Annotated in this window: 60 protein-coding genes and 4 tRNA genes (1 of these 64 only partly in view); 28 read left to right on the top strand and 36 right to left on the bottom strand. The window is 53.0% G+C overall.

Translation table 11 applies throughout. From position 1 onward, the window contains the following. From GM154_RS11750 to GM154_RS11710, 9 genes are all read right to left on the bottom strand, one after another. Positions 1–1,064 carry the 5' portion of a cupin domain-containing protein gene (locus GM154_RS11750; RefSeq protein ID WP_219652339.1) on the bottom strand. 109 nt of this gene lie to the left of the window's left edge, so only the first 1,064 of its 1,173 coding nucleotides appear in the window; it begins with the start codon at positions 1,062–1,064; the stop codon falls past the left edge of the window. A 57-nt stretch (positions 1,065–1,121) separates the two neighbouring features. After that, positions 1,122–2,492 (bottom strand): adenylosuccinate lyase, encoded by a 1,371-nt coding sequence (purB, locus tag GM154_RS11745; RefSeq protein WP_219652338.1) that lies wholly within the window; start codon positions 2,490–2,492, stop codon positions 1,122–1,124. An 89-nt stretch (positions 2,493–2,581) separates the two neighbouring features. Next, positions 2,582–3,202, bottom strand: a complete 621-nt coding sequence (hflD, locus tag GM154_RS11740) for a high frequency lysogenization protein HflD (RefSeq protein WP_010794897.1) — start codon at positions 3,200–3,202, stop codon at positions 2,582–2,584. After that, entirely contained in the window at positions 3,199–4,317 is a 1,119-nt protein-coding gene (gene mnmA, locus GM154_RS11735) for a tRNA 2-thiouridine(34) synthase MnmA (protein WP_219652337.1), read from the bottom strand. The genes hflD and mnmA overlap by 4 nt, the downstream gene beginning before the upstream one ends. Before the next feature lie 57 nt (positions 4,318–4,374). Beyond that, the gene (locus GM154_RS11730) at positions 4,375–4,815 is read right to left on the bottom strand and encodes an NUDIX hydrolase (RefSeq protein ID WP_150347066.1); all 441 of its coding nucleotides are present in this window, start codon (positions 4,813–4,815) and stop codon (positions 4,375–4,377) included. Between the two features lie 92 nt (positions 4,816–4,907). Then, on the bottom strand, positions 4,908–7,136 hold the full coding sequence (locus GM154_RS11725; protein WP_219652336.1) for an NADP-dependent isocitrate dehydrogenase: 2,229 nt from the start codon (positions 7,134–7,136) through the stop codon (positions 4,908–4,910). 498 nt (positions 7,137–7,634) lie between these two features. Then, the gene (htpX, locus tag GM154_RS11720; protein ID WP_010794893.1) at positions 7,635–8,510 is read right to left on the bottom strand and encodes a protease HtpX; all 876 of its coding nucleotides are present in this window, start codon (positions 8,508–8,510) and stop codon (positions 7,635–7,637) included. A gap of 93 nt (positions 8,511–8,603) precedes the next feature. After that, a complete protein-coding gene (locus GM154_RS11715) occupies positions 8,604–9,044 on the bottom strand; it encodes a hypothetical protein (protein WP_010794892.1) in 441 nt (146 codons plus the stop codon). 4 nt (positions 9,045–9,048) lie between these two features. Further along, entirely contained in the window at positions 9,049–10,260 is a 1,212-nt protein-coding gene (locus GM154_RS11710) for a pyridoxal phosphate-dependent aminotransferase (protein ID WP_010794891.1), read from the bottom strand. Positions 10,261–10,456: 196 nt separating this feature from the next. Here GM154_RS11710 and msrB point away from each other — a divergent pair, with 196 nt between their 5' ends. The 4 genes from msrB to GM154_RS11690 all read left to right on the top strand — a co-directional run bounded on the left by msrB (position 10,457) and on the right by GM154_RS11690 (position 12,811). After that, on the top strand, positions 10,457–10,855 hold the full coding sequence (gene msrB, locus GM154_RS11705) for a peptide-methionine (R)-S-oxide reductase MsrB (RefSeq protein WP_219652335.1): 399 nt from the start codon (positions 10,457–10,459) through the stop codon (positions 10,853–10,855). Continuing rightward, positions 10,848–11,363, top strand: a complete 516-nt coding sequence (locus tag GM154_RS11700) for a glutathione peroxidase (protein ID WP_219652446.1) — start codon at positions 10,848–10,850, stop codon at positions 11,361–11,363. Before msrB ends, GM154_RS11700 begins: the two co-directional genes overlap by 8 nt. 76 nt (positions 11,364–11,439) lie before the next feature. Next, positions 11,440–12,336 (top strand): ATP-binding protein, encoded by an 897-nt coding sequence (locus GM154_RS11695; RefSeq protein WP_219652334.1) that lies wholly within the window; start codon positions 11,440–11,442, stop codon positions 12,334–12,336. Beyond that, positions 12,329–12,811, top strand: a complete 483-nt coding sequence (locus GM154_RS11690) for a GAF domain-containing protein (RefSeq protein WP_219652333.1) — start codon at positions 12,329–12,331, stop codon at positions 12,809–12,811. The genes GM154_RS11695 and GM154_RS11690 overlap by 8 nt, the downstream gene beginning before the upstream one ends. A gap of 41 nt (positions 12,812–12,852) precedes the next feature. On the opposite strand, the gene GM154_RS11685 is transcribed toward GM154_RS11690, so the two are convergent. Then, entirely contained in the window at positions 12,853–13,611 is a 759-nt protein-coding gene (locus tag GM154_RS11685; RefSeq protein WP_219652332.1) for a hypothetical protein, read from the bottom strand. A gap of 208 nt (positions 13,612–13,819) precedes the next feature. Between GM154_RS11685 and GM154_RS11680 the strand changes: the two genes are divergently transcribed. From GM154_RS11680 to GM154_RS11665, 4 genes are all read left to right on the top strand, one after another. Beyond that, a tRNA-Glu gene (locus tag GM154_RS11680) sits at positions 13,820–13,895 on the top strand. A gap of 3 nt (positions 13,896–13,898) precedes the next feature. Continuing rightward, positions 13,899–13,974, top strand: a tRNA-Gly gene (locus tag GM154_RS11675). 67 nt (positions 13,975–14,041) lie between these two features. Then, positions 14,042–14,117 (top strand) — tRNA-Glu (locus GM154_RS11670). 3 nt (positions 14,118–14,120) lie between these two features. After that, a tRNA-Gly gene (locus GM154_RS11665) sits at positions 14,121–14,196 on the top strand. Positions 14,197–14,280: 84 nt separating this feature from the next. Here GM154_RS11665 and GM154_RS11660 read toward each other — a convergent pair. Further along, on the bottom strand, positions 14,281–14,691 hold the full coding sequence (locus GM154_RS11660; RefSeq protein WP_010794885.1) for a PA2817 family protein: 411 nt from the start codon (positions 14,689–14,691) through the stop codon (positions 14,281–14,283). A 163-nt stretch (positions 14,692–14,854) separates the two neighbouring features. On the opposite strand from GM154_RS11660, the gene GM154_RS11655 reads away from it, so the two are divergent. From GM154_RS11655 to queF, 3 genes are all read left to right on the top strand, one after another. Then, positions 14,855–15,787 (top strand): ABC transporter ATP-binding protein, encoded by a 933-nt coding sequence (locus tag GM154_RS11655; protein WP_122042219.1) that lies wholly within the window; start codon positions 14,855–14,857, stop codon positions 15,785–15,787. Continuing rightward, positions 15,784–16,563: an ABC transporter permease gene (locus GM154_RS11650; RefSeq protein ID WP_150347071.1), complete on the top strand. Its 780-nt coding sequence runs from the start codon at positions 15,784–15,786 to the stop codon at positions 16,561–16,563. Before GM154_RS11655 ends, GM154_RS11650 begins: the two co-directional genes overlap by 4 nt. A 65-nt stretch (positions 16,564–16,628) precedes the next feature. Continuing rightward, positions 16,629–17,462, top strand: a complete 834-nt coding sequence (queF, locus tag GM154_RS11645) for an NADPH-dependent 7-cyano-7-deazaguanine reductase QueF (protein ID WP_219652331.1) — start codon at positions 16,629–16,631, stop codon at positions 17,460–17,462. Positions 17,463–17,464: 2 nt separating this feature from the next. On the opposite strand, the gene GM154_RS11640 is transcribed toward queF, so the two are convergent. Then, on the bottom strand, positions 17,465–17,731 hold the full coding sequence (locus tag GM154_RS11640) for a DUF4404 family protein (RefSeq protein ID WP_010794881.1): 267 nt from the start codon (positions 17,729–17,731) through the stop codon (positions 17,465–17,467). 215 nt (positions 17,732–17,946) lie between these two features. Between GM154_RS11640 and GM154_RS11635 the strand changes: the two genes are divergently transcribed. Then, positions 17,947–18,594, top strand: a complete 648-nt coding sequence (locus GM154_RS11635) for a VacJ family lipoprotein (protein ID WP_037030381.1) — start codon at positions 17,947–17,949, stop codon at positions 18,592–18,594. A gap of 56 nt (positions 18,595–18,650) precedes the next feature. Here the strand turns inward: GM154_RS11635 and GM154_RS11630 are convergent, their stop codons facing one another. Continuing rightward, positions 18,651–18,950, bottom strand: a complete 300-nt coding sequence (locus GM154_RS11630) for a PilZ domain-containing protein (protein WP_074823944.1) — start codon at positions 18,948–18,950, stop codon at positions 18,651–18,653. 224 nt (positions 18,951–19,174) lie between these two features. Here GM154_RS11630 and rssB point away from each other — a divergent pair, with 224 nt between their 5' ends. After that, positions 19,175–20,359: a two-component system response regulator RssB gene (rssB, locus tag GM154_RS11625; RefSeq protein WP_010794878.1), complete on the top strand. Its 1,185-nt coding sequence runs from the start codon at positions 19,175–19,177 to the stop codon at positions 20,357–20,359. Further along, positions 20,356–20,838 carry an anti-sigma factor antagonist RssC gene (rssC, locus tag GM154_RS11620; protein WP_074823947.1) on the top strand — a complete coding sequence of 161 codons (483 nt, stop codon included), beginning with the start codon at positions 20,356–20,358 and terminating at the stop codon, positions 20,836–20,838. The genes rssB and rssC overlap by 4 nt, the downstream gene beginning before the upstream one ends. Positions 20,839–20,850: 12 nt before the next feature. Here rssC and tal read toward each other — a convergent pair whose 3' ends face one another. Together tal and dusA are read right to left on the bottom strand one after the other, a co-directional pair. Then, positions 20,851–21,774, bottom strand: a complete 924-nt coding sequence (gene tal / locus GM154_RS11615) for a transaldolase (protein ID WP_010794876.1) — start codon at positions 21,772–21,774, stop codon at positions 20,851–20,853. A 45-nt stretch (positions 21,775–21,819) separates the two neighbouring features. Continuing rightward, positions 21,820–22,830: a tRNA dihydrouridine(20/20a) synthase DusA gene (dusA, locus tag GM154_RS11610; RefSeq protein WP_219652330.1), complete on the bottom strand. Its 1,011-nt coding sequence runs from the start codon at positions 22,828–22,830 to the stop codon at positions 21,820–21,822. Between the two features lie 371 nt (positions 22,831–23,201). Between dusA and pcsA the strand changes: the two genes are divergently transcribed. The 5 genes from pcsA to GM154_RS11585 all read left to right on the top strand — a co-directional run bounded on the left by pcsA (position 23,202) and on the right by GM154_RS11585 (position 26,055). Continuing rightward, complete coding sequence (gene pcsA / locus GM154_RS11605) at positions 23,202–23,909, top strand: phosphatidylcholine synthase (RefSeq protein ID WP_010794874.1); 708 nt, start codon at positions 23,202–23,204, stop codon at positions 23,907–23,909. A 191-nt stretch (positions 23,910–24,100) separates the two neighbouring features. Next, positions 24,101–24,307, top strand: a complete 207-nt coding sequence (locus GM154_RS11600) for a hypothetical protein (RefSeq protein WP_010794873.1) — start codon at positions 24,101–24,103, stop codon at positions 24,305–24,307. Between the two features lie 92 nt (positions 24,308–24,399). Then, on the top strand, positions 24,400–24,774 hold the full coding sequence (locus GM154_RS11595; RefSeq protein ID WP_010794872.1) for a response regulator: 375 nt from the start codon (positions 24,400–24,402) through the stop codon (positions 24,772–24,774). A gap of 191 nt (positions 24,775–24,965) precedes the next feature. After that, a complete protein-coding gene (locus tag GM154_RS11590; RefSeq protein WP_219652329.1) occupies positions 24,966–25,211 on the top strand; it encodes a hypothetical protein in 246 nt (81 codons plus the stop codon). A 13-nt stretch (positions 25,212–25,224) separates the two neighbouring features. Next, positions 25,225–26,055: a formate/nitrite transporter family protein gene (locus GM154_RS11585; protein WP_219652328.1), complete on the top strand. Its 831-nt coding sequence runs from the start codon at positions 25,225–25,227 to the stop codon at positions 26,053–26,055. 34 nt (positions 26,056–26,089) lie between these two features. Here the strand turns inward: GM154_RS11585 and fabI are convergent, their stop codons facing one another. The 7 genes from fabI to gloB all read right to left on the bottom strand — a co-directional run bounded on the left by fabI (position 26,090) and on the right by gloB (position 35,053). Next, on the bottom strand, positions 26,090–26,884 hold the full coding sequence (gene fabI / locus GM154_RS11580; RefSeq protein WP_074823955.1) for an enoyl-ACP reductase FabI: 795 nt from the start codon (positions 26,882–26,884) through the stop codon (positions 26,090–26,092). 18 nt (positions 26,885–26,902) lie between these two features. Beyond that, a complete protein-coding gene (locus GM154_RS11575) occupies positions 26,903–28,552 on the bottom strand; it encodes an ABC transporter ATP-binding protein (protein WP_219652327.1) in 1,650 nt (549 codons plus the stop codon). Next, the gene (locus GM154_RS11570; protein WP_219652326.1) at positions 28,530–29,552 is read right to left on the bottom strand and encodes an ABC transporter permease; all 1,023 of its coding nucleotides are present in this window, start codon (positions 29,550–29,552) and stop codon (positions 28,530–28,532) included. Before GM154_RS11570 ends, GM154_RS11575 begins: the two co-directional genes overlap by 23 nt. Next, entirely contained in the window at positions 29,552–30,634 is a 1,083-nt protein-coding gene (locus GM154_RS11565) for a microcin C ABC transporter permease YejB (protein WP_010794866.1), read from the bottom strand. The genes GM154_RS11570 and GM154_RS11565 overlap by 1 nt, the downstream gene beginning before the upstream one ends. After that, positions 30,634–32,463, bottom strand: a complete 1,830-nt coding sequence (locus tag GM154_RS11560) for an extracellular solute-binding protein (protein ID WP_219652325.1) — start codon at positions 32,461–32,463, stop codon at positions 30,634–30,636. The genes GM154_RS11565 and GM154_RS11560 overlap by 1 nt, the downstream gene beginning before the upstream one ends. 155 nt (positions 32,464–32,618) lie before the next feature. Next, positions 32,619–34,202, bottom strand: coding sequence for a LysM peptidoglycan-binding domain-containing protein (locus GM154_RS11555; RefSeq protein WP_150347080.1), 1,584 nt, complete (start codon positions 34,200–34,202; stop codon positions 32,619–32,621). A 74-nt stretch (positions 34,203–34,276) separates the two neighbouring features. Continuing rightward, entirely contained in the window at positions 34,277–35,053 is a 777-nt protein-coding gene (gene gloB / locus GM154_RS11550; RefSeq protein ID WP_219652324.1) for a hydroxyacylglutathione hydrolase, read from the bottom strand. A 270-nt stretch (positions 35,054–35,323) separates the two neighbouring features. Here gloB and GM154_RS11545 point away from each other — a divergent pair, with 270 nt between their 5' ends. From GM154_RS11545 to nudC, 6 genes are all read left to right on the top strand, one after another. Then, on the top strand, positions 35,324–36,091 hold the full coding sequence (locus GM154_RS11545; protein WP_219652323.1) for a methyltransferase domain-containing protein: 768 nt from the start codon (positions 35,324–35,326) through the stop codon (positions 36,089–36,091). Further along, positions 36,084–36,536, top strand: coding sequence for a ribonuclease HI (gene rnhA, locus GM154_RS11540; protein WP_010794861.1), 453 nt, complete (start codon positions 36,084–36,086; stop codon positions 36,534–36,536). Before GM154_RS11545 ends, rnhA begins: the two co-directional genes overlap by 8 nt. Before the next feature lie 13 nt (positions 36,537–36,549). Beyond that, positions 36,550–37,293, top strand: coding sequence for a DNA polymerase III subunit epsilon (gene dnaQ, locus GM154_RS11535; RefSeq protein ID WP_219652322.1), 744 nt, complete (start codon positions 36,550–36,552; stop codon positions 37,291–37,293). 280 nt (positions 37,294–37,573) lie between these two features. Next, the gene (locus GM154_RS11530; RefSeq protein WP_219652321.1) at positions 37,574–38,386 is read left to right on the top strand and encodes a crotonase/enoyl-CoA hydratase family protein; all 813 of its coding nucleotides are present in this window, start codon (positions 37,574–37,576) and stop codon (positions 38,384–38,386) included. Positions 38,387–38,422: 36 nt separating this feature from the next. Further along, the gene (locus GM154_RS11525; protein ID WP_074823979.1) at positions 38,423–40,111 is read left to right on the top strand and encodes a ferrous iron transporter B; all 1,689 of its coding nucleotides are present in this window, start codon (positions 38,423–38,425) and stop codon (positions 40,109–40,111) included. After that, positions 40,108–40,938, top strand: coding sequence for an NAD(+) diphosphatase (nudC, locus tag GM154_RS11520; RefSeq protein ID WP_219652320.1), 831 nt, complete (start codon positions 40,108–40,110; stop codon positions 40,936–40,938). Before GM154_RS11525 ends, nudC begins: the two co-directional genes overlap by 4 nt. Here the strand turns inward: nudC and GM154_RS11515 are convergent. The 3 genes from GM154_RS11515 to GM154_RS11505 all read right to left on the bottom strand — a co-directional run bounded on the left by GM154_RS11515 (position 40,906) and on the right by GM154_RS11505 (position 42,894). Beyond that, a complete protein-coding gene (locus GM154_RS11515) occupies positions 40,906–41,685 on the bottom strand; it encodes a TSUP family transporter (protein WP_010794856.1) in 780 nt (259 codons plus the stop codon). The two genes, nudC and GM154_RS11515, sit on opposite strands and share 33 nt — an antisense overlap. An 82-nt stretch (positions 41,686–41,767) precedes the next feature. Beyond that, the gene (locus GM154_RS11510; protein WP_197872230.1) at positions 41,768–42,532 is read right to left on the bottom strand and encodes an SDR family oxidoreductase; all 765 of its coding nucleotides are present in this window, start codon (positions 42,530–42,532) and stop codon (positions 41,768–41,770) included. A 50-nt stretch (positions 42,533–42,582) separates the two neighbouring features. Further along, entirely contained in the window at positions 42,583–42,894 is a 312-nt protein-coding gene (locus GM154_RS11505) for an SCP2 sterol-binding domain-containing protein (protein WP_010794854.1), read from the bottom strand. 244 nt (positions 42,895–43,138) lie between these two features. Between GM154_RS11505 and sohB the strand changes: the two genes are divergently transcribed. Beyond that, the gene (sohB, locus tag GM154_RS11500) at positions 43,139–44,164 is read left to right on the top strand and encodes a protease SohB (RefSeq protein ID WP_219652319.1); all 1,026 of its coding nucleotides are present in this window, start codon (positions 43,139–43,141) and stop codon (positions 44,162–44,164) included. A 38-nt stretch (positions 44,165–44,202) separates the two neighbouring features. Then, positions 44,203–45,195, top strand: a complete 993-nt coding sequence (locus GM154_RS11495) for a YhdH/YhfP family quinone oxidoreductase (RefSeq protein ID WP_197872229.1) — start codon at positions 44,203–44,205, stop codon at positions 45,193–45,195. 45 nt (positions 45,196–45,240) lie between these two features. Here GM154_RS11495 and GM154_RS11490 read toward each other — a convergent pair whose 3' ends face one another. The 11 genes from GM154_RS11490 to GM154_RS11440 all read right to left on the bottom strand — a co-directional run bounded on the left by GM154_RS11490 (position 45,241) and on the right by GM154_RS11440 (position 53,868). Further along, on the bottom strand, positions 45,241–45,741 hold the full coding sequence (locus tag GM154_RS11490) for a DUF934 domain-containing protein (RefSeq protein ID WP_219652318.1): 501 nt from the start codon (positions 45,739–45,741) through the stop codon (positions 45,241–45,243). Continuing rightward, positions 45,725–47,383: a nitrite/sulfite reductase gene (locus GM154_RS11485; protein WP_219652317.1), complete on the bottom strand. Its 1,659-nt coding sequence runs from the start codon at positions 47,381–47,383 to the stop codon at positions 45,725–45,727. Before GM154_RS11485 ends, GM154_RS11490 begins: the two co-directional genes overlap by 17 nt. A 204-nt stretch (positions 47,384–47,587) precedes the next feature. Further along, positions 47,588–47,992, bottom strand: a complete 405-nt coding sequence (locus GM154_RS11480; protein ID WP_219652316.1) for a 3-phosphoshikimate 1-carboxyvinyltransferase — start codon at positions 47,990–47,992, stop codon at positions 47,588–47,590. 127 nt (positions 47,993–48,119) lie between these two features. After that, positions 48,120–48,491 (bottom strand): hypothetical protein, encoded by a 372-nt coding sequence (locus GM154_RS11475; RefSeq protein ID WP_308460609.1) that lies wholly within the window; start codon positions 48,489–48,491, stop codon positions 48,120–48,122. A 56-nt stretch (positions 48,492–48,547) separates the two neighbouring features. Next, a complete protein-coding gene (locus GM154_RS11470; protein ID WP_125888328.1) occupies positions 48,548–48,772 on the bottom strand; it encodes a hypothetical protein in 225 nt (74 codons plus the stop codon). Between the two features lie 103 nt (positions 48,773–48,875). After that, positions 48,876–49,916, bottom strand: a complete 1,041-nt coding sequence (locus GM154_RS11465) for an RNA methyltransferase (RefSeq protein WP_219652315.1) — start codon at positions 49,914–49,916, stop codon at positions 48,876–48,878. 48 nt (positions 49,917–49,964) lie between these two features. Continuing rightward, positions 49,965–50,426 (bottom strand): DUF1456 family protein, encoded by a 462-nt coding sequence (locus tag GM154_RS11460; protein WP_010794845.1) that lies wholly within the window; start codon positions 50,424–50,426, stop codon positions 49,965–49,967. 46 nt (positions 50,427–50,472) lie between these two features. Continuing rightward, positions 50,473–51,189, bottom strand: coding sequence for an rRNA pseudouridine synthase (locus GM154_RS11455; RefSeq protein ID WP_219652314.1), 717 nt, complete (start codon positions 51,187–51,189; stop codon positions 50,473–50,475). Positions 51,190–51,279: 90 nt separating this feature from the next. Continuing rightward, a complete protein-coding gene (locus tag GM154_RS11450) occupies positions 51,280–52,698 on the bottom strand; it encodes a glycoside hydrolase family 28 protein (protein WP_258019828.1) in 1,419 nt (472 codons plus the stop codon). Positions 52,699–52,914: 216 nt separating this feature from the next. Then, entirely contained in the window at positions 52,915–53,385 is a 471-nt protein-coding gene (locus tag GM154_RS11445) for an NUDIX hydrolase (RefSeq protein ID WP_219652312.1), read from the bottom strand. A gap of 57 nt (positions 53,386–53,442) precedes the next feature. Continuing rightward, positions 53,443–53,868 (bottom strand): hypothetical protein, encoded by a 426-nt coding sequence (locus GM154_RS11440; RefSeq protein WP_219652311.1) that lies wholly within the window; start codon positions 53,866–53,868, stop codon positions 53,443–53,445. 328 nt (positions 53,869–54,196) lie between these two features. On the opposite strand from GM154_RS11440, the gene GM154_RS11435 reads away from it, so the two are divergent. Continuing rightward, a complete protein-coding gene (locus tag GM154_RS11435) occupies positions 54,197–54,940 on the top strand; it encodes a class I SAM-dependent methyltransferase (protein ID WP_219652444.1) in 744 nt (247 codons plus the stop codon). Positions 54,941–55,551: the final 611 nt, after the last annotated feature.

The following is a 55,551-nucleotide window of genomic DNA, read 5'->3' as shown; positions in this document are numbered from 1 at the left end:
GCTGAGCATACCAGTGCAAGCAAGGGTTGAAGGTGGCCGGAAAGTAATCTGCTTTGACCGCTCGCGAAAATCATCACATCGTTGCCCATTTGTGACCAGGCCAGTCGTGCGCTGGGGTTGCGTATAAGGCAGGCACCATCTTCCAGAGCTTGGACCAGATCACCTTCTAGAAGAGACTCGCCGCTGATCAGCTCAGGGTAGCGCGGCTCGGTCATGTATTGGCCAAACCAGGCCAATAGCATCCGCTCATCATTGATGTGTTCTTGTATAAGGGCTTTAAGGCGATCTACAGCGTCTTGCTTGATCTGGCCAGAGTCTGTTGCCTGCACAGGTTCAGTGCCTGCATCACTATAGCGCTCTTCTTCTGGGATGAACTGAGTCAAAAAGTCGGTGAAGTGCGTCAAGACCTCTGAGGTACTGGGTGCGCGAAAACCTATCGAATAGGTCATGCACTCATCCTCGGCAATGCCATCATGGGCAAGCTGAGGGGGTAGATACAACATGTCGCCGGGTTCCAACACCCATTCATCGGTCTGCTCAAATTCCGCCAGGATCTTGATATCCGGGTTGTCCTGTAAAGGACTTTCACTGGTGCAACGCTGACCGATCTTCCAGCGACGTCGACCATAACCTTGCAAAAGGAATACATCGTAGTTGTCGTAGTGGGGACCAACGCCGCCGCCTGGTGCTGCATAGCTGATCATGACGTCGTCGATGCGCCAGCTTGGCAGGAATTTGAATGGCTCGACCAATTCGGCTACTTCAGGAACGAACTGGTCAACCGCTTGAACGAGCAGTGTCCACTCGCGCTCAGGCAGGGTAGAAAAGTCTTCTTCCTTGAAGGGACCTTGGCGTAGCTGCCATAGGCCTTGTTCTTCGGGCGCGATGATGCGTGATTCAACTTCTTCCTCAAGGGCGAGGCCAGCCAGTTCGTTAGGAGATAGCGGTGTTTCGAAATCCGGGATGGCCTGACGGATCAACAGGGGTTTGCGCTGCCAATAGTCGCGCAGGAATTCTCGAGCCGTCAGGCCGCCCAACAGTTGCAAAGGAGTGTCTGCGTTCATGTCTGTCTCTGAAATAAAAAAGCCCGGCGCAGCCGGGCATAAGAATAGGCTCGGTATTCAAATACGCTTGGCTTGCTCTATAGCATTACCAATATAGTTGGCAGGCGTCAGCGCCTTGAGTTCTGCCTTGGCCTCTGCAGGAATGTCCAACCCTTCAATAAAAGTTTGCAGGGCTTCGGCGCTGATGCCTTTGCCGCGGGTCAATTCCTTGAGCTTTTCATACGGATTAGCTACGCCGTAACGACGCATGACGGTTTGAACCGGCTCGGCCAAGACTTCCCAGCAGTTGTCCAGATCGTCAGCGATACGCTGCGCATTCAGCTCCAGCTTGCTGATGCCCTTGAGCGTGGCTTCATAGGCAATAACACTATGGGCGAAGCCGACACCCAGATTACGAAGCACCGTCGAGTCGGTCAGGTCGCGCTGCCAGCGAGAGATAGGCAACTTGCTGGCAAGGTGCTGCAGAAGTGCATTGGCAATACCAAGGTTGCCTTCGGAGTTCTCGAAGTCGATCGGATTGACCTTATGTGGCATGGTCGAAGAACCGATTTCGCCCGCAACGGTTTTCTGTTTGAAGTAGCCTAGCGAAATATAGCCCCAGATATCCCGATCAAAATCGATCAGGATGGTGTTGAAGCGAGCAATGGCATCGAACAGTTCCGCAATATAGTCATGCGGCTCGATTTGTGTAGTGTAGGGGTTCCAGGTAAGACCCAGGTCATTCTCGACGAAGGCTTGTGCGTTCGTCTCCCAATTGATTTGGGAATAGGCCGACAGGTGTGCGTTGTAGTTACCTACGGCGCCGTTGATCTTGCCAAGCAGCTCGATACCAGCAATCTGCTTGATCTGGCGATCCAGGCGATACACCACGTTGGCCAGTTCCTTACCCAGTGTAGTAGGGGAGGCTGGCTGTCCGTGAGTGCGCGACAGCATCGGGACGTCGGCAAAACGGTGCGCCAGCTCGCGGATGGCGCCCGCGATGTTACGCATCAGTGGCAATAGAACGGTATCACGACCTTCGCGAAGCATGAGTGCATGAGAAAGGTTATTGATATCTTCTGATGTGCAGGCGAAGTGGATGAATTCGCTGACGGCATTGAGCTCAGGCAGTGCTGCAGCGTGCTCTTTCAGCAGATACTCGATAGCCTTGACGTCGTGGTTGGTCGTGCGCTCGATTTCCTTTACCCGCTCTGCCTGCTCCAGGCTAAAACTGGTTACCAGCTTTTCCAGAATCTCATTGGCCTGCGTGGAGAAGGGCGCTACTTCGGGGATGGCATCATGCGAGGCCAGACGCTGGAGCCAGCGAACTTCAACCATGGCGCGGAAACGGATCAGACCGTATTCGCTGAAAATCGGGCGCAGGGCTTGGGTTTTGCTGGCATAGCGGCCGTCAATAGGCGAAACCGCGGTAAGCGAGGAAAGCTGCATGGGGCATTCTCGACAGTCAATGAGAGGAAAAAGGCGCGATAGCATACACCAAAGCGCCATGTTTGGCTGAGCGCGAGCGAGATGGCTGATCAGCTGTTTAGGAGAGGATAGAGCTCATCAAGCATCTTGCGTCGACTAAAGACCATCTGCCAGCGGTGTCCGCCGAGTTGTCGCCAGAGACGGGCAGAACGAATGCCGGCCAATAGCAATGCTCTAACCTTGGCGGCGTTGGCTGGTATCTGTAGGTAACGCATCTCGCCATGCACCTGAATACGCTGGCGAAATGTACTCAGTGTGTCTTCATAGATACTGCCAAAGCTGGCAATGACGTTTTCATGCGTCAAACCAAAGTGTTGAACCTGCTGCTGCACCTGATCAAGGCGCTTGCCAATCAGTTCCAGCATATCTTCGCGCCGGTCTAGCCGTCGTTCCAGAGCAATCATCGACAAGGCGTATTTAAGAGGCTCTCGCTGCAGGCTTGAGGGGTTGCGCTCCAAGGCGCTGGACAACGCCCTCATGCCATCGCGCAGGTCGATACTGTCTCCGCCATAGACCTCAAGTGTGGTTTGTGGGTTTGTAGCCAGCAGGCTGCCCAACATGCAGGCCAGTGGCGCCTCGCTGATCTGTCCCGTCTTGGCCAGGCGATCGACCAGAAACGCGGCCTCGAAGACGGCACCCAGTGCTACCAGTTGCTCATGTATCGACGTCATGCTGCAGGGCTCTCCCTATATGCAGGCTCAGCGTCTTCGATAACACCACCACCCAGGCAAATCTCTCCATCATAGAAAACAACAGATTGACCTGGGGTGACAGCCCTTTGTGGCACTTCAAAGACAGCACGATAACCGGTGGCTGCTCTTTCAAGGCGGCAGGCCTGATCCTGCTGGCGATACCGTACTTTGGCTTTCAGCTTGAGAGGGGACGTCAAATCGACCGGGTTGACCCAGTAAATAGTGTTGACGGTCAACGCTTGAGAATACAGCCAGGGGTGTTCGTTACCCTGACCAACGATCAGAACGTTACGCTTCAGGTCTTTGCTCAGGACGTACCACGGGTCATCTCCGGAATCCTTCATGCCACCGATGCCCAGCCCCTGCCGCTGGCCAATGGTGTGATACATCAGTCCATGATGTTTGCCGATGATCTTGCCTTCGGTGGTTTCGATATTGCCGGGCTGAGCGGGCAGGTACTGCTTGAGGAAATCGGCAAAGCGGCGCTCGCCGATAAAGCAGATACCGGTAGAGTCTTTTTTTCGTGCTGTGGCCAGTCCGTATTTTTCGGCAATCGCGCGAACTTCGGGCTTTTCCAGTTCGCCTACGGGGAACAATGTCTTGGCCAGCTGTTCGCCACCCACCGCGTGGAGGAAATAGCTCTGGTCCTTGTTGGGATCCAGGCCTTTTAGTAGCTGGGTCTGGTCGTTTTCGTCCCGACGGCGAACATAATGACCCGTGGCGATAAGATCGCCCCCCAGCATCAAGGCGTAGTCAAGAAATGCCTTGAACTTAATTTCCCGGTTACACAGGATGTCTGGATTGGGCGTTCGGCCTGCCTTGTACTCTTCCAGGAAGTGTTCGAAGACGTTATCCCAATATTCGGCTGCGAAGTTGGCCGTGTGCAGCTTGATACCAAGCCGGTCGCACACTGCCTGGGCGTCAGCTAGGTCTTCTTTGGCTGTACAGTATTCAGTGCCGTCATCCTCTTCCCAGTTTTTCATGAAGAGGCCTTCGACCTGGTATCCCTGTTCCTTCAGGAGCAGCGCTGAAACAGAGGAGTCCACTCCGCCTGACATGCCGACAATGACGCGTGTTGAAGAGGGCGTATGCATATGCAGAAGTATTCAGGAAAAAGCACAGTTTAACAGGGTAAGGCAGGGCACGGCGACCTAGAGACGGATCACTTCCAGGGGGAAGGAGCCAGTGCTGAGATAATCATCAACGCAGCGCAGGACCAATTCACTGCGCCAGGAGGTCTCATTTGCAACCAGTTCCTCCCGGGTCATCCATTTAGGGCCGATAATGCCCTCGTCGAGTGGGTGCTCGGGTAGGTGGCGAAGCGGACGCGCTGAAAAGCAGACGCGCTGGTAGGTCACACCATTGCTAGGAGCGGTATACAAGTAAATGCCTGTGACACCTGTAAGCTCAACTTCCCAACCGGTTTCTTCGAGGGTTTCTCTACGGGCGGCGTCAAGCAGGCTTTCATTGGCCTCAAGGTGCCCGGCCGGCTGATTGAGGCGTGGCTGGCCATCAATCAGTTCTTCGGTAAACAGAAAACGTCCCTGATCTTCAATAACGGTTGCGACGGTGATATGGGGTTCCCATTTCATAAGAGGCCCTGTTTTCAGTGAAGCATAGAGGTAAAGGCTGAAAGCAGAACCCCGGCACTGGGCCGGGGTTCTGTAAGCACTAGCGTGTCATATTAGGACAGCGTGGCCAGGGCTTCGTTAAGGGTCGCGCTTGGACGCATTGCCTTGCTGGCAAGTTCTGCGTTCGGGTGGTAATAGCCACCAATATCCACAGGCTTGCCCTGTACTTCGTTCAATTCGGCAACGATCTTGGCTTCATTGTCGGCAAGCTGCTTGGCCAGCTTGGAAAACTTCGCCTGCAGTTCGCCATCCTCGGTTTGCTCAGCCAGTGCCTGAGCCCAGTAAAGGGCTAGGTAGAAGTGGCTGCCACGGTTGTCCAGTTCGCCTACCTTGCGTGAAGGTGACTTGTTGCTGTCCAGGAACTTACCGTTGGCTTGGTCCAGTGTCTTAGCGAACAGGCGGGCCTTGGCATTATTGGTCGCATGGCCGTAGTGATCCAGCGATTCGGAGAGCGCCAGGAACTCACCTAGAGAGTCCCAACGGAGATGGTTTTCCTGTACGAACTGCTGAACGTGCTTGGGTGCAGAGCCGCCCGCGCCAGTCTCGAACAGACCGCCACCGTTCATGAGCGGAACGATGGACAGCATCTTGGCACTGGTACCAAGCTCCATGATGGGGAACAGGTCGGTCAGGTAGTCACGCAACACGTTACCGGTAACGGAAATCGTGTCCTTGCCTGCACGGATGCGCTCAAGGGACAGGCGAGTTGCCTCAACCGGAGAGAGGATCTGGATGTCCAGGCCAGCGGTGTCGTGATCTTTCAGGTAGGTCTGTACCTTTTTGATCAATTGGGCATCATGGGCGCGTGCAGGATCCAGCCAGAACACTGCCGGGGTGTTGCTGGCACGTGCGCGGTTAACTGCCAGTTTTACCCAGTCGCGGACCGGAGCATCCTTGGTCTGGCACATGCGCCAGATATCACCTGCCTCGACAGTATGCTCAAGAAGAACATTGCCGTTGGTGTCAGTAACACGAACCACGCCGTCAGCGGGGATCTTGAACGTCTTGTCGTGGGAGCCGTATTCCTCGGCCTTCTGAGCCATCAGACCTACGTTAGGTACACTACCCATGGTAGCCGGATCGAAAGCGCCGTTTTGCTTGCAGTCTTCGATAACCGCTTGATAGACACCGGCATAGCAGCGATCAGGGATCATGGCCAGGGTATCGTACAGCTTGCCATCGGCGCCCCACATCTTGCCTGCTTCACGAATCATGGCGGGCATGGAGGCATCGACAATCACATCGCTTGGAACGTGCAGGTTGGTAATACCCTTGTCAGAGTTCACCATGGCCAACTGGGGGCGCTGCTCGTAAACGGCTTTGATATCCGCTTCGATTTCTGCCTGCTTGTCTTCCGGCAAGGTTTTGATCTTGGCGTACAGATCACCAATACCATTGTTTAAATCAACACCCAACTGATTCAACGTGTCAGCGTGCTTTTTGAGCGCATCAGCATAAAACACCGAAACTACGTGACCAAACATGATGGGGTCAGAGACCTTCATCATGGTTGCCTTGAGGTGCAGGGACAACAGAACGTCGCTGTTCTTTGCGTCAGCAATGGCGGCTTCGATAAAGCTGGCCAGAGCCTTCTTGCTCATGACTGATGCATCGATCAGCTCGCCAGCTGTTACGGATGTTTTTTCCTTCAGTACCTGCGTGCTGCCATCGTTGGTGGTCAGCTCGATCTTGACCGTGCCTGATGCTTCGATCAGCGCAGACTTTTCGCTGCCATAGAAGTCGCCCTCATTCATGTGCGCGACCTTGGTCTTGGAGTCTGCGCTCCAGGCGCCCATTTTATGAGGATGCTTTTTGGCGTAATTCTTGACGGAAAGAGGTGCGCGGCGGTCAGAGTTACCCTCGCGTAGAACCGGGTTAACAGCGCTGCCTTTGATCTTGTCGTAGCGAGATTTGACGTCTTTTTCCGTGTCGTCTTTTGGCTCGTCCGGGTAGTTCGGTAGTGTGTAGCCTTGATCCTGAAGTTCCTTGATAGCTGCTTTCAGCTGAGGAACCGAGGCGCTGATGTTAGGCAGCTTGATGATGTTGGCTTCAGGAGTGGTAGCCAGTTGGCCAAGTTCAGCCAAGTGGTCAGAAATCTTTTGGTCTTCGCTTAGATATTCAGGAAAAGTAGCGATGATGCGGCCAGCTAGAGAGATGTCGCGGGTTTCAACAGCAATGCCTGATGATTCGGTAAACGCTTTGACGATAGGAAGCAGGGAATAGGTGGCAAGGGCAGGTGCTTCGTCTGTAAGCGTATAGATGATCTTCGACGTTGTAGACATTTGTTACGTTAACCTCTCTGTATCATAGCGATTGCGCCTATTTGAATGGCACCGAACCAGCTAGTTCACCGACAAGGCACCGGTAGACGCAGATGAAAACGCGAGATTTGAGAACAATTCCGGGCACTTGAGCAGGCCAGAAAGGTTTGCCGTTAACGACGCGCCGGGTTTCAAGCCTGCACACACTGAGGCAGGCCCGACCGGACCCGTCCCGGATTGATCTCGGGCTTCTAGGGCCCAAAAATCGTCACGGAGTATATCAGCTAGGGAGGTCTTTCGCATTGCCGGGTTTGTTTGAATAACTACACAAATCTTTATAAGTGAAGTGATTACCTTTCAAATGTTTATTTTCTGAACAATTGGCTCTTTAAAAGAGCGTAGTTCCTGCTTGGGACTTGGCTAATTTATTGGTTTTAATAAATTAGTTTTTAAACGAATAAAGTCTTTTAACTGCTGCGTAATAAAAAGCCCCGAGCAGGTCGGGGCTTTTTATTTGATTTAGCGTTGTTGGCGCAGTAGCGCCTCTATACGCTCCTCCAAAGGAGGGTGGCTCATGAATAGACCAGCAAAGCCATGGCCCTTGCTGCTCTTGATACCAAAAGCGGTCAGGGTGTCTGGCATTTGTCCTTGAATGTTCTGTTCCGCACGCAAGCGCTGCAGTGCAGAAACCATTGCATTTGTACCTGCCAGGCGTGCGCCTGCTTCGTCTGCACGGAATTCGCGAAAGCGCGAGAACCACATGACGATGATAGTCGCCAGGATGCCCAGAACCAGTTCAGCGACGATACTGGTAATGTAATAGGCGGGCCCATGACCTTCCTCTGTCTTGAAGACGGCCTTGTCGATGAAATTGCCGAATATGCGAGCAAAGAACATGACGAAGGTGTTCACGACGCCTTGGATCAGGCTCAGTGTCACCATGTCGCCGTTGGCTACGTGACCAATCTCGTGCGCCAGAACGGCGCGCACTTCTTCAGGTGAGAAGCGCTCAAGCAAACCCTGGCTTACCGCAACCAGTGCATCATTCTTGTTCCAGCCCGTTGCAAAGGCATTCGCTTCATAGGCAGGAAAGATGCCGACCTCAGGCATCCGGATGCCCGCCTCGCGAGACAGGTCCTCAACAGTTTGCAGTAGCCATTGCTCGTGACGAGTTCGGGGCTGACTGATGATTTCGGTTCCGGTGCTCATCTTGGCCATCCACTTGGAAATGAATAGCGAGAATAGCGAGCCGGCAAAACCGAAGACGGCACAGAAAATCAGAAGACTTCCGTAGTTCTGGCCTGTAAAACGATCTACTCCCAGCACTTTAAGCGTAATGCTGGCGATCAGCAGTACGGCCAAGTTGGTGCCAAGGAACAGCAGAATTCGCATCATGGTGTAAAGCTTCTCCTAACAACCGGAAGACTATTTCCTAGCGGCGTATATAAGGTCCGGTTGTTAGGGTTTCAATCAATCGACTATTTCAAACTATGTCGTTTTGTTGGCAGGCCTGAGTAAAAGACGCGTCAACAGCACGACTCGTTCGCTATCGCTTTCTGCCAGAGCGTCCCGTAGATGCTGGGCTAGGGTAGAACGTTGGCGTCTCACGCTAGGCGGAAGCGCTTCTGCTTCCTTAAGTAAGTGAGCGTGACTCGCTGAAAGACGTAGAAACGCTTTTTCGGTCAGGATGGCCTGGTCAAGTGCATCATAACCAAGGTTAGTGGTGTAGCGCAGATAGTCCTCTTCAGCGAGCCAGAGCAGCGCGCTAAAACAGCTCTGATGTCTAACACTGGGAAGCCCGAACTGGTCGGGCTCCTCTCGTCCAATCAGATCTTCGACATAGAGCGTCGCCTTGCGTGGAAAGCTTTGATAAAGCGCCAGCAGGCCTTTCGCTGCATCCTTGTAGAAGTCTTCGATATGGAGGTCCATGGGACTACTGCCGGTAATGTTTGAGGAAATTGCCAATTCGGCCAATAGCCTGTTCAAGGTCATCCACGCGTGGCAGGGTCACTACACGGAAGTGGTCAGGCCAAGGCCAGTTGAAGGCGGTGCCTTGAACGATAAGCAGTTTTTCCGAAAGCAGAAGATCCAGAACAAACTTTTCATCATTGTGGATTGGGCAAACCTTTGGATCGATTCTGGGGAAGGCATATAGCGCCCCCATAGGCTTTACGCAGCTTACGCCAGGGATGTCGTTCAATAGCGCCCAGGCACGGTTGCGCTGTTCCAATAAGCGCCCGTTGGGCAGTACCAGGTCATTGATGCTCTGGTAACCGCCCAGGGCGGTCTGAATGGCATGCTGGCTGGGCACGTTTGCACATAGGCGCATGTTGGCAAGGATATCAAGCCCTTCGATATAGCTCTGAGCTTTATGTTTAGGGCCGGAAATGGCAACCCAGCCCGAACGGAAGCCTGCCACGCGGTAGGATTTCGACAGGCCGTTAAACGTCAGGCACAGGACATCGGGCGCAAGCGAAGCCGTTGAAATATGCACTGCTTCGTCGTACAGGATCTTGTCATAGATCTCGTCCGAAAAAATGACAAGATTATGCTGGCGCGCCAGCTCCACGATATCTTCCAGCACCTCTTTGGAGTACACGGCACCCGTAGGATTGTTCGGGTTGATCAGCACCAGGGCCTTGGTATTGGAGGTGATTTTGCTGGCCATGTCTGAAAGGTCCGGAAACCAGTCCGACTGCTCATCGCATAGGTAGTGGACAGGTTTGCCGCCCGCCAGGCTGACAGCTGCAGTCCAGAGGGGATAATCTGGCGCCGGGATCAAAACCTCATCACCGTTGTTGAGCAGGGCCTGCATGGCCATGACGATCAGCTCGGATACACCGTTACCCAAATAGATGTCTTCAATGCCAACGCCCTCTACCTGCTTTTGCTGGTAGTACTGCATGACTGCCTTGCGCGCGCTGAACAGGCCCTTGGAATCGCTGTAACCTTGTGCGGTAGGCAGGTTGCGGATCACATCCTGAAGGATTTCTTCAGGTGCTTCGAAACCGAACGGTGCGGGGTTGCCAATGTTGAGTTTGAGGATGCGGTGGCCTTCCTCCTCCAGACGCTTGGCATGCTTTAACACTGGCCCACGAATGTCATAGCAGACGTTGGCTAGCTTGTTCGATTTACTGACCTGCATGTGTAACGGATCCCGGTTGGTAATAGCGAAGAGCGACCTGCGAAAGGTGCATGGTCGATGTCTGACTGTAGGTAGGCGTGCCTATCGGCTTGGCAGCGCCCTCAACGAGTGACAGACTGGAAGCAGATCATACGACTGCCCCTGCGTTTTCAAAAGAGACAGATGGGGCCTTTTCCATGGCGGAGGTGTTCATCCTATGGATAAAGTCATCAAATCCGAAGATGTTTGGCGTGACGAGCTGGATAATGACCAGTTTCGGGTGTGCAGACTAAAGGCGACGGAAGCGCCGTATACCGGTAAGTACTGTGATACCAAGACGCCTGGGGTGTACCAGTGTGTCTGTTGTGGGCAAGCGCTTTTCGACTCGGAGACCAAATACAGTTCAGGCTGTGGCTGGCCCAGCTTTTATCAGCCTATCTCGAATGATGCTTTGCGAGAGGAAGAGGATTTTAGTCATGGGATGCATCGTATAGAGGTGCTTTGTTCGCGTTGCGATGCGCACCTGGGGCATGTGTTCCCGGATGGTCCACGACCGACGGGTTTGCGTTACTGCATAAACTCCGTTGCGCTGGATCTTGTCCCTCGTGATGAATAAAACAGACGCTCAGGCTGCGGAAGGCAAAAGCCTTTTGCAGATTCCGTTTACATTGATGAATGGGAAAGCGTGCTGCCTGGCTGATCTTTCTGCGCGAGCCTATCTGTTGGTCAACACTGCCAGTCGCTGTGGATTCACGCCTCAATACGAGGGGCTTGAGACGTTGTGGCAGGCTTACAAGGCTCAAGGGCTAGTAATTGTGGCCTTTCCATGTGATCAGTTCGGTCATCAGGAGCCTGCTGACAATGGTGAGATCGAACAGTTTTGCAAGGCCCGCTTTGGTGTCTCCTTTAACGTATCTCAAAAGATAGAGGTCAATGGTGCCAATGCCCATCCTTTATTCGAGGTACTAAAGGCGAAGGCGCCGGGGGTGCTAGGTACGCAGCGTATAAAGTGGAACTTCACAAAGTTTCTGGTTAGTGGTGATGGTGAAAAGATCAAACGCTTCGCGCCGCTAGTGAAGCCTGCGTCGCTAAAGGGACAGGTAGAGCGGTTTCTTTCGCTGTGACTCGAATGTCATGCTGAATCTTGCGGCTCTCGCTATATATAAAGGTGAGTCGCCGTTTTTGTGTAAGGATAAGTACGTGGAATCTAGACTCGATACATTTCTGGTACGTGCGGAAGGCGTGCTGGCCCGTTTGGAGCCTTTATTGCCAGCACTGCGCGAGCCGATTGATTGGTCTCAAACCGTTGCGGCTCGCTGGCGTCGTGAAGGGCAGGGAGGCTATCTGCAGCCTATTGAAGTCAATCTGGATCTGCGATTATCTGATTTACAGGGCGTTGATAGACAGCAGGTCCTGCTTGGGCAGAATACGCAGCAGTTTGTAGACGGCATGCCCGCCAATCATGCTCTGTTATGGGGCGCTCGCGGTACAGGCAAGTCATCCCTGGTCAGAGCATTGCTCGCTGAGTATGCACAGCGCGGATTGCGGCTAATAGAGATTGAGCGTGATCATCTGACAGATCTGCCACGTGTGGTTGCGCAAATCAGTAAACAGCCTCAGCGGTTTGTGTTGTTTTGTGATGATTTGTCGTTTGATGCCAGCAACGATGACTATCGAGTGCTGAAAAGCGTACTGGATGGCTCGCTTGAGCAGGCGCCTGATAACGTTCTGCTTTATGCAACTTCGAATCGCCGGCATTTGGTGTCTGAGCGACAAAGCGATAACGCTGACTGGGAGCGAAGTGCGGATGGCGAGCTACACCCTAGTGAGGCGGTAGAAGACAAGATCGCGCTCTCGGATCGATTTGGGTTATGGCTTTCCTTCTATCCTTTTACCCAGGATCAGTTTCTTCAGGTAACCAAGCACTGGGTCGAGGTATTGGCTACCCGCGCGCAGCTTGTGTGGCAGTGGAGTGAGGAAACTGAAAAGGAAGCTATTCGCTGGGCGCTCGGCCGAGGTAATCGAAATGGCCGCTGTGCCTATCAATTTGCCCGTCATTGGGTTGGTAAACAGCTTTTGGATGTCGCAAATGCGTGATTTGAGTGAAGTGGGAAACGATCTGGGTGGCTATGAGCTACTAGCGGCACAGTTAGAAGCGCTTCTTTCTGGCGAAAACGATTTCATCGCCAACGCCTCGCAGTGTTCTGCCTTTCTTTTCCATGAGTTGCCTGACCTAAACTGGGCGGGCTTTTATCTGTGCAAAGACAATGAGCTTGTGCTTGGTCCGTTCCAGGGCAAGGTTGCCTGCGTTCGCATACCCTTTGGGCGTGGTGTCTGTGGTACGGCGGCGCAAACGCGCGAGACGCAGCGTGTTGAGAATGTACATGTATTCGCGGGGCACATTGCTTGTGACAGTGCGTCAAACAGTGAACTTGTTATCCCGTTGATAAAGAATGAGCGTCTGATTGGTGTGCTGGATCTTGATAGCCCCAAGCTAGGTAGATTCAGTCTGGATGATCAGAAGGGTATCGAGCGATTGGCAGCAATACTGCTAGCCGCAAGTGATTGCTGATAATAAAAGCGCAGCCCCTTGGGGCTGCGCTTTTATTGCTATTAGTCGTAGAGTGACTTCATAGGGGCATCTTCCTTCTCCATCTCCTCTAGCCCCTTTAATAGTTGCGTAGGTTCGCGGACCGGTTGCCCTGCACCAATTTCTCCCTTGATGACGCTGACTTGTTCATCAAGGTACTGAAGATGTTCATTGAACTTGTCTGAGTGAGGCTGTTTACGGATATATTGAGCGGCTTTCTCGAATGCCTGTCTGGCAGGAGCCAGTTGTCCCTGATCAATAAACTGACGGCCCAGGTGATCAAAGAATTCGAAGTGAAGTAGCGTCATTAGCGCTCTTATTTCCTCGTCCCAATAACCAGCCTCTTTAGCCTCAATCAGTCCATTCTGGATGGCGTAGGTGATTTGTGCGTGTAAATTTTCAAGCTGCGCACGAACCTGCTTTGCCTTAGCTTCATTCGCGATAACCTGGGCTGCGTTTGTGATCTCGACTTGATCACCCTTGGCCAGCTCAGCCTCCAGATGATTCATGCGTGCCGCCAATACGGGAGTCTTCTCCTTATTAGGCATGCGCTGAAGAAGTGTCAGTTCAAGCCTTGATAGTAAAAGCTTGAGGGCAGGGGTCATCCATTGCCCCGGTAACGTGTCGGACAGCTGCTCATAGCGTCGGATGCGGTTAACCAGCTCCGCTTTCAAGCGTGTTTTTTCAAGCTGATGCGCTTCAAGCTTCTGGTTGAGAAAGCTGATGAAAATCAACAGCACAGCTCCCGTCACAACCAAAATGGCAATTATAGATACAGACATCAAGGCCTCCTGCTGGCCTGCGAGTCAATAAAACAAGTACTACTATATTGGCAGCGCGGCCATCTTCTTTAATGGCAAAGTCATTGATTTAAAAAAAATTAAATAGGTGTTGACGGGTCTCGAATGTCTCTCTAGAATGCGCGCCACTTCAGACGCAAAGCTGAAAGCGAAGCGAAAGAGGTAGGAACTGTTAAAGCTCCAAGGCTGCGTCCCCTTCGTCTAGTGGCCTAGGACACCGCCCTTTCACGGCGGTAACAGGGGTTCGAGTCCCCTAGGGGACGCCATATGCGGGAATAGCTCAGTTGGTAGAGCACGACCTTGCCAAGGTCGGGGTCGCGAGTTCGAGTCTCGTTTCCCGCTCCAAGTTTTAAAGCATGGCATGCGCGGTGCTTGTGTTAATAGAAATATGCTTTGCATGTTTCAAGGGTTTGTCCCCTTCGTCTAGTGGCCTAGGACACCGCCCTTTCACGGCGGTAACAGGGGTTCGAGTCCCCTAGGGGACGCCATATGCGGGAATAGCTCAGTTGGTAGAGCACGACCTTGCCAAGGTCGGGGTCGCGAGTTCGAGTCTCGTTTCCCGCTCCAAATTAAAAACACCGCCTTCTTGGCGGTGTTTTTGTTTGTGCATCTTGTTTTTGATGAGGGCCTTTGTGACCCTCATCGCTTTATCTAATGAGTTTGTCCGTTGTCTGGAAGCAGCATCAATTGCTTCTCTTGATTCCAGTCAAAGGGTTCTCCAGCAGCCTCTGCTTCGAAGCGGCGCTCATCCAGTGCCTGGTAGCGGGCGATTTCCTCGTCAGGCATGAAGTGAAGACAATCTCCCCCAAAGAACCACAGCAGGTCCCTGGGTACCAGATGGGCAACCTGGGGATAGCGATGGAAAATCTGGCTGATCAGGTCCTGCCCTAGATAATGGTTTTCTTCCGGATGTTTGGGCAGCTCAGTCAAAAGCTCGTCGAAGCGGTCCAAGAATAGCCCGTGGTTATCTTCAGGAATCTGCTCTGACTCACCCAATGCGGCCAATATGGTCCGCAGGTGCGCCAAAAGTGCCATGTTGTGTTCCAAATAGTCAGTGGCCATGTGTATGTCCCATTCATATACAGTGGAGCAGTATAAAGGCGGATGGCCGGACTGTCTTTTCTCACCCGATTTGGAATGATGTGGGCTTACATTCGTCAAAGGTTGTAAATCGGGTATTGCACCCTCATTTAGCCCCTCTAATTTTCTGAAATTTGTGAGCGAGATGAACGAAGCTCTGTCCATACGGCAACTCACTAAAACCTACGGAAATGGTTTCCAGGCGCTCAAGGGGTTGGACCTTGATGTCAACGAAGGCGATTTTTTTGCGCTTCTCGGACCTAATGGTGCAGGAAAATCTACCACGATAGGTATTCTGTCCACGCTGGTGAATAAAAGCAGTGGTCAGGTTTCGGTCTTCGGACACGATCTGGATCGTGATCCGGCAGGACTCAAGCGCTGTCTTGGGGTTGTGCCCCAAGAGTTCAACTTCAATCAGTTTGAAAAGGCATTCGACATTCTGGTTACGCAGGCAGGCTATTACGGAATACCTGCCAGGCAGGCCAAGGAGCGTGCCGAGGAATACCTGACTCAGCTAGGGCTCTGGGACAAACGAGATACCCCGTCCCGTATGTTGTCTGGGGGGATGAAACGGCGTTTGATGATCGCCAGGGCGCTCATTCACAAGCCAAGGTTGCTCATACTGGACGAGCCTACTGCTGGTGTGGATATTGAATTGCGCCGTTCGATGTGGAGCTTTTTGACCACTCTCAATCAGCAGGGTGTCAGCATCATTCTGACGACGCACTATCTGGAGGAAGCAGAACAGCTGTGCCGCAACATTGCCATTATTGACCATGGCACCATTGTGGAAAACACCAGCATGCGTGAGCTTCTTCAGAAACTACATGTCGAGACATTCGTCCTTGATGTAAAGCAGGCGCTATCAGTTGCGCCCTCTCTTCAAGATTATCCGGTCAGGCTTATCACCAGTCACTCGCTTGAAGTGCAAGTCGACAAGAGTGTTGGAATCAATGGCCTGTTCACTCAGTTGAATGCTCAAGGCATAGACGTCATCAGTATGCGCAACAAGGCTAACAGGCTTGAGGAGCTGTTCGTGTCGTTGGTAGAAAAGAACTTGGCAAAGGTGGCGAGATGAAAACTGAAATAAAGGCCAACCTTATTGCCTTGCAAACGATTGTCCATCGGGAGGTGCGACGCTTTACGCGTATTTGGCCGCAGACCTTGTTGCCTCCTGCGATCACTATGGCCCTTTACTTCGTTATCTTTGGCAATCTGATCGGTAGCCGAATAGGAGGCATGGGTGGGTTCTCCTATATGGAATACATTGTGCCGGGCTTGATCATGATGTCCGTTATTACTAATTCCTATAGCAATGTCGTATCAAGCTTTTTCAGTAGTAAATTTCAACGCTCTGTTGAAGAGTTGCTGGTCTCGCCTGTATCACCTCATGTCATTCTTATTGGTTATGCGTGTGGCGGTATCCTGAGAGGGCTGGCAGTAGCGGCTATCGTTACGGTTCTTTCTTTATTTTTTACCCATGTGCAGGTGCATCATTTAGGAATCACGTTGCTTGTGATCATCCTGACTGCTGCCATTTTTTCCTTGGGTGGTTTCATAAACGCGGTCTATGCCCGTAACTTTGACGATATCTCTATAGTGCCCACATTCATCCTGACGCCATTGACTTATCTTGGTGGGGTGTTCTATTCGATCGATCTGCTACCGCCGTTCTGGCAGGGCATGTCGATGGCTAATCCCATCCTGCATATGGTCAATGCATTCCGCTATGGGATATTAGGCGTTTCAGATATCCAAATTGGTGTCGCGATTGGTCTTATGCTGATTGCTGCCATTGTTCTCTATATATGCTGCATTCGTCTGCTGACGAGCGGGCGCGGCATGCGTCATTGATATATTGAGGACGCTATGGCGAGAGTACATCTGACATAGCGCGCCTCGGATTCTTGAGAAATTCTATGCAAACTGTCGATCATTCTCCGCTCGGTAAAACGAGTGAGTACGTGGATATCTATACGCCTTCATTGCTGTATCCCATACCGCGTAGCCCTAAATGGACCGAATTGGGGCTTACAAGAGAAACGTTACCTTACTGCGGTATGGATATATGGACGTGTTATGAGTTGTCCTGGCTGAGCTCAAAAGGTAAGCCTGTCGCTGCTATTGCCGAGTTCTCCATACCGGCCAACTCGCCAAATATCATCGAATCCAAATCATTCAAGCTGTATCTGAACTCACTCAATCAGACAACATTCGAAGGTCCTGAGGCGCTCACTGAGGTTTTAACAAGGGATCTGTCTCAGTCAGCAGGAGACCACGTTGGGGTTTTGGTAAAGCCAATAGATTTAGTAGCCAGGGAAGGGTTTGTTACGCCCCCCGGAAGCTGTATTGATGAGCTGGATATTGAGGTACAGCACTACGATGTGCCTAGACCGGATTTATTAAAAGCCTTACCTGGTCAGCTTGTGAAGGAGTCGCTTTATAGTCATCTGCTTCGCTCCAATTGCCCGGTTACGGGGCAGCCGGACTGGGGAAGCGTCGTGATTGAGTATGAGGGCAGAGCAGTGCTTGATCGGGCGTCATTGCTCGCTTACATCATCTCTTTCAGGCGTCATGCAGATTTTCATGAGCAGTGCGTCGAGCGCATGTTTCTTGATTTGCGTAGCGTGCTGGAGCCGGAGTCGCTTACTGTTTATGCGCGGTATGTGCGGCGGGGAGGGCTTGATATCAATCCTTATCGAAGCACTCATGCCGCACATCTGCCGGTAGCAGGGCGCTTGGCCCGTCAGTGACGTCAGATACCCATGCTCGCAAGGCTCTGCATGATCGAGCGGAGGGTGTTCGCTACTCTGGGGTGGCTGACTTCAAACCGCTCGACTGCCAGATTTACGCCATCGACGAGATTGGAATCCGGCTTGGTCGAGTCTTCGTGAGCAAGCTGCAGTTCTATATCCCTGATTAACAGTTCTAGCGAGGCGCGATCTTCCTCGCTTTCAGGAGGGCTTGTCTTGAGCTGGTGCTGTAGTTCGATCAGCTCCTGTTGCAGGCGAGAGGCGGGCATACGTTTTCTCCTTTTGAAGCGTACCCACCTGTAGACCTAATTGAGTGATCAAAGGTCAATAAGGCAAGTTGTTTCATCCGTAACCAATTGCAAAGACATCGCGGTTATAATTTTGCCACTCTGCCAGTAAGACTGGACAAACTCATCAGGAGAATATGATGCCGTTTAACAAAGGAGCATGGAGTACCCGTATTGGCGGCATTGCCTTTGGCGCAATGTTGACTGTCGCGAGTACCGCTGTGTTGGCTGCCTCGGAAGATGATCCATGGGAAGGGGTCAACCGAGGTATTTTCCGTTTTAATGACACGCTTGATACCTATGCGCTGAAGCCTATCGCGCAGGGTTATAACAAGATCACACCTGACGTCGTGCAAACGGGAGTCAGTAATGTTTTTCGTAACATTGGTGATGTTGGCAATTTAGCTAATGACGTTTTGCAGGCAAAACCGTATGCCGCCGGTGTAGATACCGCACGTTTGCTCATGAACACCACGCTGGGTGTATTGGGTATATTTGATGTGGCGACTCATGCGGGACTGACGAGAAATGACGAAGACTTCGGTCAGACATTAGGTCATTGGGGCGTTGGTAGCGGCCCGTATGTCGTCTTGCCTTTCCTGGGTCCCAGCACAGTACGTGATGGACTAGGCCGAATTCCTGATTCCTATGCCTCGCCATACCCCTATATGGGTGATGTAGCGGCGAGGAATTCGGCATTTGCGCTGAGTGTAGTAGATACACGCGCTAACCTGCTTGATGCCGAAAAAATGATTACAGGCGACAAGTACATCTTTATCCGTAACGCTTACTTACAAAGTCGCGAATACAAGATTAAAGACGGTAACGTGGTAGACGACTTTTAAGAGGACTCATCACGTCAGGCAGCAGGTCTCTGCTTGACGTGATGCTGATCTGTGATCTAATTCATGGAAAGGATGCTGAGTCCTAGCAGTTGACTGCCTTGTTCCAAAGATGTGACGCGAATCACTTCGGCTTCGGCTTCTAGCCCTTGTAGCTCCGGGTGTTCAGAGGGGATCACTACGATCACTTTGTCTCCTTCCTTGACGTGACTCTTAGCTTCGATCTGAAGCCCTGTGCTCGACAAATCACGGCAAATTGCGTCTATTTCCTCGCCATTTGTCCGAAGAATAGCCTTAGAATCAATCTGCATTCTAATAAAGTCGCGCTTTTCGCTGTACGAACGATCGCTTAAGCTCATTGGAACAAGTCTCTCAATAAAGGTACTTCGCAAGTAAACGAAACCATATAGCCTTAGCCTCAAGGCCTTGTAAAGCTAGCCTCAGCCGTTTGGATAGAAGGGGCGCTTGAACGGCTCGGCTGATGGGAGTAGTGTCTGCGCCGTATTAAAAATAGTACCTATTGCGTGCACCCTGGCCTGATCCAAAAGACCACCTCATAGGGATACGCATGCCTGGATAGTTTATGCCTAATCCCAGCGCCACACTTTTGATTATCGATGATGATGAGGTTGTACGCCTGAGTCTGGCGGATTATCTCGAAGATAGCGGCTTTACGGTCTTACAGGCTTCGAACGGCATGCAGGGTTTGCAGGTCTTCGAGCGTGAGCAGCCGGATCTCATTATCTGCGACCTTAGAATGCCTCAGCTGGATGGGCTTTCCTTGTTACGGCGCATTTCGGAAATGTCGCTCGATACGCCTGTCATAGTCCTCTCGGGCGCAGGGGTAATGAGTGATGTTGTCGAGGCGCTGAGATTGGGCGCGGCCGACTATCTCATCAAGCCTCTTGAGGATCTGGCTGTTCTAGAACATTCGGTTATTCGGGCGCTCGACCGTGCAAGGCTTCGCCTTGAAAATGATCGTTATCGCATCAAACTGGAAAATGCCAATCGAGAGCTTCAGGCGAGCCTGAGTCTTTTACAGGAGGACCAGAATGCCGGCCGGCAAGTGCAAATGAATATGCTGCCGGTAACACCCTGGGAAACCAATGGTTTGAATTTCGCTCACCAGATCATTCCATCTTTGTATCTCTCTGGTGATTTTGTCGATTATTTTCGCGTTGATGAGCACCGTATCGCTTTTTATCTGGCAGATGTTTCCGGACATGGAGCGTCGTCAGCGTTTGTAACGGTGTTGCTCAAGTTTATGACGACGCGGCTGTTGTATGAGTCTCGTCGTAATGGCACTCTGCCTGAGTTCAGGCCTTCCGATGTGCTGGGGCATATCAATCGTGGCTTGCTGAACTGTAAGCTGGGCAAACACGTTACCATGTTGGGTGGCGTGATCGATGAAGACAGTGGTGTACTTACTTACAGTATTGGTGGGCACTTGCCGCTTCCTGTGTTGCACACTGCAGAAGAGACACGCTTTTTGCAGGGGAAGGGGTTTCCGGTTGGCCTTTTTGAAGAGGCCAGCTATTCAGACCATACTTTGGAGTTACCCGCCAGTTTCAGCCTTGCGCTGTTTTCCGATGGGATTTTTGATTTATTGCCGGGAGAGAACTTGAAAGCGAAAGAGGCTTCTTTACCTGAACAGGTCCGCCTGGCCAATGGGACGCTAGGTGGGATTTCGAAGCAGCTTGGACTGGCCAACTTGGGCGAGATGCCGGATGATATCGCCATGCTGGTGTTAAGCAGGAACCTTGCATGAGTACCGGTAAAATCCAGTTCGCTGAAATGAATGGCACCTTTGTGCTCAAATTCATCGGCGAGGTGCGCTTGACATTATGCTCGGCGCTGGATGCCACTATTGAACAGATCTTTTCTGCGTTGAATTTTTCATCAATCGTAATCGATCTGATCGACACTAAAAGTATCGATAGTACGACGCTAGGCTTATTAGCAAAGCTCTCTATTCTTTCACGTCAAAAGATTGGCCTATTGCCAACATTGGTCACCACCAATCCAGATATCACACGATTGTTGGATTCGATGGGTTTTGATCAGGTATTCAATATCGTAAATCAGCCCGTGCCATGTTCGGACTGTCTGCATGACCTCCCCCCGCAGGATGAGTCTGAAGAAGTCGTCAGGGATAAGGTACTAGAGGCTCATCGTATACTGATGAGTTTGAATGAATCCAATCGTGAAGCATTCAAGGACCTGGTCAATGCTTTAGAAAAGCATTGACCAGGTCTGGCATTACTTCTTGGCGCTAATCAGGCCTTCCAGTTTTTCCTGATCACGAGCGAATTGGCGGATGCCTTCCGCCAGTTTCTCGGTGGCCATGGCGTCTTCATTCAAAGACCAGCGGAAAGCACTTTCGTTAAGGGAATGCAACGGCTCGGCTGTGCCGCCTGCTACCAGGTTACGCTCAAGCGTGCCTTCATCTTCAGACAGGCTCTGCAGTAGCTCTGGGCTGATCGTCAAGCGATCACATCCTGCCAGTTGTTCGATTTGGTTGAGGTTACGGAAGCTTGCACCCATCACCACGGTTTCGAACTTGTTGGCTTTGTAGTACTGATAAATACGGGAAACTGACTGTACGCCTGGGTCTTCCTTTCCAGTAAAGTCACGGCCTTCGGCTTTCTTGTACCAGTCGTAGATACGACCAACGAATGGAGAGATCAGGAAAACGCCAGCATCAGCGCAAGCTGCCGCCTGGGCAAAGGAAAAGAGCAAAGTCAGATTAGTTTGAATACCATCTTTTTCGAGCTTTTCAGCAGCGCGAATGCCTTCCCATGTGGAGGCAATTTTGATGAGTACTCGGTCTTTGCTGATTCCGGCTTTCTCGTACAGGTCAATCAAGCGCTCTGCACGGCTCAGGGTTGCATTTGTATCAAACGAAAGCCTGGCATCGACTTCAGTCGAAATGCGGCCCGGAATGACATTAAGAATTTCCTTGCCAACAGCAACCGCAAACTTGTCGCAAGCCAGGCCGATGTCGTCACCCGTATCGTTGAGAGCGTCGCCTAGCAGTTGAGCGTAGCGGGGCAATGCTGCCGCTTTCAGCAGAAGGGAAGGGTTGGTCGTAGCATCGACAGGCTTCAGACGTGTGATAGCGTCCAGATCACCTGTATCGGCTACTACTGTAGTGTATTGCTTGAGTTGCTCTAGCTTGTTCATGCTTGCTATCGATCCTCACGTAGTGATTAGAGTGTTTGACCAGATTCAATGACCTTCCAAGAGTTCAGTGGCTTGGTCAAATATACGTAGCGGTTCTGAGCTTTTATGCACATCTACTGAGAGTAGCTGCCTGAAGCGGCGCCCTCCCTTAATTCCCTGCGAAAGGCCCAGAATGTGCCGGGTTATGTGATGCATGGCGCCGCCTGACGCCAGATGCTTGTCTATATACGGACGAAGCGACTGTAACACCTGGTGCCGAGTCGTAATGGCACGGTCATCACCGAACACTAATTGATCCACAGACGCCAGAAGATACGGGTTGTGATAAGCCTCACGGCCAAGCATGACGCCATTGAAAGTCTTCAGGTGAGTCTGTGCTTCTTCCAAGGTCTTAATGCCGCCATTCAGAATGAATTCAAGATCTGGAAAATCATTCATCAGTTGTGCGGCTACGTCATAACGCAGCGGCGGGACTTCACGATTCTGCTTGGGAGACAATCCTTCCAGAATGGCAATGCGTGCGTGTACGGTAAAACTATTGCAGCCCGCTTCGTTGACGGTGGTAATGAACTCCTGCAGCTGATCATAGCTGTCTCGGCCATTGATCCCAATACGGTGTTTTACCGTAACGGGAATACTTACCGCGTCGCGCATTGCCTTTACGCAATCAGCCACCAGTTGAGGGTGAGCCATCAGGCAGGCGCCAATCATGTTATTCTGTACCCTATCGCTTGGGCAGCCAACGTTCAGGTTGACCTCATCGTAACCTGCTGCTTCGGCTAGGCGGGCACAGGCTGCCAGCTCATGCGGAGTACTGCCGCCTAGCTGCAGCGCGATAGGATGCTCACTTTGGTCGTACGCTAAAAAGCGTGCCGGATTGCCTCGAAGCAAGGCGCCTGTTGTTACCATCTCGGTGTAAAGCAGTGTTCGCTTCGAAAGCAGGCGCATGAAAAAGCGGCAATGTTTGTCCGTCCAGTCCATCATTGGCGCAACGGAGAAGCGGCGTGACAGTGTAGAAGGCTTGTTCAAGGCTGGGTGAGTGTTCGAGGCGGTCATGGGGTGTTCCAGTTACTACGTTACAGCCTATTCCAATACGACATCGGAAATAGAGGTCAGTAACTTCGGCGAGCTTGAGCGCTAGCTTATCAGGAAAGCCCCCGTCTAATCGAAGATCGGTATCGTATCCTTGGCTACGCGTGCTTTTTAATTTGGAAGACGCCAAAAAGACGAAATACCTCATATTCCAGCGAACTCTATAGGGGTACGCTTTGTCTTGTCGGTAGCATCATGAATGTTCGTATCGGTATCCTTTCCAAACTCCTGTATTCTAGATCTGATTTATTAACCATATGGCCGGTTTGTTTTTCTTTGCGCCGACTGTATAAGCCTTATTTCATGCCACGAAGAGATTCGCTGTGATATTGACCATGCCCTCAGACAAGCTCAAAGCCTGGGGCGCCCATGGCGTCACCGCCACGGGTGTTGTCCTGGCGTTGCTTGCAACACTTGCCCTGTTTGATAATCAGCCCAAAGAATGCCTGCTGTGGCTCGGTGCTGCCCTGATTGTAGATGGTCTGGACGGAACCCTGGCGCGCAAGCTCAATACCAAATCTGTTCTGCCCCATTTCGACGGTTCAGTACTTGATCTGGCGATTGACTACCTTACGTATGTCTTCATTCCAGCGCTGTTCATTTACAAGTACATACCTTTACCAAGCTACACCGCGCTCTTTACCGTTTCAGTGATTCTGGTGTCTTCCTTGTTCTGTTTCTGTAACGTGAACATGAAGAGCAGCGATAACTACTTTGTAGGCTTTCCAGCAGCCTGGAATGTGGTGGCGCTTTATTTGTATATCCTGTCGCCAGCACCATGGCTGACGCTATTGGGCGTTATTGTGCTGGCGATGCTGACTTTGACGCGCATGAAATTCTTGCACCCTTTCCGAGTGCGCAAGTTCATGCCTATCAATATTGCAGTAACGTTCGTCTGGCTGCTGTGCAGTATGTTGCTGATTCTTAATCATCCTGACCATAGTCCAACTTTGTTGGCAATCTGGTTTGCCATGTCTGGATACTTCATTGGAATCTGCATTTGGCGTTCGGCCATTGAGTGGTTTGGTCACTTGCGCGCTTAAACGCAAAAAATCGTCTTTGCTCAAAAGCCTCGCTCACGCGGGGCTTTTTATTTATTGCCCATGAGTTTTGGTAATGAAAGTGTCGGTCGATAGAGATTGGTCTTGAACACCCGTCGAGTGATCAGGTCTATCTTTGACGAGGCAATGCTTCGAAGTGAAAAGAAGACCACTAATCTAAGATGGGGGCCGCTATGAAAACCAAAGCACTAGCTGTATTGGCGTTGACGGGACTGATGTCTGTGACTGGCATGGCATTGGCTGACGATAAGACAAGCCCTAACTCTGCCGGCATGGGGACGCCTGACGGATCATCCACAGGTAAAGGCGCCGGCGCTGACGTGGGGGGTGACGTCACGCCTTCACCAAAAGAAGAGCAGGGCGATAAAAGCGATAAGTAAGGTATATAGATTTAAAAGCTCAAGTTTCCAATACGGGGAACTTGAGCCTGTTTCGTGGTCAAAGCTGCGTGTTTAATCGAGTGAGACGGTTCATGAGTTCTACAGATAAAGTAGTATTAATCGTAGAGGATGAACCTCAGGTCTTGTTAATACTCGTTGATTACCTTACTGAGCTTGGTTACAAGGTGCTTCAGGCGCCTTCATCGACCGAAGCCTTTCTTATTCTAGCTACAAAGCCTGACCTCGATCTTCTGATCACTGACTACAGATTGCCTGATGGCGTGTCGGGCGTAATGATTGCCGAGCCGGCACTTAAGCTACGTCCTGACCTCAAAGTAATGTTTATCAGTGGCTATCCGGCTGAAATTATGGATACAGGCAGTCCGCTGATTGGCACAGCTCCAGTATTGGCCAAGCCTTTTGCTTTGGACAAGCTGCAGGACTACATCCAGCGGCTCCTGGCTTAACGCCGCTTTTAGTTGATCCAACTTTCTGCCGACAACAGTCGATGCCCTGCCATGGTATGGCGATCTGTTGTGTTGTACTAACAGATACTTATTCTTTTATACCTCGGGCAGATCGTTTCCTAGCCTTATCAGTCTACTAAGTATCCGGTTGGCTTGTGGACGCCAACGTTAACGTGGAGAGGACTGTATCTATGGCAATCAAGCATTTCGAACATTTCGAAGCGATTTCATCCGCCGTACCTGCGCAAGACGGCTTTGAAGCCGTGATTGGCGTTAAGGCCCGAGAGGAAGGAAGTCAGCCTCATTTTCATCGAGTAGCCACTGAGCGACATTTCGACTTGGCATCCGAGGCTGAAGAAGCTGCTGACGCAGCGCTTAGCCGGGTAGTTGAAATCGCTGAGGATGGCAGTCTTATCTGGGAAGAAAGTACCCGCTGAGCGAGGAAGCTCTATGGATTCGGTCGATAAGGGAAAAACGCCTGGTCTTACCGCTGAGGAAGAGCAGGATGTCAGTGAGAACCAGCCGCCTCGCGCGGCGGTTCTCCATGAAACTATCAGAAAGCAAGGCGAGCAGGAGCTTGAGAGAAGTAGCAGTGCGCTTTTCTGGTCCGCTCTGGGCGCAGGACTAACCATGGGCCTTTCGCTGATAGCGATGGGGCTTTTGAATTCTCATCTCCCTGAGGGAGAGACAAGCAAGCTTATTTCGAGCTTTGGTTATTCGGTGGGTTTTCTGGCCGTAATTCTGGCTCGACAGCAGCTCTTTACCGAAAACACCATTACGGCGGTGCTTCCTGTAATGACGCAGCCGTCATTGCATATGTTCAGGCAATTGCTGCGGTTATGGGGCATCGTTCTTATAGGTAACTTGATCGGCACATCGCTCATTTCCTATGTCGTGCTTTACCTTCCTCTGTTCGAACCCAGAGTCGATGCGGCCTTTCTGGAGATAGGCCGGAAAGTAATGGAAAATGGCGTACCAGAAATGTTTTCAAAGGGAATTATTTCTGGATGGATGATCGCAACCATGGTCTGGATGATATCGTCAGCAGAGCATGCCAAGATTTGGATAATCATTGCGATCACCTACCTGATGGCTTTGGGTGACTTCACCCATATTATTGTGGGGTCGGCTGAGGTGGCTTATCTGGTGTTTTCCGGCGAGCTTTCATGGGCAGAGTTCGGGCTTGTCTTCGTTGGGCCTACCTTGGCGGGTAATATTGTAGGCGGAACGTTTATTTTTACTCTTCTCAGCCATGCACAGATACGAAGCGATACGCCATAAAAAAGGCCCCTTAGGGGCCTTTTTTATGTTTACATCACTCTTCTATCTGACCCATGGCGGTAGTGTTGAAGCCGCCATCGACATAAAGAATTTCGCCGCTGATGCCTGATGCTAGGTCCGAGCACAGGAAGGCACCGGCGTTGCCGACCTCTTCGATGGTCACATTGCGACGCAGAGGGGTTTGGCGTTCGTTAGCCGCAAGCATCTTGCGGAAGCTCTTGATACCCGATGCTGCCAGGGTGCGAATGGGGCCAGCCGAGATGGCATTGACGCGAGTGCCTTCCGGGCCAAGGCTGCCTGCCAGATAGCGGACACCTGCCTCAAGGCTGGCCTTGGCCATGCCCATGACATTGTAGTTGGGCATGGTGCGCTCGGCACCCAGATAGGACAGGGTCAACAAGCTGCCGTTGCGGCCCTTCATCATTTCGCGTCCCGCCTTGGCCAGCGCAACAAAGCTATAGGCACTGATGTCGTGAGCGATACGGAAGCCTTCACGGGTTGTCACTTCAGTAAAGTCACCGTCCAGCTGATCGCCGGGTGCAAAGCCAACGGAGTGAACGATGATGTCCAGGCCGTCCCATTTCTTGGAGAGCTCTGTAAACACCGCTTCGATTTCTTCGTCGTTGGCAACATCGCAAGGGAAGCACAAATCGGCATTGGAGCCCCAGCCAGCCGCGAACTCTTCAACGCGGGACTTGAGCTTGTCGTTCTGATAGGTAAAGGCCAGTTCGGCACCTTCACGGTGCATCGCAGCAGCGATACCGGAGGCAATGGATAATTTGCTGGCGACGCCTACGATCAGGACGCGCTTACCGGCGAGAAATCCCATGTGTTTTCTTCCTCTTGGTTAATAGGCAGGGGCGGACGATGCAAGTGCCGCATCCAATAACTGCCGTGTATACGGGTGCTGAGGTCGTTGAAAGACATCTTCAGCACTCCCTTGTTCTACAACCTGGCCCGCTTTCATCACCAGCAGTTGGTGACTCAGCGCTCTTACAACAGCCAGGTCATGGCTGATGAACAGATAAGTCAGATTGTGTTTGGCCTGCAGATCGCGAAGCAGGTCCACGACCTGCCGCTGAACTGTCCTGTCGAGCGCTGAGGTAGGCTCATCCAGCAAGATCAACGAAGGTTTCACTATCAGGGCCCGGGCAATGGCGATGCGTTGCCGTTGCCCACCTGAAAACTCGTGAGGATAACGATGGCGGACCTCTGGATCGAGTCCTACCTCCCGTAATGCCCCGATTATTGCTGTCTCCTGTTCTTCTGGTGTTCCTATGCGATGGATTCTCAGTCCTTCTCCCACGATGTCGCTAACGGACATACGTGGACTCAGACTACCGTAAGGGTCCTGAAAGACCACTTGCATCTGTCGCCGCAACGGTCGAATTTGGGCAGAGGATAGCTGATCGAGCGCCTGATTGCCGAAGCGTATGCGGCCGCGGCTTTCCAATAGACGAAGAATGGCCAGGCCCAATGTGGTTTTACCGGAGCCGCTCTCACCCACAATGCCCAAGGTTTGACCTCGTGGAACCGCTAGTGAGACGTCGTCAACGGCTTTTACGTGATCAACCGTTCGACGAAACAGCCCTTTACGAATCGGAAACCAGACGCTCAAATGTTCAGTAGCCAGTTCTACAGGTGCAGGATGGCTGGAAATCGGATCGCCACTCGGCTCCGCTGCCAGCAGTAATTGTGTGTAAGGATGCTGTGGATGTTGAAACAGCGTCTTGCACGTTTCCTGTTCGACGATGCGACCACGTTGCATGACACATATCCGATCGGCAATCTGACGTACCAGGTTCAAGTCATGGCTGATAAGCAGGATCGACATGCCTAATCGCTTCTGCAGATCTTTCAAAAGGTGTAGAACCTTTTGCTGAACGGTGACATCCAGTGCAGTAGTGGGCTCGTCAGCAATGAGCAGATCCGGCTCGCATGCCAGCGCCATGGCAATCATGACGCGCTGGCGCTGACCGCCCGAAAGCTCATGTGGGTAAGCTGAAAGGCGGCTGGCTGGATCGGGAATGCCTACCAGATCGAGAAGTTCGATCATACGCTTGCGTGCGGGAGGACCTTTCATGCCTTTATGCAGCGCCAGGACTTCGCCTAGCTGCTTATCGAGCGTATGCAGTGGGTTGAGGGACGTCATCGGCTCCTGAAAGATCATGGCGATGCGATTCCCGCGTATTCCGTACAGTTTCCTTTCAGGCAACTTCAGCAGATCTTGGCCACCGTACAGGATACGGCCGGCAGGATAGTGGGCGGTGGACGCTGGTAATAAACGCAGCAACGAATGGGCTGTTACAGATTTGCCCGAGCCGCTTTCACCGACAAGAGCCAAGGTCTCGCCAGGGTAAATATCGAACGATACCTGCTCGACTGCACGAACTACCTCTTGTCCGTTGCGGAATTCGACGCACAGATCACGCACTTCAAGCAGTCGGGTGGTCTGCTGGGCAGAAGACGCCACGTTATTTTCGGGGGTCGAATGCATCGCGTGCCGCCTCGCCAATGAATACTAGAAGGCTTAACATCAAGGCCAATGTCACAAAGGCCGAGATGCCCAGCCAGGGCGCCTGCAGGTTTTCTTTACCCTGAGCGATCAGCTCGCCCAGGGAGGGTGCACCAGCCGGAAGCCCAAACCCTAGAAAATCCAGGGACGTCAAGGTTCCAATTGCTGCCGTGAGCAGGAAGGGAAGAAAGGTCATGGTAGCGATCATGGCGTTTGGCAAAATATGATGAAACATGATCGCAGGATCTTTCATGCCGAGCGCGCGTGCCGCACGTACATATTCAAGGTTACGGCCACGCAAGAATTCAGCGCGCACAACATCTACCAGAGACGTCCATGAAAACAGCAGCATGATGCCCAGCAGCCACCAGAAGTTAGGCTGTACAAAACTGGACAGGATGATCAGTAGGAACAGCACGGGCAGACCTGACCAGATCTCCAGAAAGCGCTGCCCTAGAAGATCTACCCAACCGCCGAAATAACCTTGTAGCGCGCCTACAAGCACGCCAATCAGGCTGCTGCCGATGGTTAGAATCAAGGCGAATAGGACCGATATGCGAAAGCCATAGATGATACGGGCCAGAACGTCTCTTGCCTGATCATCCGTCCCTAGCCAATTTTGTGCCGAGGGTGGGGCGGGGGCTGGGATATTGAGGTCGTAATTGATGCTGTCGTAGCTGAACGGAATGAGCGGCCATACCATAGAGGCTGCTTTTTCAGTCATCAGCTTTTCGAAGTAGGGGCCTTTGTAATTGGGCTCCAGAGGAAACTCACCGCCAAACTCGGTTTCGTTGTAATGCACCAACGCAGGGAAATACCACTGATCATCGACATGAATGACCAAAGGTTTGTCATTGGCAATGAGCTCTGCGCAGAGACAAAGAACAAACAGGACGATAAACAGCCAGAGCGAATACCAGCCTCGTTTATGAGCCTTGAAGCGACTCCAGCGGCGTTGATTGAGGGGGGAAAGACGCGGCATCAGTAGTCTCGGCTTTCGAAGTCAATGCGAGGATCGATCAGCATATAAGTCAGGTCGCTGATTAATTTGGTCACCAACCCGAACAGAGTGAATAAAAACAGTGTTCCGAATACGACTGGGTAATCCCGGCTCATGACTGACTCGAAGCTAAGCAGCCCGAGGCCATCCAGGGAAAAGATCACTTCAATCAATAATGAGCCGGTGAAAAAAACGCCCAGTAATGCCGCAGGGACACCTGATATGACCAAAAGCATAGCGTTTCGAAAAACATGCCCATAAAGGACGCGACGCTCTGTCAGGCCTTTGGCCCGTGCGGTGATGACATACTGCTTATTGATTTCGTCCAGAAAACTGTTCTTGGTCAATAACGTAAGCGTTGCAAAGCCGCCGATCACAAGGGTAGTTACCGGGAGCGCCAGGTGCCAGAAGTAGTCGACGATCTTGCCACCTAGCGTCAGTTCCTCGAAATTGGGTGACGTCAGGCCGCGCAGTGGAAACCATTGCAGATAACTGCCGCCCGCAAACAGTACGATCAGCAGGATACCGAACAGAAAGGCTGGGATCGCATAGCCAATGACGATGGCAGAGCTGGTCCATACATCGAACGTACTGCCGTGGCGGATAGCCTTGGTAATGCCCAGTGGAATGCTGACCAGATACAGAATCAGTGTACTCCACAGGCCAAGGGAAATTGAGACCGGCAACTTTTCCAGGATAAGGTCAGTTACTTTGGCGTCCCTGAAAAAGCTCTGGCCAAAATCCAGTTGGGCATAGCTTTTTATCATCAGCCAGAAGCGCTGCGTTGCAGGTTTATCAAAGCCGTATTGCTTTTCGAGCTGCTTGATCAGATCCTCATCCAGGCCCTGGGCACCGCGATAATGTGTATTGCCATGCTCTGCCGACTCGCTCCCGCTGCCCGTAATGCGGCTTGTTGCGCCACCCGCGCCCAAACCTTGCAGGCGAGCCATGGCCTGGTCAACAGGGCCGCCAGGAGAGGCCTGAATAATAATGAAGTTGATGAGCAAAATGCCGAACAGCGTAGGAATAATCAGCAGCAATCGCCGCAGGGCGTAGGACAGCATCAGGGATTCACCTGCGACGTTTTGCGTGCCGTATCGCTGACTTGCCACCAAGTCATAAGGCCGAAATCGGAGTCGGGTTGCTTAGCGGGGCGTCCGAAGCGGTTCCAGTAGGCAACTCGCCAGCGGTCGGTATACCAGTTGGGAACGACGTAATACCCCCAAAGCAAGGCGCGATCTAGCGCTTTGGCATGGGTAATTAGTGAAGCACGAGTATCGGCGCCGATTAGCATCTCCACGAGACGATCGATGGCAGGGTCCTTCAGTCCGAGCAGATTACGACTTCCAGGATCATCTGCACTGGTTGAGTGCCAGAAGTTACGCTGTTCATTACCGGGCGAGCTGGACTGTGGCCAGCTGAAAATTGTCATATCGAAGTCGCGGGAGCGTACACGATTGACGAACTGGGATACATCTACCCGCCGAATATCCAGGGTGATACCAACTTCCGCGAGGTTGCGTTTGTAGGGCAGCAGCACTCTTTCAAAGGCGGGTTGGGCCAACATGAACTCAAAGCGCAATGGATTTCCTTGTGTATCCACCATGCGATCGTTTTCGATGTGATAGCCCGCTTCCAGCAAGAGCCGGTACGCCTCTCGTTGTTGCGGTCGGACAATTCCGCTTCCGTCGGTACGGGAAGGCTCTAGCGATTGGCTAAAGACTTGTGGAGGCAGTCGATCGCGTAGAGGTTCCAGAATCTTCAGCTCTTCTGGGCCGGGTAGCCCCCTGGCAGCCAGTTCGGAATTTTCGAAGTAACTATTGTTGCGTGTATAGGCGCCGTAGAACAGTTGACGATTGCTCCATTCAAAGTCGAATAGAAGTGCAATAGCCTGGCGTACCCGCTTGTCCTGAAACATGGGACGGCGCAGGTTGTAAATAAAAGCCTGCATGCCTTGAGGCTCATGATTAGGTATTTCTGCCTTGACGATGCGTCCTTCTCTCAAGGCCGGCGTTTCGTAAGCAGTGGCCCAATTCTTGGCGGACATCTCCTGGTTTATATCGAACTGATTCGCCTTGAACGCTTCCAGTCCTACGTTCTGATCACGATAGTAATCAACCGTGATAGTGTCGAAGTTGTAGAAGCCCTTGTTGACGGCAAGATCCTTACCCCACCAGTCTTTTACACGCTCAAGCCTAAGCGAGCGTCCGGCCTGCAGGCTGGCGATTCGGTAAGGACCGCTACCAAGGGGTGGTTCCAGAGAAGACTTCCCAAAATCCCGGCTGGCCCACCATGCCTTAGGCAGAACCGGTAGCTGCCCCAGAATAAGAGGCAGCTCACGATTTTGGGTTGTCTTGAAGTCAAAACGGACCACCAGCCGGCTCTCAGCTTTGACTTCTTTTACATCCGCGTAATAGCTGCGGTAGAGCGGATCGCCCTGATTGACCAACGCGTTGAAGGTGAACACTACGTCATCAGCCGTGACTGGTGTTCCATCATTGAATCGAGCCTGGGGACGCAGGTAAAAGCGAACGTAGCTGTTGTCAGAGGCTTTTTCGATCTTTTCGGCCAGCAACCCGTATTCGGTAAAAGGCTCATCCTGAGCATGAAATGTCAGCGTTTCATAAATCAGGCTGGTCTGGGCAGGGGGCGTTCCCTTGTTGTTGAAGGGATTGAGCGTATCGAAGCTACCGAAGCCGGACAGGCGTAGGGTGCCGCCTTTAGGAGCATTTGGATTGGTGTAATCAAAATGACTAAAGTTTGCTGGATACTTGGGGGCCTCATCATACAAGGTAACTGCATGCTGAGGGGCAGCATGGGCGTTACCATACACCAGCCCTAGCGCGGCGGCGAAAAGAGCGCCATGAATCCAGGCAGAAAAACGAAGGGCCATCTTAGCGCTCATTGTATGTGTCGGAGAGGCTGGCTTGATCATAAGCTGTACGGCCAGGCAGAACTCTTTCTGTAAGGCGTTGAGCAGTAACGGTACCAGTTCGCTTCAGCAGGAAAAAGAGACGTATATGACTGCCTGTGACGCACCAAGACCCATCAATCGAGATACAAAGTCAAGGTTTGGCCAGGCGTGAGGTTTTTTCCACTCTTGGGATTCCACTGCTGGATAGATTGCAGTTGTACATTGAAATGTTTAGCAATCATGTACAAGGAATCGCCCGGCTTGACTCTATAGTACGTCACGTTCTGGCGCGATTTGCTGCTGTTGGCTAGCTTGCTTGCTTTCACCGGTGCGCCATAGAGCTTGAGTACCTGGCCTGCCCTAAGGCCCTGCTTGCCCAAATTGTTCCAGCGTTTCAGGTCGCCCAGCTCGACCTTGTTGTCGCGAGCGATGGTCCAGAGATTATCGCCACTTCTGACCCGGTAGGTACGAGTCACCGGCTCCTCAACAAGGGCGGCAACGTCTTTCTGGCTAGTGACTGGTGAAATACTACCTGATACGCGAGGAATCATCAGTCTCTGGCCTGCAGCCAGTCGGCTGGACTTCAGCTTGTTGAGTGACAGGATCTGTTGAGTGCTTACGCTATAGCGATTGGCGATAGCGCCCAGGCTATCACCACGGCGCACCGTGTATTCCTGCCATTTTACGATCGCTTCAGAGGATTCGTTCGCCAGGTTTTCGAGTAATAACTCGGCTTTTTCTGCCGGAATCAAGAGCTGTTTGGGTCCGTCCATGGTAACCCGACGGGTATACGCCGGGTTCAGGCGATATAGTTCGTCCTCATCGAGATCAGCCAGCTTGGCAACTTTAGCAAGATCTAGATGCTGCTTGATCTTGACGACTTCGAAATAGGGCTCGTTGGCAATCGAGTCCAGTTGGATGCCGTATGATTCCGGGTTCATGATCAGCTGGGAAACGGCCAGCAGCTTGGGTACGTAGTCCTGTGTTTCCTGTGGAAGCGAAGACAGGTTCCAGTAGTCAGTAGGCAATCCAAGCTTTTGGTTGCGTTCAATGGCGCGACCTACAGTACCCTCGCCGGCGTTATAGGCTGCCAGTGCCAGTAGCCAGTCGCCATTGAACATATCGTGGAGTTTGGAAAGATAATCGAGCGCTGCGTTGGTAGACGCTGTGATATCCAGTCGTCCATCGTACCAGCGAGTCTGTTGCAGGTTGAAATAGCGCCCGGTAGTGGGAATGAATTGCCAGATCCCGGCCGCCTCGCTGCGTGAAAGCGCAAAGGGGTTGAAGGAGCTTTCTACAATCGGAAGCAGGGCAAGCTCAAGGGGCATATTCCGCTCTTCAAGCCTTTCGACAATATAGTGCAGGTACAGTCCGCCCCGGTTAGCCGATTTTTCGATATTGGCCGGGTTGCTGACATACCAGAGCCGCTGCTGCTCGATACGGGGATTTACGCCGATTTCGCTTTGCAGCTGAAAGCCACTGCGCATGCGATCCCAGATATCCTTGGGTGCCTTGTTCTGGGTGCCGAGCTTTATCCACTCGGGCTCCCGATGCATATTGATATTGCTGCTCAGGCTGTCTTCTGGGAGATAGCGTTCCTGGTCTTTAGGCGCCATTCCCTGACAGCCCGCCAGGAAGACAGCAAGGAAAAGAGCAGAAAGTTTCGCGGTGCGAGCCAGTCCGTCTACGTCGGCATTATGTGGCGGCTGTGGCGGCATTAGCTGAGTGCATCCCCGGAAAAATTTGCGCGATTCTAGGAATGCCGCTCTGCAGGGTCAAGATTGACTAGTCCTCAGAAATGATCTTTCCATGCGCGTAAGGTAGTGAAAACCTCTACTTCCGAGCGGGTTGGAAAGCCATTTCTTTCGTCCGCAGCGCGTTTGACAGAAGGGGTTGAACAGCGCATGAACGGGTTCGTAGCAAGCTCTAGCTCTAGGGTAGAGGGGAGCGTCATTTCGCCTCGCTCGCGCATGGCCTCTACCTGCCTGTATCGTTTGGTCAGCTCGTTATTAGTCGGTTCTACGGCATGAGCAAAACGCAAGTTGTTCAGCGTATATTCATGTGCACAGTACACTTTGGTCGTGGGCGCAAGCTGAGCAAACTTACGCAGCGAGTCATGCATTTGTGCAGGTGTCCCTTCAAACAATCGGCCGCAGCCGCCTGCAAATAGAGTATCGCCGCAGAACAGCAAAGGCTGAGCGCCGGTACGAACATAGGCAATATGGCCCAAGGTATGTCCAGGAACATGCAGGACGTGAAAGGGGCGCTCAAAAACTTCAAGGCTGTCGCCTTCATTAAGTGCGGTGTCCAGACAGGGTACGCCTTCCAGTGCCGGACCGTAGACGTGGGCCGCTGTCGCTCCTTTGAGCGCCTGCACACCGCCTACGTGATCGTGATGGTGGTGAGTGAGAAGAATGTCTGTAAGCGTCCATTCGGGATGCCGTTCCAGCCATTCAAGGACAGGGGCAGCATCGCCTGGATCTACCACGGCACAACGTTTGGAAGACGGATCCTGCAACAACCAGATGTAGTTGTCGGAAAAGACGGGAAGGGCGTCTATCTGAATCATGTGCGGTAACTACCGTTAGATGTGCAAAATTGCATATTAGGCGTTTATGAGTTTCAGAAGCGAGCACTAAAGCAATGTCGTGCGTTTATCGCTTGTCGGAAGTCTGCAAGCAATCATGAAAAGATACAGTCTTCATGTGTAGAACTGTTTAAAGTCTGTAGATTGCTGTCCATCGTCGGGGACACTTGCTGTTTGGTATCGAGGGTGCCGCCTTGGTGCTCAAGCGTCTCTAAATCCAGGTGCTCTATAGCACCTCTGGAGGAAAAGCATATGGTAAATGACGCATTCGCCCAGGCTGATGAGCGTTGGTTAGCGCTGATGCGCTCGGCTCGCCAGTGGCTTGATGGTCCGTTGGGCCAGTTAATGATTGAGGAAGAGGAGCGCCTGCTTTCCGAGGAGCTGAAGCGCCACTTTGGAGGTTATTTAGTCCACTATGGCCCCTCCTTGAAGATCCCGCCAGGCGCAGACCAGTTACGTCATGGTGTGCGTCTTGGGCCGCCGTTTCCAGGTGTCGATATCGCCTGCGAGGAGGGTGCCTGGCCACTGGGTGAAAATGCAGCAGATGTGGTGTTGCTCCAGCACGGTCTGGATTTCTGTCTTTCACCCCATCGCTTGTTGAGAGAGGCTGCCCTTAGCGTAAGGCCCGGTGGGCATCTGCTGATTCTTGGTATCAACCCTTGGAGTACCTGGGGAGTCAGGCATTATTTTGCTCGCGACGCGTTTCGCAAGGCCCGTTGTATTGGTGCCAGCCGTGTAGCTGATTGGTTGGCATTGCTGGGATTCGCGTTGGAGAAACGCCGGTTCGGGTGTTATCGTCCGCCGCTTTCTTCGCCGGTTTGGCAGAATCGTTTGTCTTGGTTGGAGCGCAATCGGGAAGGCGAGCCCTCGCCAGGTGCAGGCTTCTATTTATTGTCGGCTCGCAAGCTGATGGTCGGGCTTCGTCCCTTGCCACAGACCCGCCGTGAACCCCGTGGAAAGCTGATTCCCATGCCGGTTGCCAAGGTGAGCCGTCGCGAAACGAGCGGAACGAATGAGTGACATCGTAGAGATCTACACGGACGGTGCCTGCAAGGGAAATCCTGGCCCTGGCGGTTGGGGTGCCTTGCTGGTCTACAAGGGCAACGAGCGGGAACTGTGGGGTGGGGAGGCCGTTACGACCAACAATCGAATGGAGCTGATGGCCGCCATCCGCGCGCTTGAAGCGCTCAAGCGTTCATGTCACGTACGAATCGTGACAGATTCCGAATACGTGATGCGTGGTATCACAGAATGGTTGCGTGGCTGGAAGGCTCGCGGCTGGAAAACCGCTGCCAAACAGCCGGTCAAGAATGCCGATTTGTGGCAAGCCCTCGATGCCCAGGTGGCTCGACATGAGGTCGAGTGGGAGTGGGTAAGAGGACATACCGGGCATCACGGTAACGAGCGGGCTGACCAGCTGGCTAATCGTGGTGTTGATGAAATCCGTGCCCTGCGGACAGTGTGATAGGTGACTTTAGATGCGTAGCGTAGTACTCGATACGGAAACAACCGGTATGCCCGTTACCGACGGGCACCGAATCATCGAGATTGGTGGTGTTGAGGTTATTGGTCGTCGACTGACGGGCCGGCATTTTCATGTCTACCTCAATCCTGATCGCGAGATTGACGAAGGTGCTATCGCCGTTCACGGCATCACCAGTGAGTTCCTGGCGGACAAGCCGCGCTTTCGTGACATTGCAGAAGAATTCTTTGAGTTTATCAAGGGCGCTGAGCTGATCATTCATAACGCCGCGTTCGACATCGGCTTTATCAATAACGAGTTTCGTCTGCTAGGTGATCGACCTGAGTGGGCAGAGATTACAGATCATTGCACGGTACTCGATACCCTCATGATGGCGCGTGGGCGTCATCCAGGTCAGCGTAATAGCCTGGATGCGCTATGCAAGCGTTATGGAGTGGATAACTCGAACCGCGAGCTGCACGGCGCCTTGTTGGACTCTGAGATCCTGGCCGATGTTTATCTGGCCATGACCGGCGGGCAAACCTCCCTCTCTCTTGCTGGGCAGGGGCAGGAAGGTGATGGAAATGACAGCGGTATCAGCCCGATTCGCCGTCTGCCAGCGGACCGTGCCAGGACACGAGTCATCACGGCAAGTGCGGCTGAATTGGCTGATCATGCTGCGCGTCTGGCTGCCATTGAGAAGTCTGCAGGCGCCCCAGCGTTATGGGCTCAGATGGAAGAGCAAACTACCCAGCATTAACCTCTTTTACACCTTGGCAGTTTAGGCGAACTGCCAAGGTTGTTTCCCTATCGCTATGCCTTTCCAGCTGAACAGTTCCTGTCAAAATGTCACGCAGACGCTCGGAAACGCCTGTTTGGCACATCAGTGCAAATATTTCGAATTATCAACTGAACCGTATTGCTTTATGATGTGACTAAAGTCGCAGTATGAGTAGCGGCATATCGCTATCAAGACAAGGCGGCTTTTGATTGTCCGCTACCCCATTTTCGAGAATCGTTCCAGCTTGGAAGAGGAGCAGATGGAAGAATTCAGCGCGTTCCGTCTTGAGCGTGTCGATAAGGTCGCTCATGTGATTATCAATCGACCCGAAAAGATCAATGCTATGAACGCTGAGTTCTGGCAGGAGATACGCAGTCTCTTTCATTGGGCCGATCAGGATCGCTCAGTACGGGCCGTTGTGCTGTCAGGCGCAGGTCCTCATTTTTCTTCCGGTATAGACCTTTCGTTACTTGGCGAGACCGCCGGTCAGCTTGGACGTGACGTAGGCCGCAATTCGGAGTTATTACGCTCCAAGATTCTTGAACTTCAATCGTCTTTCAACGCAGTCGATCAGTGTCGCAAGCCGGTTCTGGCTGCTATCCAGGGATATTGCCTGGGTGGCGCTGTTGACCTGATAGCCGCATGCGACATGCGTTATGCCACAGCCGGAGCTCAATTTGCCTTGAAGGAAATTGATCTAGGCATGGTGGCTGACCTGGGCTCATTGCAACGCCTGCCTCATCTGATCGGTGAAGGCATGCTGCGAGAGCTGGCTTACACAGGGCGATCTTTCAGTGGTGAGGAAGCGTATTCCATGGGGCTGGTCAACCGTATCTATGCAACGGCTGAGCAGATGATGGAAGACGTATTTTCATTGGCGCATACCATCGCTGCCAAATCACCGCTGGCTATACGCGGTACTAAGACGATGATTGGTTATATGCGTGATCATCGGGTAGATGAGGGGTTGGATTACATCGCCACATGGAATGCGGCAATGCTGCAATCAACCGATTTGCGTATCGCATTGGCGGCGCAAATGAGCAGGCAAACTCCGGAGTTTCCGGACTGATGGCAAGCGGATGTAGCGCAGGAGGCGTTTGACGGTATGGTTACCGGAGCGAGAGCACTGAGTCTGGTGCGCGACGAATTGTTCGCGACCATCGATCAGGCTGAACAGAATTTAGAGCGTTTCATTATGGAGCGGCACTGCAGTAGTCTGCTCCAGCGTGCCGTCGAGTGCATTCATCAGATTCGCGGCGCCCTGTCCCTTATTGAGCTGGCTGGAGCCGAGCTGCTCGCCCACGAAACATTTGAGCTGGTGACTGACATTCCGGCAGGTGCTGGCGCAGAACGTGACGACCATTTGATGGCGCTCTGTCACGCCCTGCATGTATTGCGTCGTTACCTTGAGCAGTTCCGCAGCCGTTATGAAGAAATGCCGGAGCTGTTACTGCCTGCTATTAACGAGTTGCGTCGCGTGACGGGGCAACCCGCGTTACCTGAATGCTATTTTTTCACGGTCCGGCTGGATCTGCCGCGTAACCCTGTCTCACGTACTGATGACTTGTCTCTCAACGAGCAGCGCGGTCTGGCGCGTCGCATGCGGCAAATGTATCAGATTGGCTTGCTGGGCCTGCTTAAGGAGCAGAACCCCAAGGCGAGCCTCAACTTGATGGAGCGTGCACTGACGCGCCTCGACCATCTTTTATGTGATCAAGCGGGAGCAAGGCTGTGTTGGGTCGGTGCGGCTGCCATTGAAGCTTTTCGAGAGGGCGACCTGCTACTTCACCGGACACGGAAGCAGCTGTTTTCGCGTCTTGACCGTGAGCTCCGTCAGCTGTTGACGGTACCGGAGTACGAACCGCCTCGTAGTATCCTGAAGGATCTCCTGTACCTTATCGCCTTGTCGGAAAGCTCGGGTGCCCGCGCTGAAGAGCTGCGAGAAGCGTTCTCCATCGATACGCTGCCTTATACCGACGCGATGCTCGACAGAGAATATCGCAGGCTGACAGGACCAAGCCAGGCGGTTATGCAATCGCTTTCGCAAGCGATTCATGAAGAGTTGGCAACCGTTAAGGAACTGCTGGATCTTGTAGAACGGCGTGTGGCTGAGCCTGATGCGTATGCCCGACTCTATATCCAGCTGGGTATTCTGGCGAAGACATTGATCATGGTAGGACAGCCTTCCGCGGGTCAAGCCCTGCAAGCACATTTGCCCGTGCTGAATCAGTGGGCCAAAGCCGGAGCGGTGGAACAGGTGCAGCTCGACAATCTCGCCGATGCCATCCTTTATGTGGAAAGCTTGGTTTCCTGTTTTGAGCACGAAACCGACAAGGAAACCTGCCCAGTACCCGCGTCGCCAGGGCAGGAGGGCGAGTCGTTTGGCAACCACCTGTTGAACGAGGCCCAGATGCTGCTGCTGGCTGAAGCCAAGACAGGGCTTTCCAACGCCAAGCAATCCATTTCGGCGTATCTGGACGCCAGGGGTGAAGCCATACACCTGGCCAATGTCCCTGCAACGCTGCATAACGTGAGAGGTGCTCTGTTGTTTCTGGAGCATGCCCGTGCGGCGGAGCTGACTGGTATCTGCGCCCAGTATATTCAGGCGCATATGGTGAATAATTTGAACATGCCGACTGCTTCGCTACTCGAAGTACTGGCGGATGCATTGAGCAGCATCGAGTTCTTCCTTGAAAGCGGTGCAATGGCGTCCCGTTCTGGGCAGCCCGATATCCTCGAGCTGGCTACAGAGAGTGTAAGTGCCCTAGGGTGGAGGCCTGTTGCCGCAGCATGAGTCATTGGGAGCCGGGTTGCCTGGACCTGTCAGGCAGTGTTGATAGTTTGATCATTGTCCATAGTCCGATGGGTTTTCTGACCCGAGAAGACAATGTTCTGTTTTCTCAGGGTTCTCCGTTTTTAAAAGAGCTGACAACATCCGGTATTTACGGCTTGGGCTATTTCGATGGCCAGGCTGTTGCCTTGTATGAAGTCGTGTCTGCTCCCGAGCTTGAGGGTTATGAGTGGCAGCCTCTTCGCCCGTTGATGCTCAAGGCCGAGCATGCCGTCTTCAAGATGTTGGGTTATGCCGCACAGATTGGCACCTGGGCCAATGACCATCGTTACTGTGGCCGCTGCGCTACGCCGACTGCGATCATCAAAGGACAGCGCGGGCTTAACTGTCCTGCCTGCGGGCTGACCCAGTATCCGCGCCTGTCGCCCAGCATCATTGTGCTGATCACTCGGGGTGACGAAGTCTTGCTGGCGCGTTCTCCGCGCTTTGCACCGGGCGTTTACAGTACCTTGGCGGGGTTTGTAGAGCCAGGTGAGACCATCGAGGCGTGCGTGGCGCGTGAGGTCAAGGAAGAGGTAGCCGTTGACGTCAAGAACCTGCACTACCTGGGAAGTCAGAGCTGGCCCTTTCCTCACTCATTAATGCTGGGCTTCCATGCCGAGTATGCTGGCGGAGATATTGTTTGCCAGCCGGAGGAAATCGAAGATGCCCAATGGTTCAAGCTGGATAATCTGCCCCAGCTGCCAGCCAAACAGTCCATTGCCCGTTTCCTCATAGAGCTTTATATCGCTCGCAGGCTAGGCATGCCCGAACCAGTGTTGCCAGACTAAACGCGCCGTCAGTGCCAGTACGACTAGAATAAACAGGGGGCGTATGAATTTAGCGCCTCCGGCTATGGCGGTATGGGCGCCCAGGTAGGCGCCAAACATCAGCGAAATACCCATGGTCAGTCCAAGCATCCAGACCACTTGGCCAAGGCAGATAAACACCGCCAGGGCTACGCCATTGCTGACAAAATTCATCGTGCGTGCTACGCCGCTGGCCCTGACGAGATCGATCCGGTAGAGAATGAGTGTGCTGATCGTCCAGAAAGCGCCCGTGCCTGGTCCAATCAAACCATCGTAAAACCCCAGTCCCAGCCCTTGTGGCCATTGCCGCTTCCGAGGGATCTGAGCATCAGCATCCAGCGGAGCTTCAGGCAGCCGACCAAACAGCAGGTAGATACCGCATCCGAATACGGCGAGCGGAAGTAGCCGGTCTAGCCAATGTGCAGGAAGATAATGTGCGCCGATTGCACCGACGGCTGCGCCCAGTGCGGTAGCGCTCAGGGCATTTTTCCATTTGAGAGGCGTAAACAGTTTCTTGCGATAGAACGTATAGGCTGCCGTTGCGCTGCCAAAGGTCGAACTCAGCTTGTTCGTACCCAGTACCAAGTGAGGAGGCACGCCAGCAAGGAGCAGGGCGGGAACCGTCAGCAGGCCGCCTCCGCCAGCAATGGCATCGATGAAGCCTGCAAGAAAGGCAACGGCCGCGAGGATAATAAGTGTGATGGGTTCAAGCGCAAAATCATAAGGCATAACTACAGCTCGACAAGACCGCCATCCCGGCGGGGCGGGCCGTATAGTGCCTAATAATGGAGGGGTTAGAAAGCCCAGGCGGTTATGCCAAGAGGCCACCGTCGACGTTTAGGATCGTACCGGTGGTATAGCTTGACGCATCACTGGCAAGGTACAGCACTGCGCCAGCCATCTCGTCCGGTTGTGCGACACGCTTGAGCGGGATCTGCTGAAGCGCCAGATTGAGGATGGAGGGGTTATTGACCAGTGCCGATGCAAAGCGCGTATCGGTAAGGCCGGGAAGCAAGGCGTTGCAGCGGATGCCAAAACTGGCGCATTCCTTGGCAAAGACTTTGGTGAGGTTGATAACCGCCGCCTTTGTGATGGAGTAAACACCCTGCATGAGGCCCGGCGAAACGCCGTTGACCGAGGCTATGTTAATAATGCTTCCGCCCGTGCCGGCTTGGCGCATCAATTTGCCCGCCTCGATGGACATGAACAGATATCCGCGGATATTGACATCAACCGTCTTTTGAAATGCCTCGGCGTCCGTGTCGAGAATATGCCCGAACTGCGGATTGATAGCGGCATTGTTAACCAGGATATCTAAAGAGCCAAAGCGCTCACCGATGTGGATAAACGTCTGCCTGATCTGATCAAGGTCCCCGATATGGCAGGGCATGACGGTTGCCTGACCGCCAGCCTGGATAATCGCGTCTGCAACCGATTGGCAGCCGTCGGCCTTGCGGCTGGATACGATGACATGAGCACCCTGCGCAGCGAGCAAATGGGCGATAGCAGCACCTATGCCGCGGCTTGCGCCAGAGACAAATGCTGTCTTGCCGGTAAGATCGAACGCTGCGCTCATGTCATTTCTCCGCTATAAAAAAGCCGGAGCATGCTCCGGCTTTCACGTGCTTAGTTAGGGAACAATTCGCTGAGCTTCATGGCCAGCATCATGTTGCCTTCGGCGCGAACCTTGCCAGCCATGAAGGCCTGCATGCCATCCGTTTCGCCAGAAACGATGCCTTTGAGCGTGTCGGTATTCATGATGAGCGTGCAATCCGGCTCGTCAGCGTTGCCTGCCTTGACGTCGCAAGTCTGATCTTTCACAACCAGGTGATAATTCTCACCATCTTCGATGTCAAACTGATAAGTGAGATCCAGGCCGGCGGCCGCATCAGGATTGAACTTGCTTTTCAGGTTTTCGATGATGTCAGCACTGCTCATATGCGGAATCCTTAGGGGGTCGTACGTGAATGCGGACGCGTCCGCGGTTAGCCCAGCCGCTCATCAGCGGCAATGAATCGAGAGTAGGGTGGCTAGTGTTCGCTGTCAATGGAAAATCATACGGTTGTTTGAATACGCTATGGTTGCCTGGGTGTCCCGCTGGCTGGCAAGCGTAGCCATGAGTATGCTTAGTGGATCAAGAGTCGTGGATGAGCTGAAGGCTTGTCGACAGTAAGGAGAGCATGTGGATTTTTTTGCGGATTACGCCAGTTTTCTAATTAAGACCGTTACGGTTGTCATTGCCATCATGGCGGTGCTGATTTTTATCGCTGCCCTACGCAGTAAAGGCAAGCGTGCCACGGGAGGACACCTTGAAGTCCAGAAACTAAATGATTTCTACAAATCGCTACGGCTCCGCTTGCAGCAGAGCGTCCTTGACAAGGAACGCTTCAAGACGATGCGCAAGGAGGATGCGAAAGCAGAAAAGGCCAATCGCAAGAAAGGGGCTGCCAAGAGCCACGTCTATGTGCTGAATTTTGATGGCGACATCAAGGCGTCTGCCACTGAGCAACTGCGCCATGAGGTGACGGCCGTATTAACGATGGCAACTTCCAAGGATGAAGTGGTTGTTCGTCTGGAGAGCGGTGGAGGCATGGTGCATGGCTATGGGCTGGCAGCCTCGCAACTGGCACGCATCCGTCAGGCAGGTGTTCCGTTGACGATCTGTGTCGACAAAGTTGCTGCCAGTGGCGGATACATGATGGCCTGTATCGGTGACCGCATCCTGAGTGCGCCATTTGCCATTCTGGGCTCGATCGGTGTTGTTGCCCAGCTACCCAACGTTCACAAGCTGCTGAAAAAGCACGATGTCGATTATGAGGTTCTTACGGCTGGCGAATACAAGCGCACCTTGACGGTATTCGGTGAAAATACGGAAAAAGGGCGCGAGAAGTTTCAGGAAGATCTGGAGAAAACCCATGAGCTCTTCAAGAACTTCGTGAATCGGTATCGCCCGCAACTGATCATGGATGAGGTGGCCACAGGAGAGGTATGGCTCGGTGAATCGGCATTGGGTAAGCGTCTGGTTGATGAACTCAAGACCAGTGACGAATACCTGTGCGAGCGAGCCAAAGTGGCAGAGCTTTTCCAGGTTCGCTTTATTGAAAGAAAGACATTGCCTGAGCGCGTAGGTCTGTTTGCCAGCGCCACTGTCGACCGACTGGTTACGACATGGTGGGGTAGATTCACTCAGCATCGCCCCTGGCAGTAATGCCCAGGTTTTCAGGCATCACGATTAGGAGAAGGTAGATGGATACTTTCAAGGCGCTCTGGATTACGGAAGGCCCTCATGGGGCCTTCCAGCAAGAGGTCATCCAGCGCCGTATCGATGAACTGCCCGCTGGCGAGGTGCTGATCAAGGTCTGTTATTCCTCGCTCAATTACAAGGATGCCCTGTCGGCGATTGGTAATCGCGGTGTTACACGACGTTATCCTCATACCCCTGGTATCGACGCGGCCGGTATCGTGGTCGAATCTCAGTCGGATGAGTTTAAAGAAGGCGACGAGGTCATCGTGACGGGGTATGACCTTGGCATGGATACGCCGGGAGGTTTCGGGCAATACATTCGTGTTCCTGCTGCCTGGGTGATCAAGCGGCCTGAAGCTTTGTCGCTACGTGAGGCCATGACGCTGGGTACAGCAGGCTTGACGGCTGGGTTGTGTATCGACAAGCTTGAGCATGCAGGCCTGGTACCGGAAGCGGGCACTGTTCTGGTAACGGGTGCTTGTGGTGGTGTTGGAAGCCTTGCCATCAAGTTGTTGAGCAAGCTGGGCTATCGAGTAGCGGCTTCCACAGGCAAGCTGGAGCAGGCCGAGTTTCTCCATCACCTTGGCGCACAACAGATCCTGGATCGTGCCACGGTATTGGATGGTATCGAAAAGCCGCTTTTAAAAGAGCAATGGGCCGGCGCGGTAGACACCGTGGGCGGTGACATCCTGTTCAATATCGTGAAGTCCCTGAGCTATGGCGCAAGCGTTGCCAGCTGCGGCCTGACGGCTGGCAGTGGTTTCAAGGCATCGGTCTTTCCGTTCATTCTGCGTGGTGTCAATCTACTGGGTGTAGACTCGGTAGAGTTGCCCCTATCTGTAAAAGCAGCCATGTGGGAAAAGCTTTCGGCAGAGTGGAGGCTGGAGGGGCTGGATGAAATCACACGAGAAGTACCGCTTGATGATCTGCCAGGCACTATCAATCAGATGTTGGCAGGTAAAATGATCGGACGGGCACTCGTCAATCTTCAATGAATGCATAGCTTATAAAAAAGCCCCGCTAATACGGGGCTTTTTTCATCAGGCCAAGCGTCGCCGGAAAAGCGGTTGGGGCTGATCTACACCGCTCTGGTAAGCAACCGTGAAATCGTCCAGGCCTGCCAGGGCTGCTTCTGGATTACGATCTGCACGGATCACATAGGCATCGAAGCCACAACGCTGCATGAAAAAGAGCTGGTCCTGGAGCACATCGCCAATGGCGCGAAGCTCTCCCTTGTAACCAAACCGCTCCCGCAGCAAGCGCGCGTAGCTGAAGCCGCGACCGTCAGTAAAGGCCGGAAAATTAATGGCGATTACTTGAAAATGCTCCAGGGAGTCAGCAACGCTTTCCGGCTCTTCATCGCTGTCCAGCCAAACGCCCAGCCCACCATCGCGTGTCGTCAAGGCATGACCATGCTCAAGCCAGAGCGCAGCGGGAATGATGACGTTATCGCTGTTGGGAATTTCCTCGAAGGTGGTTTCCTTTGGCAGCAGGTGCCAGTTATCGGTAACGACCTCACGTCCCTTAATGATTCTTTGCATAGACGCGCTCCTTGAAGAGGTCGATGCCAATACGGCGGTAGGTATCGATGAAACGCTCATCTTCGGTGCGCTGATCGACGTAAACATTGATGATCTTCTCGATCACATCCGGCATTTCGTCCTGAGCAAAGGAGGGGCCCAGGATCTTTGCCAGGCTGGCGTCACGACCGGCATAGCCGCCGAGCGACACCTGGTAGAACTCTTCGCCTTTCTTGTCTACGCCCAGAATACCGATATGGCCTACATGGTGATGCCCGCAGGCGTTCATGCAGCCGGAGATGTTCAGGTCGATATCACCGATATCGAACAGATAGTCCAGATCATCGAAGCGGCGCTGGATCGACTCGGCCACCGGAATGGACTTGGCATTCGCCAGCGAACAGAAATCGCCGCCTGGGCAGCAGATCATATCCGTTAAAAGGCCCACATTTGGTGTCGCAAAACCATTCTCGCGCAGTTCGTTCCACAGCGTGAACAACTGATCCTGACGGACATCTGCCAGGATGATGTTTTGCGTATGGGACGTACGAAGCTCGCCAAAGCTGTAGCGGTCCGCCAGATCGGCAGCGGTGTCGAGCTGCTTGTCAGTGATATCGCCAGGCGCTGTGCCGGTGGGCTTGAGGGATAGCGTCACCGCTACGTAACCCGGCTTCTTGTGCGGGAAGGTGTTGCGGCTTCTCCAGCGGGCAAAGCCCGGATTCTCGGCGTCCAGCTTTGCCAAGGCCTCGCTTTGGTTTTCGAGCGCTTCATAAGGCGGATCAACAAAGAACTTGGACACGCGCTCGACTTCTGCTTCGATCAGGGTGCTAGGGCCGTCTTTAAGATGCGCCCATTCCGCTTCGACCTTCTCGGCAAAAGCTTCTTCACCCAGCGCCTTCACCAGGATCTTGATGCGTGCCTTGAACTTGTTATCCCGACGACCATAACGGTTATAGACGCGCAGGATCGCTTCCAGATAGGTCAGTAGATGCTGCCAGGGCAGGAAGTCCTTGATGAACGCACCTACGTAAGGCGTACGGCCTTGTCCGCCACCTACCAACACGCGGAAGCCAAGCTCACCCGCTTCGCTCTTGACTGCCTCAAGACCAATGTCATGAACCTCGATGGCGGCACGGTCCATCTTGGCGCCGTTCACGGCAATCTTGAACTTGCGTGGCAGATGGGCGAATTCGGGATGGAAGGTCGACCACTGGCGGATGATCTCGCACCAGGGACGTGGGTCGACTAGCTCGTCCGCCGCTACACCGGCGAACTGGTCGGTTGTTGTGTTACGAATACAGTTGCCACTGGTCTGGATGGCATGCATCTGCACAGTAGCCAGCTCGGCCAGAATATCCGGAATCTCTTCAAGCTCAGGCCAGTTGAACTGAAAGTTCTGGCGCGTACTGACATGGGCATACCCTTTGTCGTAGTCGCGGGCGATCTGCGCCAGTTTGCGTACTTGCTTGGTGTTGAGCAGGCCATACGGTACTGCGATACGCAGCATGGGGGCGTAGCGCTGGATATACAGGCCGTTCTGCAGGCGGAGTGGGCGATACTCTTCGCCTGAAAGCTCACCAGCCAGATAACGGCGGGTCTGATCGCGGAACTGCTTGACGCGTTCCTCGACGATCCTCTGGTCGTATTCGTCGTATACGTACATTAAAAATCCTGCTCAGGCTAAGGCTGTGCGCGCACGACTGCGCGTTCTTATCAGATATGCCCACGATAACAGCACCCGTATATGCTTAAAAGTGATGTTTTTTTATATAAAAATCGATTTGGGCGATAAGGGGTGATTCAAGCAGGCTTGGCAAGGCAGCGCTTGCCCTGGGGTTAAGGGAAGCGCTGTCTTACCAGAGGTGGACTAGTTGAATTGGCTCTTGAACCAGTCCCACACACCAAACGAGAAGTTGGGGAAGATATCGATGTTCAGGGCCGATTTGATCAGATAGAGAATTACCAAGCCAACCGCGACACTAAACAGCAGGAAAACAGCAATCACGAACGCCTTAGCCATCTGGGACAGCTCATGCTGGCGCCGGGACAGATCACGGCGGTTGCGGCCAACCAGGAACACACAGTAGTACCGCCAGCGCCACAGTTTGAACGTGGCGCGAAGGTCAACCGCATGCTTTCCCCATTGGCGGGCGCCAAACGCAACCTTGAGCGCCTGGAGCTGCTCCTCGGTGAACGACTCTTTCAGGTCGCTGGGCAAGCGCTCCTTCAGGCCTTGAACGAAGGGGTCTTGATGGATATCGATATCCGGCATCGTACAGATCCTTTTTGCATCTGCCAGGGCAGAGGCCTTTGAGCTAACAGGTTTCCTTCCTGCACAGGACGTGTACAGGCCTATCTCTTCGCACCGGCAGATGAAACACTTTGCCTTAAACGACTACTTACAAGGCGCTGTCGTAGTAGGTGTACGCGCCGGTAAGTGCGGCTACGGACTCAACGTAGTGGCTTACATGGGGTGGCATAGCCAGGCCCTTGACCATCGTCAGGTTGCGCAGCGTTGGATAGATCAGTACGTCGTCCCAGCTAAGGGTGTTACCGTTATCTGCCGGTATGGGCAAAACCTTTAGCCCTACAAGCATTTTTTCTGCGCTTTGCTTGTGGAGGGGTATTTCCTCAAGGACCTGCTCAAATGAACGCTCAATCATCGCTTCCTTGCTCAGCTGAAAATAATCGCGCCCCGATTGGGTTACGAATTCCGGCGGGCTAATCGCAACATTGCGCGGAAACAGCAGGCCATTAATGGCGAGAAGTATGCTGTCGATGCATTCAAGAGTGGTGCTGATATCGGCTCCGGTGCGTATGACACGCTCTAGGTTGCCCAGCTCAGCCAGCTTTCAGGCAATATCAAGACGCTCACCCATGCGGCTGCCATCGTTGAGCTGGAGAATAGGCACCTTTTTGCGCCGATCACATCGAAGCAGGTAGCTTCGTCATCAGTGGAAAGGTAGATCTTCTCGCGCTCGACCTGCTTGTAGTGGGCAACCATATCGGCATGGATGCAGAAGAGGCAATGATCGTGTGGGGAGAGTTTCATGGACATCCTTATTGCTGCGAGCCTGTCTACAGTGAGCAGGCCTCAGGCAAAAAGATGTCCAGGTGTAAAGCGGTACGGTAGTGCCGCCAGGGCGGGGTGGCGCTTAGCGGACCCGCTTGATCAGCCGCTTGCTGTCAACGGTCTGCACGGCGCGCGCTCTAAGTTGCCCGCAACCACCCTCGATATCCTGGCCGGCTGAATTACGGACTTTGGTCAATACACCACGGCTGTGGAGATAGCGGACGATCTCAACGATACGCTCACCGCGTGGCCGCTGGTAATCATCACCCTCCAGGCTGTTGTAGGGAATCATGTTCATAACGGCATACTTGCCCTTGAGCAGGCGCAGGATGCCGTCCAGCTCTTCCTGGTTGTCATTGATGCCGGCCAAGAGCGTCCATTGATACTGGATGGGATAACCTGTTTGGCGAGCATAGGCTTCGCCAAGTTCGACCAGTTCTTCCGGATCTATCCGGGGGGCCTTGGGCAGCAGCTGTTGTCTCAGGTCGGCACGGGTCGTGTGAAGCGAGAGCGCCAGGGCTGGACGGACGGTTTGCTGAGGCAGACGCTCAAATACGCGCATGTCCCCCACGGTTGAAAACACCAGGTTCTTGTGGCCGATGCCGCCCTCTGTGCCGAGCAGATCGATCGCTTCCAGTACGTTGTCCAGATTATGGGCCGGCTCGCCCATCCCCATGAAGACCACTTTCTTAACCGACCGGAAACGACGAGCCAACGCAACCTGGGCCACGATTTCAGCGCTACCTACCTGGCGCAGCAAACCACTCTTGCCCGTCATGCAGAATACACAGCCTACTGCACATCCCACTTGTGTAGAGACGCACAGACCATCCCGAGGCAACAGTACGCTTTCCACCATCTGCCCATCGGCTAGCTCTACCAGCAGGCGCGCTGAGCCATCGGCAGCAGGGTGCTCTGATTTCAATCGAGCAAGCCCGTCGAGTGTGCGGGCAAGCTCAGGTAGCCCTTCACGAACGGTCAGCGGCAGAAAGTTTTCCGTTTGCTGATGCCGTGTCCCGGTGTCGAGTGGCAGGCCTTTCAGCCAGGCGCGACTGACGCGTCCGATGTGCATAGGTTTGGCGCCGAGGTCGGCAAGGCGGTTTTGAACGTCGTGGATGCGCATGAAATAGACTACTGATTCATAGGGCGGAATACGGTTGCTACGGGTAGGTCAGTCTCGCACGCGTAACGTCAGGCCCTTCAGGAAATTTCGTAATAACTGATCGCCACAGGTGCGGTAGTTGCTGTGTCCAAACTTGCGAAACACTGCGTTGAGCTCTGGCTTGGTGATAGTGAAGTCTACGGATTGCAAAATCTGCAGGATGTCTTCTTCCCGGAGTTCGAAAGCTACGCGCAGCTTTTTCATTACCAGGTTGTTCGTAACCGGCAGTTCAAGCGGAGGGGCAGGGCGGCTCTCGTCCTTGCCGCGTAGGTGGAAGACCAGACCATCCAGAAAGCTGGCCATCAACTCGTCCGGGCACAGCTCGAACCCGGCCTCATCATCTCGCTTGAGAAAGGCGGTAATGTCATCTGAGCTGACCGTTTTGCCAGCCAATTTAAAGATATCGGCAACCTTCCGGTCATTGATATCCAACATGTAGCGAACGCTACGTAATACATCGTTATTGAGCATGCGGGTGATCCTTGGGTAAGCGTGAAAGACGTAAAGAGCAGCGCGGTTAGAAGCGTTCCTGAAGTGAAAGGTAGCGCCACTGCCCCAAGGGGAGCTTGCCCATCGAAACGCCGCCTATTCTCAGACGCTTCATGCTGACTACCTTTAGCCCAACGCTTTCACAAAGGCGCTGAATGATTCCAGGTTCGGGATTCTTCATGGCGAAACGCAAGCGTGTCTCGCTCTGCCAGCTGACCTTGCAGGCAGGAAGTGTCTGGCCTTTATGGGTATGACCGTGTTTGAGGCGTTCCAGCCCGTTCTGCGCCAGCTCACCGCTGACTTCAACGACATATTCCTGTTCAAGCTTGGCTGCATCCTCAGTCAGTTTGCGCAGCGTCCGCCAGTCCTGGCTATAAACCGCCAACCCTTCCGCGCCGGGTTGTAATGCCAGCCCTGGCTTTAAGCGAGCAAAATGCCCCTTGAGCACCGGTCGCTCGCTTGGGTCTTCCGCCCAGTGCGTTTCACGGCTAAGCAGATGCTTGTCAGCGTCTGGCAGTGAGGCGATGCCAGCGGGCTGATAGACCAGAAACGTTACCGGCTCCAGCGGCGTAGCCGAAGCGCCTGGTAGCAATGCCACCGTTTCGGCGTGAATCTGAAATTGCGGCTCGTCGATAACGTTGCCATCGACCGTTACCCAACCCCCTTCGATATACAGCTCAGCCTCACGGCGCGAGCAGCCCAGCAGTTCAATGAGGCGTTTGGAAAGGCGAATGGAGTCAGTCATGAGGAGAGGCAAACGTCAGAAAAGAAGACTAGTTTACCTGGGATGCACGAAAAGGGCGGGACTTATCCGACCCGCCTTGATCTTATGCCGCTATCTGGTAAACGGTTGCCCGTTGATAGTGACGTTCTGTGCAGTCAGACCCTCCACGTGCTCAAGCACACCAATGCCACCTGCCTTCTGGAAATGAACATCCACCAGTCGTAGGTCTTTTATGGGTGCCCGTTCGAAGCCGCGAACCTGAAATACCTGATCGGCACGCTGGCAGACGAGGTTGCGAATCTCGATATCGCGCACCGTTGGGTCGAACTTCCCGGCATCGCCTTCCTCGTAGTGGAAGTCTATGACGATCGCATTCTGGACCTCACCAATGGTGATATCCCGATAGCGAATATGCTCGATTATGCCGCCGCGTATGGAGTTGGTCTTGAAGCGGATACCGCGCTCCAGATCGGGGCTGCTCATGCTGCAATGCTCGACAAAGATGTTTCGTGCGCCGCCCGAGATCTCGCTGCCAATCACGACACCGCCATGGCCTGCCTCCATCTTGCAGTTGGCGATGACAATATTCTCGGCAGGTCGATTGATCCGGCGCCCATCCGCATTGCGGCCGGACTTGATGGCAATGCAGTCGTCACCGGTATTGAAGAAGCAATTCTCGATCACTACGTTGCGGCAGGACTCAGGGTCGCAGCCGTCCGAGTTCGGGCCCAGGCTTTCCAGGTGCACGCCGCGCACGGTCACGTTTTCGCACAGTACAGGATTCAGGAGCCAGAAGGGCGCACGTACGATACGCACATCTTCAATCAGCACGTTCTCGCATAGGTAAGGCTGCACGAAAGGTGGGCGGAAGTAGTAGCCTTCGGCATACAGCCGTTGCTCTGGCGGTATGCCAGCCTCCACATCCTTCATCAACGCTTCGCGACCGGCGTCCTGAGAAGGATAGCCCTCCACACCCCACTCCTTGTTGCCTTTCCAAGGCCACCACGTAGTGCGGTCCGCTTGGCCGTCCAGTTCGCCCTTGCCGGTAATGGCAATGTTCTTCTGGCGGTACGCGTAGATTAGCGGCGAATAACCCATCAGCTCCATGCCTTCCCAGCGAGTGAACACCGCAGGCAGATAAGCCTTGGGATCGGTAATGAAGCGAATCTTTGCGCCTTCTTCGATATGCAGGTTGATGTTGGACCTAAGGTGGATGGGGCCGGTCAGGTAATCACCACCGGTTACCAGTACCCGACCACCGCCAGCAGCGAAGCAGGCCTGAATGGCGGCGGCAAAAGCCTTGGAGTTATCGGTACGACCATCGCCTACCGCGCCATAGCGGCGGATATCGAAGTCTACGTTTGGAAAGCGGGGGACGGTGGTCTTGCGGCGGATCGCATCGGCCATGGCCCAATCGTTGGTCTGGCCAGAACCGCCTGACCCGAACGACGAGCACCCTTGAAGATTGATTAGCGCGAGGCCAGCAGCCCCTCCTGCCATGGACGCCAGAATACGACGTCGACTAAACATGCTCACTCAGCAATTCCTTATTCGAGTTGTCTGCTTCAGGTGAAGCCGCGATACGCGGCTCTTCCACTATAGACGCAATCGAAGCGGCGCGAGCCTATAAGGCTACTAAGGTAGGTAGTGAAATGGTGGGGTGGCACGGTTTACCGGGCAAGCCAAATGAGTGCAAGATCAACCGTACACGTTACTCAGGGGAGAAAGGGTATAGCCAAGCAGGTTTTAACCTCGCTGCACAACATGCTGAAAGTTAAGCGTCGGTAAGGAAAGCGACTCACGTAAAAAGGCAGGGCGCAGGTCTACATCACGAAGGGATGCCCTGGGAAACCATCGAAACTCTAATGATGTTCCAGCCTCAGTGCCGTTATGGGTACGCGACTTATCGAGAAGGGCAGAGTGGCTATGAAGCTGAGCGCGAAAGTACAAGCCGATTTCATGATTTGGCTGGTTTAGGTAATCAAAGAAGTTTTCAACCAAATATAGTAGCTCGCCACAAACGATAGGCTCGTCAAGCTCCTCCATCATTTCGCGAACAAGTGTGGCTTGGGCGTTTTCACCTGGCTCAACTCGCCCTCCAGGTAATGCCCAGAATGAGTCATTCACGCCTCGGTGTAGCAGAATATGGCTATCGTGCTCCAGAACGGCCGCTGCACGCACCTGGAAACGGTAGCCGTCAATATTGACAGAGATCATGAGTCATTGCCTTTGTCGGGTAAGAGCCGGGCATGGTATCTGGTAAAGGTAGGCAGCTCAGGCTTGCCCCAGCTGTTTGGCTGTTTTGGCGACAGGAGCCGGAGCTGTCACCTGCTGATGAGCCTTGAGAATCTTGTTTGCAGCCATCAGGTTCTTGGCTGGAAGAACCAATCCTGATTCAAAAGGGCTCAACACAAACGTTGTGATCAACGCGGTCATCAGCCCGACCGTACGCGCTTTGGGATCAATGCTGCGGCAGAGCCTGTGAACCCGCACGGTGTAGAACAGCACAGGTGGAAGCGTGACGAGTGTAAGCAGAACTGACGCCTGCATACCGTGCTTTTCCCACTGCAACGTGAAGAACACACACATGACCACAAACCACACAACATGCATTACATAGGTGTGGATCAGGCCGGTACGGGCCTTGGTAAGGTCACGAATAAGCTGATCTTTCGAAGGGGCATCAGCGCTCCTTGTCATCTTGGCTCTCCTGTTGAGGCGGAGCGTTTCCTGGGTGATATAAAGCTTGAGTGAAGGAGAGGGCTTCAACACTTCTTGCCTGAACACGATCTGGAGACGCGCTGCTTACCAGGGTTACGGTATAGGGCGTGGATGACAGATTCTTTAAACGTTAAGCCAGCAAGGCATCTAGCATGCTGCTCTGAGCGCTCCAAGCGATGCGAGTCAAGCTCGCTATCGCGCACAATAGGTCCGTAAAGGCCGATTTACTTCCACAGCGCCCATTCTTACGATGACCCGCTTCGGATATGATGCGCGCCCCCCAACGCTGCACTCAAATCAGGTCATCATGCCCGGCAACGCCCTCTATACCGACCTGTCGGGTTACTACGATCTCATGTGCGCCGATATCAACTATCAGGCGCAAAGCCACTGCGTTCATCGGCTACATCGGTTATTCGGAAATGGCGGAAGCAGGCATCTCGATCTGGCCTGCGGAACAGGGCCGCATGTTCGGCATTTTATTGATGCTGGCTATCAAAGCGCTGGGCTCGACATCAATCAGCCCATGCTAGATAGAGCATCCATTCGCTGCCCGGAAGCTCAGTTTTCCTTGCAGGACATGTGCAGGTTCACGGTAGAAGAGCCGGTCGATCTCATTACCTGCTTCTTGTATTCCATTCATTACAGCGCAAGTGTTGAAAGACTGAAGGCCTGTATCGCCAGCGTATATGGCGCATTGGCCGATCATGGCATCTTCTGCTTCAACGCAGTCGACAAGAACACTATCGACAACAACTCATTTGTATCTCATGCCGCAAATCACCCTGACGGCTTATTTAACTTCAGCTCCTGCTGGAATTACAGGGGAGAGGGCGAGCAGCAGTCACTGAAACTTCGCATCGAAAAAACGACAGCAGATGAGCGCCAGGTATGGCACGACGAACACCCTATGGTGGCTGTAAGTTTCAACGAATTACAGACGATATTGCAGCCGTACTTTGAGGTTCATGTCCTGGAACATGATTATGAAAAGATCATCCCTTGGGATGGGGCCTCTGGGAATGCGGTTTTTGTTTGTGTAAAGACTTAACGATGTATGAAAGAGTGGCCATACATGGCAGGGAATTTTTGTGTGGTTGAGATAGTACAAAAGTCTATGCTTTTGCTCAGCGTTAGCGGTCAGATGCTAACTTTATTCAAATCTGAATAGCCTAAGGGATGTGCTTTAGCTCGTGGTGAGTAAAGCGAAAATTTTGAACCATTTATTAGGCTGCTGTTACTTCTCATTGATTGATAATGCAATAAAAAATGAGGCAAAGACGGTAAGCAAAAGCATTAATAAGGCGGCCCATTCAAAACGATTAAAGTTCTTAAATGGAAAAAACAGACTTGGCCGCTTATTCCGAACCCTTCGGAAATGGTAACTAATAAGAAGATTCCCTCCTGCGATCCATATAACCGCAGCAAAAACTAAAATAGCCAAACTAACCGGAGAGTTGGCAGTAATAATTTTTTCTAGCAAGGGTAATACATCAAGTTCAGAGGTCTGCGCCATAGAAGAGTTAGCCTAACGGACAGGTTAAGGGGCGCGCGGGCGCGCCAGAGTAAGCGAAGCGAACGAACCTGAAGGCTGTAATGGACTCTCCCTGCACCACATTTTTTCTATAACACAGTGGTGACTGTTCGCTGGGAGAGGTGCGA

The organism is Pseudomonas sp. MAG002Y (assembly GCF_019400845.1).
GTDB lineage: Bacteria > Pseudomonadota > Gammaproteobacteria > Pseudomonadales > Pseudomonadaceae > Chryseomonas > Chryseomonas luteola.
Note: the sequence above shows the minus strand (reverse complement) of the source record. Positions and strands in the feature narration are given on the sequence as shown.

Bases quoted from the DNA above. Each gene is read 5' to 3' on its own strand.
- GM154_RS11480 (WP_219652316.1), bottom strand. From the start codon at position 47,992: ATGCCGGATATCGATATCCATCAAGACCCCTTCGTTCAAGGCCTGAAG.
- GM154_RS11650 (WP_150347071.1), top strand. From the start codon at position 15,784: ATGAAAACTGAAATAAAGGCCAACCTTATTGCCTTGCAAACGATTGTC.
- pcsA (WP_010794874.1), top strand. From the start codon at position 23,202: ATGCCCTCAGACAAGCTCAAAGCCTGGGGCGCCCATGGCGTCACCGCC.
- GM154_RS11715 (WP_010794892.1), bottom strand. From the start codon at position 9,044: ATGGACCTCCATATCGAAGACTTCTACAAGGATGCAGCGAAAGGCCTG.
- GM154_RS11585 (WP_219652328.1), top strand. From the start codon at position 25,225: ATGGATTCGGTCGATAAGGGAAAAACGCCTGGTCTTACCGCTGAGGAA.
- htpX (WP_010794893.1), bottom strand. From the start codon at position 8,510: ATGATGCGAATTCTGCTGTTCCTTGGCACCAACTTGGCCGTACTGCTG.
- GM154_RS11515 (WP_010794856.1), bottom strand. From the start codon at position 41,685: ATGCCTTATGATTTTGCGCTTGAACCCATCACACTTATTATCCTCGCG.
- GM154_RS11730 (WP_150347066.1), bottom strand. From the start codon at position 4,815: ATGAAATGGGAACCCCATATCACCGTCGCAACCGTTATTGAAGATCAG.
- gloB (WP_219652324.1), bottom strand. From the start codon at position 35,053: ATGATTCAGATAGACGCCCTTCCCGTCTTTTCCGACAACTACATCTGG.
- GM154_RS11560 (WP_219652325.1), bottom strand. From the start codon at position 32,463: ATGGCCCTTCGTTTTTCTGCCTGGATTCATGGCGCTCTTTTCGCCGCC.
- GM154_RS11465 (WP_219652315.1), bottom strand. From the start codon at position 49,916: ATGCGCATCCACGACGTTCAAAACCGCCTTGCCGACCTCGGCGCCAAA.
- rnhA (WP_010794861.1), top strand. From the start codon at position 36,084: ATGAGTGACATCGTAGAGATCTACACGGACGGTGCCTGCAAGGGAAAT.
- GM154_RS11530 (WP_219652321.1), top strand. From the start codon at position 37,574: ATGGAAGAATTCAGCGCGTTCCGTCTTGAGCGTGTCGATAAGGTCGCT.
- GM154_RS11485 (WP_219652317.1), bottom strand. From the start codon at position 47,383: ATGTACGTATACGACGAATACGACCAGAGGATCGTCGAGGAACGCGTC.
- GM154_RS11595 (WP_010794872.1), top strand. From the start codon at position 24,400: ATGAGTTCTACAGATAAAGTAGTATTAATCGTAGAGGATGAACCTCAG.
- GM154_RS11600 (WP_010794873.1), top strand. From the start codon at position 24,101: ATGAAAACCAAAGCACTAGCTGTATTGGCGTTGACGGGACTGATGTCT.
- GM154_RS11505 (WP_010794854.1), bottom strand. From the start codon at position 42,894: ATGAGCAGTGCTGACATCATCGAAAACCTGAAAAGCAAGTTCAATCCT.
- nudC (WP_219652320.1), top strand. From the start codon at position 40,108: ATGAGTCATTGGGAGCCGGGTTGCCTGGACCTGTCAGGCAGTGTTGAT.
- dusA (WP_219652330.1), bottom strand. From the start codon at position 22,830: ATGACCGCCTCGAACACTCACCCAGCCTTGAACAAGCCTTCTACACTG.
- GM154_RS11455 (WP_219652314.1), bottom strand. From the start codon at position 51,189: ATGACTGACTCCATTCGCCTTTCCAAACGCCTCATTGAACTGCTGGGC.
- GM154_RS11725 (WP_219652336.1), bottom strand. From the start codon at position 7,136: ATGTCTACAACGTCGAAGATCATCTATACGCTTACAGACGAAGCACCT.
- GM154_RS11565 (WP_010794866.1), bottom strand. From the start codon at position 30,634: ATGCTGTCCTACGCCCTGCGGCGATTGCTGCTGATTATTCCTACGCTG.
- GM154_RS11570 (WP_219652326.1), bottom strand. From the start codon at position 29,552: ATGCCGCGTCTTTCCCCCCTCAATCAACGCCGCTGGAGTCGCTTCAAG.
- GM154_RS11685 (WP_219652332.1), bottom strand. From the start codon at position 13,611: ATGTCTGTATCTATAATTGCCATTTTGGTTGTGACGGGAGCTGTGCTG.
- dnaQ (WP_219652322.1), top strand. From the start codon at position 36,550: ATGCGTAGCGTAGTACTCGATACGGAAACAACCGGTATGCCCGTTACC.
- mnmA (WP_219652337.1), bottom strand. From the start codon at position 4,317: ATGCATACGCCCTCTTCAACACGCGTCATTGTCGGCATGTCAGGCGGA.
- purB (WP_219652338.1), bottom strand. From the start codon at position 2,492: ATGCAGCTTTCCTCGCTTACCGCGGTTTCGCCTATTGACGGCCGCTAT.
- tal (WP_010794876.1), bottom strand. From the start codon at position 21,774: ATGAACAAGCTAGAGCAACTCAAGCAATACACTACAGTAGTAGCCGAT.
- GM154_RS11490 (WP_219652318.1), bottom strand. From the start codon at position 45,741: ATGCAAAGAATCATTAAGGGACGTGAGGTCGTTACCGATAACTGGCAC.
- rssB (WP_010794878.1), top strand. From the start codon at position 19,175: ATGCCTAATCCCAGCGCCACACTTTTGATTATCGATGATGATGAGGTT.
- GM154_RS11640 (WP_010794881.1), bottom strand. From the start codon at position 17,731: ATGCCCGCCTCTCGCCTGCAACAGGAGCTGATCGAACTACAGCACCAG.
- GM154_RS11460 (WP_010794845.1), bottom strand. From the start codon at position 50,426: ATGCTCAATAACGATGTATTACGTAGCGTTCGCTACATGTTGGATATC.
- GM154_RS11700 (WP_219652446.1), top strand. From the start codon at position 10,848: ATGAATAAAACAGACGCTCAGGCTGCGGAAGGCAAAAGCCTTTTGCAG.
- GM154_RS11635 (WP_037030381.1), top strand. From the start codon at position 17,947: ATGTTGACTGTCGCGAGTACCGCTGTGTTGGCTGCCTCGGAAGATGAT.
- GM154_RS11445 (WP_219652312.1), bottom strand. From the start codon at position 53,385: ATGATCTCTGTCAATATTGACGGCTACCGTTTCCAGGTGCGTGCAGCG.
- fabI (WP_074823955.1), bottom strand. From the start codon at position 26,884: ATGGGATTTCTCGCCGGTAAGCGCGTCCTGATCGTAGGCGTCGCCAGC.
- GM154_RS11495 (WP_197872229.1), top strand. From the start codon at position 44,203: ATGGATACTTTCAAGGCGCTCTGGATTACGGAAGGCCCTCATGGGGCC.
- GM154_RS11510 (WP_197872230.1), bottom strand. From the start codon at position 42,532: ATGAGCGCAGCGTTCGATCTTACCGGCAAGACAGCATTTGTCTCTGGC.
- GM154_RS11690 (WP_219652333.1), top strand. From the start codon at position 12,329: ATGCGTGATTTGAGTGAAGTGGGAAACGATCTGGGTGGCTATGAGCTA.
- GM154_RS11630 (WP_074823944.1), bottom strand. From the start codon at position 18,950: ATGAGCTTAAGCGATCGTTCGTACAGCGAAAAGCGCGACTTTATTAGA.
- GM154_RS11575 (WP_219652327.1), bottom strand. From the start codon at position 28,552: ATGCATTCGACCCCCGAAAATAACGTGGCGTCTTCTGCCCAGCAGACC.
- queF (WP_219652331.1), top strand. From the start codon at position 16,629: ATGCAAACTGTCGATCATTCTCCGCTCGGTAAAACGAGTGAGTACGTG.
- GM154_RS11545 (WP_219652323.1), top strand. From the start codon at position 35,324: ATGGTAAATGACGCATTCGCCCAGGCTGATGAGCGTTGGTTAGCGCTG.
- GM154_RS11710 (WP_010794891.1), bottom strand. From the start codon at position 10,260: ATGCAGGTCAGTAAATCGAACAAGCTAGCCAACGTCTGCTATGACATT.
- GM154_RS11435 (WP_219652444.1), top strand. From the start codon at position 54,197: ATGCCCGGCAACGCCCTCTATACCGACCTGTCGGGTTACTACGATCTC.
- GM154_RS11470 (WP_125888328.1), bottom strand. From the start codon at position 48,772: ATGAAACTCTCCCCACACGATCATTGCCTCTTCTGCATCCATGCCGAT.
- GM154_RS11555 (WP_150347080.1), bottom strand. From the start codon at position 34,202: ATGCCGCCACAGCCGCCACATAATGCCGACGTAGACGGACTGGCTCGC.
- GM154_RS11655 (WP_122042219.1), top strand. From the start codon at position 14,855: ATGAACGAAGCTCTGTCCATACGGCAACTCACTAAAACCTACGGAAAT.
- hflD (WP_010794897.1), bottom strand. From the start codon at position 3,202: ATGACGTCGATACATGAGCAACTGGTAGCACTGGGTGCCGTCTTCGAG.
- GM154_RS11590 (WP_219652329.1), top strand. From the start codon at position 24,966: ATGGCAATCAAGCATTTCGAACATTTCGAAGCGATTTCATCCGCCGTA.
- msrB (WP_219652335.1), top strand. From the start codon at position 10,457: ATGGATAAAGTCATCAAATCCGAAGATGTTTGGCGTGACGAGCTGGAT.
- GM154_RS11450 (WP_258019828.1), bottom strand. From the start codon at position 52,698: ATGTTTAGTCGACGTCGTATTCTGGCGTCCATGGCAGGAGGGGCTGCT.
- GM154_RS11440 (WP_219652311.1), bottom strand. From the start codon at position 53,868: ATGACAAGGAGCGCTGATGCCCCTTCGAAAGATCAGCTTATTCGTGAC.
- GM154_RS11525 (WP_074823979.1), top strand. From the start codon at position 38,423: ATGGTTACCGGAGCGAGAGCACTGAGTCTGGTGCGCGACGAATTGTTC.
- GM154_RS11660 (WP_010794885.1), bottom strand. From the start codon at position 14,691: ATGGCCACTGACTATTTGGAACACAACATGGCACTTTTGGCGCACCTG.
- rssC (WP_074823947.1), top strand. From the start codon at position 20,356: ATGAGTACCGGTAAAATCCAGTTCGCTGAAATGAATGGCACCTTTGTG.